This is a genomic window from Flavobacterium sp. KY-23415 (assembly GCF_055384985.1).
Map to the genome: position 1 here is coordinate 4,588,186 of NZ_AP044001.1, position 57,671 is coordinate 4,645,856.

Sequence of the window (57,671 nt, forward strand, 5' to 3'; positions counted from 1 at the left end):
TTCCTGCAAATCCTCCTCCAACTATAACAATTCTCGGAAAACTACTTCGTGGTATATTCATCTTTTAATTTACTCTTTATAGATTTCAAAGATACAAAGATTTTAAATTTTAAATTAAGTTTCCTTTTTTTCAATTTTCTTTGTAACAAGAAATACAAAATGACTACTTATACGGTATGAACGAAACATCGGAAGAAAATTTTGTAAAGCAATTACAGGAAAATCAGAACATAATCCACAAAATTTGTAGATTATATACTACTGATGAAGACTCCCATAAAGATTTGTTTCAAGAAATAACAATTCAGCTTTGGAAAGCCTATCCAAAATTTAGAGGCGATTCTAAGTTTACAACATGGGCATATCGAGTAGGTTTAAATACCGCTATTACACTTTATAGAAAAAAGAAAAAAACACTTAACACTATAGAGTTTGACACTACATTTCACAGAGTTAAACAAGAAGATTACAACTTTGAAGAAGAAGAACAGTTAAAACTTCTATACAGTGCCATTAGCGAATTGAACGACATTGAAAAAGCGTTAGTTTTCTTATATCTTGAGGATAAAGATTATACCGAAATTTCTGAAACACTAGGAATTAGCGAGGTAAATGCAAGGGTAAAAATGAACAGAGTAAAAGGAAAATTAAAAAAAATATTAAATCCGTAAAACAATGGATGAATTAGATATATTAAAAAAAGACTGGAAAAAAAGAGAAAACGCTTTCCAGCAATTGAGTGAAGCAGAAATTTATAAAATGCTACACAAAAAATCCTCTTCCATCGTGAAGTGGATATTTATTATTAGTGTTTGCGAATTTATTTTCTGGGTTGGACTTTCATTCTTAATGAAACAAAATGAACAAGTCAATAAAATATATAAAACCGACGAATATAATATCATTACAATATCAGAAATTGTAAACTACATCATTTTATTATATTTTATATTTATTTTCTATAAAAACTACATCAAAATCAATGCAAACCAATCGGTTAAAGAATTAATCAAAAATATTTTAAAAACAAAAAAAACAGTACAAGTATATATCAAAGTTGTCTTATTCTATTCTGCAATACTAGCCATTTTCGCAAGTATATATCAGTTCAACTACGATCCACAATTACTTGAAATGTACCATCAGGTAGAAGAAAGCGGCTACAAAAACTTATTCATTATTTTATCTTTACTTTTCATCCTTATCTATATTGGCCTTCTTTCATTATTCTTATGGGGCTTCTATAAATTAATATATGGCATTTTGTTAAAGAGACTATATAAGAATTACGAAGAATTAAAAAAACTAGAACTTTAAAAAATTAAATCATGGTACGATTCATTATTGAAATAGCAAAATTTGCAATGATAACAACACTTTTTTTAGTTAGTTGTATCGTAAGTGCACAACAATTGGACAATAGTCTTTTATGGAAAATCTCTGGAAATGGTCTAGAAAAACCTTCCTATCTATATGGTACAATGCATGCCGTATGCGAAACAAATATAGATGACAAAGTAATGAATGCTTTCAATGAAACCAATCAACTTTATCTAGAAATTGATATGGACGACCCAAATTTACAAGCAACTATGATGAGTGGAGTAATGATGAAAGATGGTGTTACAATGACTTCATTAATTACAGAAGAAGAAGCAGAAAAACTAGATGCATTTTTACAGAAAAACGTTGGCTATCCAATAAAAATGTTTAACACTGTAAAGCCTTTCATCATTACTTCTATGTATCTACCAAAACTGTTGGATTGCCCAATGAAAGCTGTTGAAACAGAATTAATAGCAATTTCTAAGGAACAAAACGAAGAAGTATTTGGTTTGGAAACAATTCAAGAACAAATAGCTGTTTTTGATAAAATCCCATATAAAATTCAAATAGAAGAATTATTAAAATCCGTAGCATCAGATTTGAAAAAAGATAAAGAAGAAATGAATAAAATGCTGACTATTTATAAAAGTGAAAATATTGAAGCAATGTTAAACTTCACAAAAGAGTCAGATAACAAAATGATGACAGATTATGAAAATGACCTACTAATCAATAGAAATAAAAAATGGATTCCAGTAATTGAAAAAGTAGCCAAAGAAAACCCAACTTTTTTTGGTGTTGGAGCAGCACATTTGGCAGGAGAAAATGGCGTAATTAAACTACTACGAAAAAAAGGCTTTAAAGTTGAAGCTGTAAAATAGACAATAAAAAAGAGGCTGTCCAAAAAGTAAGGACAGCCTTTTTTATTTGTATTTTTTCTCTAAAATTAGTATCTTAGAGTTGAGACAAAAATACACAATGGCTAAGATAGTTTTTAAAAATCAAACAGGCAATTCTCCAGAGTTATTTCCTATCAATATTTTCGATAGAATACCGCAAAACCATCCAGTTCACTTAGTGGAACAAGTTGTTAATCAGTTAGATATAAGTGAAATATTGAAAAAATATAAAGGAGGTGGTACTTCAGCTTACCATCCAAGAATGATGATTAAGGTTTTGTTTTACAGTTATTTATCTAATGTATATTCTTGCAGAAAAATTGCAAAAGCACTTCAGGAGAACATTCATTTTATGTATATTTCGGGCAACTCGACTCCTGATTTTAGAACGATAAACGATTTTAGGGGTAAAGTTTTAAAAAATCATATCCAAACTCTTTTTGCAGAAGTAGTAAAAATGCTTGTAAAAATGGGATATGTTAGCTTAGACATTCAGTATATTGATGGTACAAAAATAGAATCCAAAGCTAATAAATATACTTTTGTATGGAGAGGTTCCGTTGAGAAATATAAAGAAAAACTAGAAATTAAAATTAATCATATTCTATCAACTATTGAAAACAGTATTCAATCTGATAATCAAGAACTAAATATAGAAGAATTACCAAAATCGATTGATTCAGAAAGTTTAAAAGAAAAGCTTTCGATTCTTAATAAAAAACTCAAAGAACCTACCAAAAAACAGGCAAGAGAATTGCAAAAACTTCAAGAGGAACATCTTCCAAAGCTTGAAAAATATGAAAAAGACTTGGTTACAATGGGAAACAGGAACTCCTATAGTAAAACAGATCCCGAAGCTACCTTTATGAGAATGAAAGAAGATCATATGAAAAACGGTCAATTAAAACCTGCTTACAATCCACAAATATCTACTGAAAACCAATTTATTACACATGTTTCTATTCATCAAACAACAAATGACACTACAACCTTAAGTTCTCATCTTGAAGGTTTTGAAAAAGCCTATCAAAAACAGAGCAAGGAAATCGTTGCAGATGCAGGTTATGGCAGTGAAGAAAATTATCAAATGCTTGAAGAAAAAAAGGCTGATGCTTATGTTAAATACAACTATTTTCATCAAGAACAAAAAAGAAAGATAAAAAACAATCCTTTTCTTGTTCAAAACTTATTCTACAACGAAGAACACGATTTTTATGTTTGTCCAATGGGGCAAATTATGCAAAAAACAGGAGTAGGAAAACGTGAAACCAGTACTGGATATGAATCACAAATTACATATTATCAAGCCAAAAGATGCCAAGGATGTCCTTTACGAAGTCAATGTCATCAAGCAAAAGGTAATAGAATTTTATCAGTCAATCATCGATTAAATGAATTAAAAGAAAAAGCAAGAAAGCTACTAATGAGTGAAAAAGGACTAAAACATCGAAGTAAACGTCCAATAGAGGTAGAAGCAGTTTTTGGTCAACTTAAAAGCAATAATAAATTCAATCGATTCACAATGAAGGGTTTAAAAAAAGTAACATTAGAGTTTTTACTAATGGCCCTTGGACACAACTTTAGAAAAATGAATGCATTCAAGACAGACTTGCCAAAATTTGTTTTCAAAACCAAAATTCACACTTATCTAGCCTATTTTAAAACTAAAATTTGCCTTGTTAAAGTAACTCAAAGTTATTTTGCTATTATTTTTTCTTCAAAACAAAATAGCTTAAAAATAGCTACATAAAAAAAGCTGTCCTTTTCGGACAGCCCCTTTTTTATTTATTTAATACCGCCACATTCTATCTTTATTCAATCTTGCTTGTTCTTCAAGCTCTTCAACAGGAATTACTTTCAAAAAAGAAGGATGTTGCTCAATTGCATATTCAATTTTTTCAACAACACTATCCACTGTATCCTTTTCATAATCAATTTCTAATGGTGGTTTTATTACAAAAGATTGCAGAATCCCTTTCTTTTTAATACGCAATCCTTTTCTATCAAATGAACGTCTAAAACCATCAATCACAATAGGAATCACAATAGGTTTATGCTGAAGAATAATATGCGCTGTACCTTTTCGCACTGGTTTAAAAGAACGAGTGGTTCCTTGAGGAAACGTTACCACCCAACCATCGTCTAAAGCAATTTTAATATTTTCAGTATCATTAGGATTAACGTCGCGCTTCACATCTTTCCCTTCCGCTCTCCATGTGCGCTCCACTGTAATGGCTCCAGCATAAGCTAAAATTTTTGGCAATAATCCAGACTGCATTGTTTCCTTTGCTGCCACATAATACATATTCATTTTGGGTTTCCACAAATAACCAACATTTTTAATGTTATTTTCCCTTCCTTTTAATGAGGCATTAAAAACGTGAAACATTGAAACAACATCAGCAAAATACGTTTGATGATTCGATATAAACAAGACATTAGTATCTGGTAAAGATCTAATAATTTCAGATCCTTCAATATGCAATTGATTAAAACCTCTATATCGCTTGTGAGTAAAAGTACCTGCAATACGAATTAACCATTTTTTTAAGAACAATATATGCCCGAAAGGATTTCTTTTTAATAATCCCATAGTTTTTGTATGTTTAAAAATAGAAATTGGGTTGCAAAAATAACAAAACCAACCATTTTTATGTTAAAAATATAAAAAAAAACAAGTTTTCAAACTCAAAATCGAATGCTATTTTTAACAGCTTCTTTTAACTCACTCATCATCATTGCAGTAGCACCCCAAACCACATATTTTTCAACCATAAAGGCAGGCACTTCAATATCTACTGCATAGGAAGTTGTCATTTTTACTTTTGTAATTGTCCTTTCATCTAAAAATAAAGATAATGGAAACTCTAAAACGCTTTTAACCTCATCGAAATCAGGAACAAACTGCAACTCCTCATGTGAAACGCCCATAAAAGGAGAGACCAAAAAATTACTCGGGGGAATATAAACTTTACTAAAAGGTTTAATAATTTGAATCTTTTCTGGAGAAATGCCAACTTCTTCATGTGTTTCTCTTAAAGCAGTAGCTGCTAAATCTTTATCCTCTATTTCTACTTTGCCTCCCGGAAACCCAATCTGAGAAGAATGAACCCCCGGATAACTATTCCTTACAATTAAAGCCAAATGTGTTTGCTTTCCTTTTGGATAGAACAACATTAAAACAGCAGCCTCTCTCGGCTCTTTTTCAAGATAGTCCATTTCCTTTAAAAAAGAAATTCTTTCCAAAGGAGCCATTTTTGCATGCGCTTCTGTCGCTAACAACTTTTCTTTTTCTATTTTTGGAACATATTTTATAAAATCTTGAAATAACATCTTAATTAGGATTTTGACATATAAAGTTACTTCAATTTTTTTAACCTAAGTTAATTTTTTTAAATAATGTATAGCAAAGAAGACGCAAAAAGAATAAAAAGAGAATTTTGGATACAATTTGCAGAAGAATACCCTAGAAAATGGATTTTATATAACACAAAAATAAAAGATTTCGCATTCAAATTCTATATAGACAACAAAAAAGCACAAGTTCTTCTCGAAATTGAACCCAAAGAAGACGAAAAAAGAACTATATATTATGAAAAAATTGAATCTTTAAAAACCATACTCTTTGAAGATTACATAAATGACGCTATATTTGAAAGAGATTTTTATTTAGAATCTGGAAAAGTTGTTAGTCGAATTTGGGTTGAACTCAACGGGATAAGTATCAACAACAAAAGTACTTGGAATAGTGTTTTTGATTTTTTCTATGAGAAAATGGATGCTTTTGAACGCTTTTTCTATGAGCATGAAGAATATATCAATGATCTTGAAACAAATACATAAAACAATTGTTTTGTTAGCTACAAAACACAATTTTTCAGTATTTGAATTTAGTTTTGAATGCTTTTTTAAATAATATAATTTATAAAAGACAAAAAATTATAACACAAAAAAGTAAAACAGTAATTTTTAAAAGTAAAACAATGCTAATAACCTCAATTAAAGAAAATTTTACAGAAATTCTACAATTGTTAGATCAGATCAACGATGTAGAGTTTACAGATAGCCACTTAGAATTGAGCAATGCAACTATTGGTGAACATACACGCCATATAATTGAGCTCTATGAAGTTTTAATTCATTCTTATGATTTTAGCACTGTAAACTATGATAAAAGAAATAGAAATTTGATTCTTCAAACTTCTATTAGTGAGGCAAAAAAAGCAATAGAAAATATCCTTACTGTGATTAGCAAACCGAATAAAGATCTAGTATTAGAGCAAGGAACAACTGCAGTTTTTTTCACTGTTAAAACTAATTATTTTAGAGAATTGTTATACAATTTAGAACACAGCATCCACCATCAAGCGCTCATGAAAGTAGCGTTATTGAAAAACCCTAAGATTAATATTTCTCCAAATTTTGGTGTTGCAAAATCTACCATAGAATATAGAAAACAATGTGTACAGTAACCTACGTTCCTTTAAAAGAAGGTTTTTGTCTTACCTCAAATCGAGATGAAAAGATTACTCGGGAAAAAGCCATTCCGCCAAAAGAATATAATATTAATAATAAGAAAGTGATATTTCCAAAAGACCCAAAAGCAGGTGGAACTTGGTTTTCTTTTGATGAGAAAAATATTATTATATTATTAAACGGTGCCAAAGAAAAACACCTTTCAAAAAAAAGTTATAGAAAAAGTAGAGGACTAATCGTTCTAGATTTAATTAGCAGTAATAGTATTTTGGACGCTTGGGAAACCATAAATTTAGACAATATTGAACCTTTTACAATCGTATTTTCGAATAGTAAAGAACTATACCAACTACAGTGGAATGAAAAAGAAAAATCTACCATTTCATTAAATCCTAAAGAGTACCACATTTGGTCTTCATCAACACTCTACTCTAGAGAAATAAGAGCAGAAAGAGAACTATGGTTTCGTGATTTTATTCATAAAAACAAAAAGTCAATAAATGCAGAATTACTCTTAGAATTTCATCAATTTACAGAAACAAACAATAAAGATTATGGATTGCAAATAAACCGCAATAACCTATTAAAAACAATAAGCATAACACAATGTGTGCAGTTTCAAAATGAACTCAAATCAAAATATATTGATTTAATGTAAATGAAAAAAACAAATTTATTACTTCATAAAATTAAACATTGGGAATATTGGCCCTATCAAATTGTTTATCTACCTGTCTATTTTCAATATTTATATTATGCCATAAAAGCAAAGTCTTTCTTCTTCTTTAATGCTTCAAACCCGACTATAAAAAACGGCGGTTTTTTTATGGAATCTAAAAAAGAAATATACGATTTAATTCCTGAAGAATACTACCCAAAAACACTTTTGTTCCAAGAAAAAACAAGTTTAAAAGAAGTAAAAGAACGCATCAAAACACATCAATTAGAATATCCTTTAATAGCCAAACCAGATATTGGATTGAGGGGAACAGCTGTAAAAAAAATCAATACAGAAGAAGAATTAATTAATTATATATCAAGAGCCAATTTTAATTTTTTAATTCAAGAATTAATTCCTTTTGAAAACGAAATTGGTTTGTTTTATGTGAAACTACCAAACCAAGAAAAAGGCACAATTACTGGAATTGTACAAAAAGAATTCATGATTATAAAAGGAAATGGCAAAAACACAATTAAAGAACATCTAGAAAAAGACCCTCGATACCTTTTTCAGATTGAGACACTAGAAAAAGAATACAAAGAGAAATTAAATACCATTCTAACTGAAAACGAATCTATAAACCTTGTCCCATATGGAAATCATTGTAGAGGAACAAAATTCATAGATGCAAGTCATAGAATAACTCCAAAACTAATCGATACTTTTAATTCTATTTGTAGCAAAATTGATGGATTTCATTTTGGAAGAATGGATATTATGTTCAGTAGTTATAAAGAACTTGAAGAAGGTAGAAATTTTCAAATAGTAGAGCTTAATGGAGCCATTAGCGAACCAACCCACATGTATGACCCAAAACATTCTCTATTATATGGTTGGAAAGAATTAACCCGCCATTTTAAATATATGTATCAAATTAGTATCAATAATAAAAAAAATGGTTGCCAATATTTGACATTTAAAGAAGGAATAAAAGAATTTAAAAAGCATCAAGAATATTATGAAACTATTTTAAAGTTTTAAACAAATACAGTATAAGATTGCAATTTAGTCTGTTCTAAATATTTTTTTGTAGATTTATTACTTTTTCCACTACATAAAACCATACAAATGAATCTTAAACTAGAAACAAAACGATTGCTCCTTAGACCCATAGTAATAAATGATGCAGAAGCTATGTTTGCCATGGACAGCAACCCAAATGTACATAAATACCTGTGGCAAAAGCCTTCAACAACAATTGAAGAAACTATAAAAACCATTGAATACGTACAAAAACAATACAAAGAAAACAATATTGGTAGATTTGCAACAATTCTAAAAGAAACAGGTGAATTTATTGGCTGGACAGGGATTAAATTTGTAAATGAACACGAAGAAAACGGTAATACAAACTTCTTTGATTATGGGTATCGTTTGAACGAAAAATTTTGGGGAAAAGGCTATGCAACAGAAGCTTCAATAGCTTGGTTAGATTATGGCTTTAATGAAATGAATATACCCAAAATGAATGCCTATACCCATGCTAAAAATGGAGCATCAAATCACATACTACAAAAAATAGGACTACAATTTATGGAAGACTATCTAGATAAAGATGGAGTTTTTTGGAAATGGTGGCAAATGAACAATCCAAACACTAGAATATGAATTTAATTTTAGAAACAGAACGTCTATTACTTCGCCCAATAGATTTAAATGACGCAGAAGATATGTTTCAACTTGACAACAATCCCAATGTTCATAAATATTTAGGAAACAAACCCGTTAAAACAATTGAAGAAAGCATTGCCTATATTAAAAACATTCAGCAACAATATTTAGAAAATAATATCGGTAGATTTGCTGTTATTTTGAAGAAAAACAATACTTTTCTAGGTTGGTGTGGATTAAAATTCATTACAGAAGAAGAAAACAATCACAATAATTTCTATGAAATAGGGTATCGTTTCAAAGAAGAGTTTTGGGGACAAGGTTTTGCCTACGAATCAGCAACCGAATGGCTTAAATATGCTTTTAATACCTTGAAAGTTCCAGTACTCTACGCATCGGCTCATATTGATAACAAAGGCTCTCGAAAAGTTTTAGAAAAAATAGGACTACAAATACAAAATGAATACCTATGGAATAATGAAATTCCATGTGTTTGGTATAAATTAAATAATAAATAAAAAACAACCTCAATCTAAACGAATAAATTGAGGTTGCAAAAAAATAATCAAATTATAAAAAAACATTATGTCTAAATTTATTTGACCAAAAGTTTCATCACTTTATAGTCATGATTAGGGCTCACAACCTTACAGAAATACAATCCTGTACTTAATTTCCCTCTACCAATTTGTATTTCATTTCTACCATTTACAGCATCAAAATTAATCTCTTCAACAATTTTACCAAGCTGGTTATAAACATATAGCGTTACCGTTTCTTCTTGTAGTGTAATAAAATGAAGTGAAGATTCAGTTACCATAGGATTAGGTTGAATGCTTATTCTATCTAAATCCGAAGTGTTAAATGTTTCTATATATTCTTTCGAAAAACGAATATCTTCCAATGTCATTTCCTTCGTTACCATCGTTCCATTTTCAGATTTCATTGTAAAAACAATCGTTTTAATATCATTTAGTACTAATTCAGAACCGTCTGTAGTTGTGAACACAGAAAAAGGAATAGCATAATCTTTAAGAGAGTTGGTTAAAACAATAGACGTTTTATATTGCTCTTCCCAATCATTGATACTTTGCTTCACAAATCTAATTTCCAAAATCCCTGTTCCTTTCGCTTTCAATTTAAAACTTTGATAATCTGACAAATCCACAGCCTTAAACCTAGGTGTTAATGCTCTATAAACGGCCACATAATCTGTAATATTTGCACTCAGAACTACGTTTCTTTCTACTGGAAATTCATCAATATCAAAAAGAGTAGCGTTAGGTAAAACTGCATAATTAGTAACCGATGTGTTTGTTCCTGAATCATCTACTCCCCAAGGACCGTCAGACATGAACAAATCATCTGGAGTTGCAATCCCATCACCAATTCTAAAACCAACGTCAAAAAGAGCACCTGTCGCTAATTGTAAATTAGTGATATAATTCCCAGCAAGATTTATTTGAGATGTTAAAGAAGTATTTCCACTTGTCTCAGTCACTCTCAGTCCTGCATCAAAAGTAACATCTTGAGTACGATTGGTATTAACAACTTGTAAATCTAAATTTCCATTATTATATTTTCCTTTTCTAACATAGACTGTTGGAGGCAAAGAATTATTAAAACTTGAAATCGGTTTTTGAACATTCACTAAGTGCAAAACTTCGGTACCAAGTCGATACAAGTCGTCTAACGAGTTAGTCCAAATTTGAAAATTATAGAACGTTACATTATCTTCATAGGAAGATAAGTTCCAATGACTTTCAATTGCAAAATTAGTATCGCTATTAATCACTTTTGCAGAAAAACTCAATACAAATTCCATAGAGCCATCTGTATTTTTAATTATCGATTTAATAAATGTTTGACCATCAATTTCGATAGTTGAAACCGATAATAATTGTGCGCCTAATAATCGATCACAAATATATTTTGTATGCTCATAGACACCATCTTCCGTTTTTAGTGCTAAAATAGAAGCAATTGACTTATTATTTTTAATATAATCTACAGAATATACTTGAGTTGCATTTGTAATATTCAATAAATCCAAAGGTGTCGACTCTATTGCTTCGTCTTCAAGTAAAGTTCCAACAGGAATAAAATCTGCTAATTGAAAACTATTGGTGCTCTTAGTGCCATAATTAGCACTTCTAATCACCTTTCTTGCTTTCTCACTATTAAATTTATAGCTATTTTTTGCGCGGTTAAAATTTCGTTTATTTATCTGCTGAGCTAATCTGTTATTACTTTCCAAACCACCTTCGTTTCCTCCAGAAACTGGAGGTTGAATTACAGGGCAAGAACCATAACCAGAACAAGAAGGATCATCGCAATCTACTAATCCATCACCATCATCATCAATTCCATTTGAGCAATCTTCTTGTGGTACTGGTGCCGTTGGACAGCGAGCTCCATCATTACTTGAACTTGATGGACCAAAAGCAAAAAGATTGGATGCAATTGCATTATTACCATCTAAATTTTGAACATTGTTAATAATATAAATAGTTCCCGTTTGGTTTGCAGACACATAGAAATTCCCTGCTGCATCAAAATAAACTGCCCCATAGGTATAGCTTAAACCATTAAGTATAGGCACAACACCCAACGATGTTACATTTCCATTGGATGAGTCAATTCTATATAAAATATTAGAGCCTTGTTCAACAGTATATAAATACCCATCGGTTGCATTAAAAGCCCAATCATGGACAGAAATACTTTGTGATAAACTTTCTGTTGAAATATAGGTTCCAAAATTTGGAGATTCAGGATCTAAATCTATTTTATAATATGTGGCTCCACCTGCTTTAAGATAATAAATACCATTTGCATTAATATCTCCAACATATTTATTTCCAGTTGTCAACTCAGGTATGTAATAAGTCGTTGTAGCAAAATCTTGTCCAATTCGAACTATTGTTTTGTCTGGTGAACTTAAATATCCCCAAATATAACCATCCGCCGGATTGTATGCTGCTGCATTAATATTACCAGGCGTTACATCGGTAGCCACCAAATATGAGTTTCCTGAAGCTAAGTCTATAGAATACACATCATTAAATTGAAACAAATAGGCACTATAATCACAATAAAAAGGATTATTCTGTGCATAAACATTAAAGTTAATCAGCAATAAAGTACTCATTAACCAAATTTCTTTAATATAAGTAGTATTTTTTTTCATGCTATTGATATTTAAAATGTTATATAAAGTTAAGATTTTTATACCCTTAATTATTTTATCTTCGGCTAACACAATTTGATTGTCGTTAAAAAACGTCTTTCCTTCGACGAACTATTTTTAAGGCCTAATAATTATTGGTTTATAATCAATAGCAGTACTTTAAAGATACAAAAAAAACTATTCTAAAAAAATTCAAGAACTAATAAGCAAGGTTTCAAATATAACAAAAGAGTCATTTTACTATAGGAAAAAAAGACAAACGTTAAAAAAAACCAAAATTAAAATTGGTTTATATAGCTAAAAACTAATTCTTACTATATTTAGCACTTTTAACAACCAAACCGAAACTTTCTATGAGAATTTACACACTCTTGATTGTATTTTACATCACATTAATAAGTAATGCCCAAGATTACTTTCCTAAAAATGATGGCGTAAAACAATCTTTTAAAAACTATGTTGCAGTAACCAATGCAACAATTTATGTTACATCAACACAAAAAATAGACAAAGCAACCCTACTATTAAAAGAAGGAAAAGTTATAGATGTTGGAGCAAATATTTCTGTTCCTAAAAATGCAACAATAATTGATGCCACTGGAAAAACAATTTACCCTTCATTTATTGATCTTTATAGCCAATTTGGAATAGACAAACCTCAACCAACCGTTACAAGAGGTTTTGCTAGAGAATATGACACCAGTAGAGAAGGATATTACTGGAATGACCATATTAAGCCAGAATACAATGCCTATGAAAACTTAAAATATGATTCAAAAACTGCCGATTTACTTAGAAAGATTGGTTTCGGAACAGTTGTTAGTCATCTTAATGATGGTGTAATTGCTGGTACTGGTTTACTTTGGACTTTGAATGATGATGATAACAATGCAAAACGCATTCTAAACACAAAAGTATCACAACATTTTACATTCAATAGAAGTAAATTTTCAAATCAAAACTACCCTTCTTCGCTAATGGGAAGCATGGCATTAATTCGCCAAGTATATCATGATGCAAAATGGTATGCTGCTGGAAACTCAAAAACAAAAGACCTGTCTTTAGAAAGCTTTAATGCTAATAAAAACTTATTACAAATTTTTGATGCAGGCGATATTCTAAATAAATTAAGAGCAAACAAAATTGGTAAAGAATTTAACGTTAACTATATAATTAAAGGAGATGGTGATGAATTTGTAAAAATTGACGAAATAAAAAAAACAGGAGCAACCTATATTATTCCTTTAAATTTTCCAGAAGCCTATGATGTTTCCGATCCTTATTTAGCGCAACAAGTTAGTTTAAGCGATATGAAATTTTGGAATCAGGCTCCTTTCAATTTAAAAATAGTAGCAGAAAACAATATTAATTTTGTACTTACAGCTTCAGACAATAAAGACACCAAAGACTTTTTAGCCAATTTAAGAAAAGCTGTTCTTTATGGACTTCCGAAAGAAAAAGCATTAGCAGCATTAACAGAGATTCCAGCAAAATTATTAAATCAGTCGAATGTTATTGGTTCCTTAAACAAAGGAGCACTAGCCAATTTTATAATCGTTTCTGGTGATCTTTTCGATGAGAAAAGTACTATACACGAAAACTGGATTCAAGGAAATAGAAATATCATAGACAAAATGGATATTGAAGATATTCGTGGCAACTATGATTTAACTTTCAACAATGAAACATTCGAATTAAAACTTACTGGCGAATTAGACAAACTTGAAGCAAAAATTGCTAAAGACAGTATTAATTATGGAACAAAAATTACCTATAATGAACCTTGGGTTTCATTAGTAATTAAAACCAACGACACTATAAATACAACTTATTACAGGCTAACAGGTACAAAAAATCAAAATAGTCTTAAAGGAAAAGCTGTATTAGAAAATGGAAATGAAACTGTTTGGTCTGCAATTAAAAAAGAAGACAAAAAAGAAGACAAAAAAGAAGACAAAAAAGAAGAACCTAAAATTCCTGAAATGGTTCCTGTAACTTTTCCTAATATCGCCTATGGCAATAGTGAAAAGCCAAAACAAGAACGTCTTCTTTTCAAAAACGCAACGGTTTGGACTGGAGAAAAAGAAGGTAATCTTCTGGAAACTGATGTATTAATAGAAAATGGGAAAATCACTCAAATTGGTAAAAACATCTCAAATGCAAATGCCAGAATAATTGATGCGACAGGAAAACACTTAACTGCTGGCATAATCGATGAGCATTCCCATATTGCTATTTCGAAAGGAGTAAATGAAGGAGGGCAAAACTCTTCAGCAGAAGTAACTATAGAAGATGTAGTCAATTCTGACGATATTAATATTTACAGAAATCTTTCTGGTGGAGTAACCTCTGCCAATCTATTACATGGCTCTGCAAACCCAATTGGAGGGCGAGCAGCATTCATCAAACTGAAATGGGGCTACACACCCGATGAAATGCTAGTTAAAGACGCACCAAAATATATCAAATTTGCATTAGGTGAAAATGTAAAACAATCCAACTGGGGAAGCGGACGTTTTCCACAAACAAGAATGGGTGTTGAGCAAGTATATGAAGATTATTTTTCTCGTGCATTAGAATACAAACAAGAATGGGAAAACTTTAATAAAAGTAAAGCCAAAAATAAAATAGCACCTCGTTTTGATATTGAAATGGAAGTTCTAGTCCAAATTTTAGATAAAAAACGCTTCATTACTTGCCATTCCTATGTGCAATCTGAAATCAACATGCTAATGAAATTAGTAGAACGCTACAACTTCAAAATTCAAACTTTTACACACATTTTAGAAGGATATAAAGTAGCAGATAAAATGGCAGCTCATGGTGTTGGTGGATCAACATTCGCAGATTGGTGGGGCTATAAATATGAAGTTAAAGACGCAATCCCTTATAATGCTGCCCTAATGAATGGTCAAGGAGTCGTAGTTTCAATCAACTCAGACGATGCAGAAATGTCTAGACGTCTAAATCAAGAAGCAGCAAAAGCAGTAAAATATGGTAATGTTTCCGAAGAAACAGCTTGGAACTTTGTAACTCTTAACCCTGCTAAGTTATTACAAGTAGATGATAAAATTGGAAGCATTAAGGTAGGTAAAGATGCAGATGTGGTACTTTGGACAGATAATCCGTTATCTATCTATGCCAAAGCAGAAAAAACAATTGTTGATGGAATTATTTTCTATGACTTAGAAAACGAAGCCGCTACTTTAGCCAGTATTCAAAAACAACGTAGTGCGTTGACAAATGATTTATTAGAAGCTAAAAATAAAGGTTTAAAAACACAAGCTCCAAAGAAAAAGGAAATTGGTCACTACCATTGTGATACTGTGGGAGAAAATTGTAAAATTGCCCACTCAAAGTATCAATAATTTTAAATGTAGAAAAAAATGAAAAAATATATAGTCACATTATTAATTAGTTGTCTTACATTTAGTCAACAAACACCCGCTTCAAAACAAAAAGAAAGTATATTAATTACTGGAGGTAAAGCACACATTGGTAATGGAAAAATAATAGAAAACAGTCTCATTTCCATCATAGACGGAAAAATTGCAACCATTGCAGATGCAACTGTAACTAAAGTTAGTAAACATGATATTACCATAGATGCCACTGGAAAAGAAATTTATCCTGGAATTATTGCCCCTAATGCTACTTTAGGACTAGTAGAGATTGACGCAGTAAAAGCTTCAGATGATGAAAATGAAATGGGACAAATGAATCCACATATAAGAAGTATTATTGCCTATAATACAGAATCAGGACTGGTTGAAGCCGCAAGACCAAGTGGTGTTCTTTTAGCTCAAATTGCCCCAAGAGGAGGTAGAATTTCAGGTACTTCATCGGTTGTGCAACTTGATGCTTGGAATTGGGAAGATGCGGTAATTAAAGAAAATGATGGAATTCATCTTAACTGGCCAAGAAGTTATTCTCGTTCTGGGTGGTGGGCAGAACCAGGAGGAATTGAACCGAATAAAAAATATGATGATCAAATTAAAGAAATTCAAGATTTTATTAATGATGCTAATGCCTACATAAACACTAACTCTACAAAAAGAGACATTCCTTATGAAGCAATGAAAGGTTTAACTACTGGAGAAAAACAACTTTTTGTGCATGTTGATGGAGAAAAAGAAATTGTAGATGCAATACTTTTTAAAAAGAAAAATAATATTCAAAAAATGACACTCGTTGGTGGTTATTATGCCTATAAAAACATCAGCCTTTTAAAGGATAATAATGTTGCTGTATTATTAAGAAGAGTTCATGATTTACCTTTATTAGAAGATGAAGATGTAAATTTACCATTTAAAAATGCGAAACTGCTTTCAGATGCTGGAATTCTTGTGGGGCTTCAAAATGCAGGAGACATGGAACGTATGCAAATTAGAAACCTCCCTTTTTATGCAGGAACTTGTGCTGCTTGGGGAATGAACAAAGAAGAAGCCTTAAAGCTAATTACTGCAAATACCGCAAAAATATTAGGTATAGATGCAAATTATGGTACATTAGAATCGGGAAAAAGTGCTACCTTGTTTATTTCTGAAGGTGATGCTTTAGACATGAGAACAAATAAAATAACAGTTGCTTTTATTGACGGACGTAAAATTAGTTTAGAAAGTCATCAATCAGAATTATATGATCGCTATTCTGAAAAATTTAATGCAGAAAAATAGGTTTAATTAAACTATTATCCAATATCAAATCCCATAAAACTATGATTAGCTTTTATGGGATTTTTTTTAAACATTATACCATTTCATTTAAATAAATAACTTTGTAGATTTGTCACCCAATTCAAAATTCATGAAACAAATAGCTTCAATACAAAATCCATTTATTAAATCACTTGTTCAACTACAAGAAAAAGCCAAAGCCAGAAAACAAACTGGAACTTTTTTAATTGAAGGCAAACGTGAAATTGAATTGGCAATTAAAGGAGGTTATGAAATAACTACTCTCCTATTCTACCCTGATTTAGTTTCAGAATTAGAATTGCATAACTATACTAAAACAAATACAGAAATAATAGAAATTTCAAAAGAGGTTTTTCAGAAACTAGCCTATAGAGATACTACAGAAGGTGTTTTGGCTATTGCTAAAACAAAATCTTTACAATTATCTGACTTAAATTTATCTAAAAATCCATTAATTCTTGTTGCAGAAGCTCCTGAAAAACCTGGAAACGTTGGAGCATTACTACGAACGGCAGACGCTGCAAATATAGATGCTGTAATTATAGCTAATCCTAAAAGCGACATGTATAATCCCAATATTGTTCGCTCTAGTGTAGGCTGCTTATTTACCAGACAAATTGCTACAGCTACTTCAGAAGAAGCAGTTTCTTTTCTGCAAGAAAACAATATTGCAATTTATTCAGCAACGCTTCAAGACTCAACTTCATATCACACACAAAACTACACTACTCCAACCGCAATCGTCGTTGGAACTGAAGCTACAGGATTGACTGAAATTTGGAGAAAAGAAAGTTCAAAAAATATCATCATACCCATGCAAGGTGTAATAGATTCTATGAATGTTTCAGTAGCAGCTGCAATTTTATTATTTGAAGCTAAAAGACAAAGAGGTTTCTAGTAACATTTATCGCCCAAATTTACTGTAATAAAAAACACCTGCAACCAAAAGCTACAAGTGTTCTATTAAAAAAAAGAATATCAAATTCTTTATAAGCCTATTGTACTAAATTAAAATAATACCACTGACTTTCTCCATCACAACTCGGATTGGAAGTATCACTATATACAAATCTGTAATTAAAATGTTTATAGGGAACATTTGGCAGTGAAGGCGAAAAAGTGGGGTCTTGCATTGAAATTTGACCTTCATTGGTTGTCATCATTGGAATATTTTGAACAGGGTGCGAACCAATTGGCAAAGGTTCAATTTGCATATACAAACTATTCGTAGCAGTAAAAACAACATTAGCATTCCATCTAAAAATAACACTGTAATCATAAACAGGAGATTCTGAAACCTTATGGGTTGTGCTAAAATTAATATCAAAACAAGGCATAGGCACTATTAGGTTTTCAACAATAGATTCAAGCTTATTGAACTCATCAGAGTTATTATTCAAAACATAATTTTTGAAACCTTCAAAAGTTTCATTTGTAACTTCATTTCCTATTTCATTATCTGAAGAACAAGACAATAGTAATAGAAAAAATAATACTGTAATTTTTTTCATGGTAAATTTAAAATTTGGGCGGTGCAAAAGTAGTTGTTTTTTTTATAATTCCATCCTAAGAGAAAGCACTTGCACAATCCATATCTTTGTTATAACTTTATGTTGTAAAGAAAAAATATGACAGAACTTGAATTAGAAGCAGAAAACAAAGCAATTGCACAAGAATACAAAGAATTACTTCGTATTAGCTATCAAACTCTTACAACTGAAGATAAAAAACTAATTCGTAAAGCATTTGATGTTGCTGTAGATGCCCACAAAGAGCAAAGGAGAAAATCTGGAGAAGCCTATATCTTCCACCCTATTGCTGTGGCTAAAATTGTAGCATCAGAAATTGGTCTTGGTGCTACTTCCATTGCTGCCGCATTAATGCATGACGTTGTAGAAGACACCGATATTACAGTTGAAGACATTACCAAAATGTTCAACCCTAAAATTGGTCAAATCGTAGAAGGATTAACTAAAATATCAAAAGTTAAAACAGAACAAGATGTTTCCATGCAAGCGGAAAATTTTCGCAAAATGCTATTAACATTAAATGATGATGTTAGGGTAATTCTCATTAAGATTGCTGATCGATTGCACAATATGCAAACCATGGGAAGCATGGCAGAATACAAACAAGCCAAAATTGCATCAGAAACATTATACATCTACGCCCCACTAGCACATCGCTTAGGGCTCTATAATATCAAAACTCAATTAGAAGACTTAGGCTTAAAATATACAGAACCAGAAGTTTTTAATGAGATTGTAAGTAAGATAAAAGAAACCAAACAAGAGCAAGACGAATACATCAAATCTATATCTGGTGTTATATCTGCTTCTTTAGACAATGAAGGAGTAGAATACAGTATAAAAGGGAGACCAAAATCTATCTATTCTATACGTAGGAAAATGAAAGCTCAAGGTGTAACATTTGATGAAGTATATGATAAATTTGCATTAAGAATCATTTATAAATCAGAACCTAACAATGAGAAATTCTTAGCTTGGAAAATATATTCTGTAGTGACCGACCATTATCGTCCTAGTCCTAGTCGTCTTAGAGATTGGATTTCCTCACCAAAATCTACTGGCTACGAAGCATTACACATTACCGTTATGGGACCAAAAGGAAGATGGGTCGAAATACAAGTACGTAGCGAACGAATGGACGAAATTGCAGAGAAAGGATATGCTGCACACTACAAATATAAAAATGGAGCAACAGAAGAACACGGATTAGAAATTTGGTTAAACCAATTAAAAGAAGCTCTAGAAAATCAAGCAGCAAATGCAGTAGATTTTGTTGAAGATTTTAAATTAAACTTATATTCAAAAGAAATTTATATTTTCACTCCAAAAGGCGACATTAAGTCTTTACCTAAAGGAGCAACAACATTAGATTTTGCCTATAGCATTCATACCGATATTGGTTCAAAAACAAGAGGCACAAGAGTTAATGGAAAACTAGTGCCTTTAAATCACATATTAAACAGTGGTGATCAAGTAGAAATTATAACTTCTCCCAACCAAAAACCTACTGTTCAATGGCTTGATTATGTAACAACTTCAAGAGCAAAAAACAAAATTAAAAACTCATTAAATGAGAATACTAAAAAGATTGCTGAAGACGGAAAAGAAATCCTAAGCCGAAAACTGCGTCATTTAAAAATTACTTTAAACGAAACAACAACAAACGAACTTGTCAACTTTTTCAAATTACAAACTAGTTTAGATTTGTTTTATCGCGTCGGAATTGGTGCCATAGAAAATCAAAAACTAAAAGATTATGCGGCACAAAAAAGCAATACATTAGTCAACTTTCTTAAAAAGCCATTTAATCGTATTCCGAACGTAAAGCCAGAGCAAATACAAAAAAATGAAATTAGTAAAAAATATGATTTATTAGTTTTTGGAATAGAACAAGACAAATTAGACTACAAACTCTCCACTTGTTGTAATCCCATACCAGGAGATGAAGTTTTTGGTTTCATAACCATTAACGAAGGAATAAAAGTACACCGCAAAGACTGTCCAAATGCAATTAGTCTTCAGTCTAACTATGCCTATCGAATTATTCCTGCAAAATGGATTGATTCAAGTCAAGAAGAATTTAAAGCCATATTAAACATTACTGGTATGGATAGTATTGGGCTAACAAACGACCTTACTAAGGTTATTTCAAACCAAATGCATGTGAATATTCAAAACATCTCATTAAGTGGCGATGCAGGTATTTTTAAAGGAAAAATAACAGTTATTGTTCCAAACAATACCATTTTAAAACGCTTGATAGATAATATTAAAAAAGTTGACGGAATAGACAAAGTAACTCGTGTTTATCAAAATTAAAACACATTCAAAACCAATAGTATTTGCAAAGTATAAATGTTATTAATAGCTAATTGTTAAAAAAAACTACTAAGTTATAACCGCTATGCTTTAAGTTTACTTATCTTTGCAATTATTCAGTTAACCCATATGGAAGACAATAAAAATCAAGAAATTGTAAAAAACGTATTTACTAAATACCTTGAAGAAAAAGCACATCGCAAAACTCCAGAGCGTTATGCTATTCTTCAAGAAATTTATAATTCAAAAGAACATTTTGATATCGAATCTTTGTATATCAAAATGAAAAACAAAAATTATCGTGTAAGTAGAGCAACGCTGTATAACACCATAGAAATATTATTAGAATGCGGATTAGTTCGTCGTCATCAATTTGGGCAAAATCAAGCACATTATGAAAAATCCTATTTTGACAAACAACACGACCATATCATATTAACAGATAGCGATGAAGTAATTGAATTTTGCGATCCTCGCATTCAACAAATAAAAAAAACCATGGAAGAACTATTTGATATAGACATCCACACTCATTCGCTATATTTCTATGGCACAAAAAAAGAAAAATAACACACATACTATTATTAATAATATAAACTAACTACTAAAAATGACTGTAGATTTATTACTAGGACTTCAATGGGGAGACGAAGGTAAAGGAAAAATCGTAGATGTATTAACTTCAAAATATGATATAATTGCTCGTTTCCAAGGAGGTCCAAATGCAGGACATACGCTAGAATTTGATGGAATAAAACACGTACTAAGAACAATTCCATCTGGTATATTCCATAAAAATGCAATTAACATTATCGGTAACGGAGTAGTTATTGATCCAGTTGTTTTTCAAAAAGAATTAGAAGGATTAGAAAAATTTAAGATGGATGTTACATCTAAATTACTTATTTCTAGAAAAGCACATCTTATTTTACCAACACATAGACTTTTAGATGCCGCTTCAGAAGCTTCTAAAGGAAAAGCTAAAATTGGTTCTACACTAAAAGGAATTGGTCCAACCTATATGGACAAAACAGGTAGAAACGGAATTAGAGTTGGTGATATTGAATTAGAAGATTTCAAATTACGTTACAGAGCATTAGCGGATAAGCACGAAGCAATGATTGCTTTTTATGATGTTGATTTACAGTATGACCTAAAAGAAATGGAAGAAGAATTCTTCAACTCTATTGAAGGGCTAAAAAAATTAACATTTATTGACAGTGAAGAATACTTAAATAAAGCGCTAAAAGAAGGAAAAACAATTTTGGCTGAAGGTGCACAAGGATCTTTACTAGATGTCGATTTCGGGACTTACCCATTTGTTACTTCTTCAACTACAACAGCAGCTGGAGCTTGCACGGGGTTAGGAATTGCTCCTAACAAAGTAAAAGATGTCTACGGAATTTTCAAAGCCTATACTACTCGTGTTGGTAGCGGACCATTCCCTACAGAACTTTTCAACGAGGAAGGCCAAACAATGGCAAAAGTTGGAAACGAATTTGGAGCTGTAACGGGTCGCCCAAGAAGATGCGGATGGTTAGATCTTGTTGCTTTAAAATATGCTGTTCAAGTTAACGGTGTTACACAATTATATATGATGAAGGGAGATGTACTTTCTGGATTTGAAACTTTAGATATTTGTACTGCTTACAAATATAAGGGTAAAGAAATTCAACATTTACCTTACAATATTGAACCTGAAAATATTGAACCAATTTTTACAACTTTAAAAGGTTGGAAAGCCGATTTAACAGGAATGACAACTTATGATGAATTACCAGTTGAACTTAAAGAATATATAGAATTTATTGAAAAAGAAGTTCAAGTTCCAATTAAAGTTATTTCTGTTGGACCAGATAGAAAACAAACTATTACAAAATAAATCATTAAACGCTTTCAAATAGAAAGCGTTTTTTATTATAAAAAAATCTTAATTGAGAAGTCTTATTCTACTTTTTACTTATTTTTGACACAAAATAAATTCAGTTGAAAAAAATAGCACATTATATACTTTGCTCTTTACTGTTTGGAACACTAACAAACGCACAAGAAAAAGAAAAAAAGAACATTTCAATAGAAAAAGAGCAATCCAATAAAATCATTATTGAACATTCTGATTTTATTGACATGAACCAGTATGAAATTCCTGGAGCAACAGTTTTTACAGGGAATGTAAGAGTATTACATAAAGGAACAAAAATTAATTGCAACAAAGCCTATTATTTCACCGATGAAAACTATGTAAAAGCCTTTGGTAACGTACAAATTAATCAAGGAGATTCCATTACTATGAATAGCCGATATGCTGAATATGATGGCGTAGATGAATTTGCCTTTGCAACAGGAGACGTTTATCTTCGTTCTCCAGAATCTACCCTAACTACAGATACTATCTTCTTCGATAAGAAAAGTCAAATTGCCTATTACAACAGTCACGGCACAATAGTCAATAAAGAAAATACTTTAAAAAGTAATTCTGGAAAATATTTTTTAAACTCAAAAAAATACCAATTCACTTCTGCTGTTACTGTAACCAATCCAAAAAGCACAATTACAACAAATCATTTAGATTATTATGAAAATTCTGGTCATGCTTATGTTTTTGGACCTTCCACAATAACTAGCAATGACAATGTAATTTATACAGAAAACGGATTCTACGACACCAAGAATGACGTTGGAAAACTCAAAAAGAATAGCAAAATAAGCTATAATAACAAAATTATTGAAGGAGATGATTTATTCTACGATCAAAAGAAAAATTTCTCTAGAGGCGTCAATAATGTAAAAATCACCGACACCATAAACAATATGGTTGCAAAAGGACATTATGCTGAAATGTATCGCAACACCAAAACAAGAAAAGATTCTATTATCTTAACCAAAAGAGCTGTAGTAATCACAAAAGTAGAAAACGATTCACTGTACATGCATGGCAAAAAAATTCTTGTTACTGGCCCACCAGAAAATAGAATTGTCAAAGCTTTCAATAATGTTCGTTTTTTCAAAACAGACATGAGCGGAAAATGCGACTCTATCCACTCAAGCAACAAAACTGGAATAACACAGTTAATTGGAAACCCTGTTCTTTGGAACAACGATAACCAAATGACAGGAGATGTAATGCACTTAATAGGTAATAATAAAACAGAAAAACTAGACTCGTTAAAAGTCTTAAACAATGCATTTATTGTTCAAAAAGACACATTAAGTAAAAACGGTTACAATCAAATTAAAGGACAATATCTTTTTGGCAAATTTAAAGACAATAAGCTAAGCGAAGTGGATATTGTAAAAAATGCAGAAGTCATCTACTACATGTATAATGACAACAATGAACTTGTGGGGATTGATAAAAAAGTATGCAGTAGTATGAATTTTGAATTTGAAGACAATCAAATAATTACTCAAACTGCCTATAACGAAGTTGAGGCAAGTACCTATCCCGATTCTGAATTCCCTGAAAATGCACGAAAATTAAAAGGTTTTATTTGGAGAGGTGATGAACGAATCAAATCTAAGGATGATATTTTTCCAGAAGAAGAAAACATTCTACATGAAAAAATCCTGTTAGAAAGTAAAAAGAAAGCCACAGAAGAAGACTCACCCATGGAAACTCTAAAAGAGACTTTAGATTATGACAAAAAAAATCCTAAACCAAAAGAGAAAAAGAAAATCTAAAGCTTAACCCATTTTCATTTATCATAAACAATACAAATCAGCAATTAAAAATGATTGAAGATTTTTTCAAATACCAAGCACAAACTTCACCACACCCTTTAGCAATGGAAATTTCTCATGCAGAAGGAAATTACATCTATGACACAAATGGCAAAGCCTATTTAGATTTTGTTGCTGGAGTTTCTGCCAATACTTTAGGGCATCAACCCAAAAGAGTAAATGATGCCATAAAAGCACAATTAGACAAATATTCCCATGTAATGGTCTATGGTGAATATGCTCAAAAACCTTCGGTAGAATTTTGCAAATTGCTTGCTTCTCACCTACCCGAAAAACTAAATAAAACATACTTAGTAAACTCTGGCACAGAGGCAATAGAAGGAGCTTTAAAACTTGCACGACGTGTTACTGGGAGAAGTCAATTAATTTCTTGTCACAATGCCTATCATGGGAACACCATGGGAAGCATGAGTGTTATGGGATTTGAAGAACGCAAACAAATCTTTAGGCCCTTAATTCCAGATGTAGATTTCATTACTTTTAACAAAGAATCCGATTTAGAAAAAATAACCACTAGAACAGCTGGAATATTATTAGAAACTATTCAAGGAGGTGCTGGATTCATTCAACCAGAAAACGATTTTTTGCTAAAGGTTCGCAAACGTTGTGATGAAGTTGGTGCAATAATGATACTAGATGAAATTCAACCTGGTTTCGGAAGAACTGGAAAACTATTTGGTTTTCAAAACTATGATGTCGTACCCGATGTTGTTGTAATGGGCAAAGGAATGGCTAGTGGAATGCCAGTGGGTGCATTTTCAGCAGCAGCAGAAAAAATGGACTTATTGAGTCATGATCCAAAGTTAGGACACATTACAACCTTTGGAGGACATCCAGTAATTGCAGCGGCAGCACTAGCTACTCTTCAAGAAATCACAGAAACCCAATTAATGCAACAAACGTTAGAAAAGGAAGAAGTTTTCAGATCTTTATTACAACATCCACTAATTACAGAAATTAGAGGCAAAGGATTAATGCTAGCAGCTATGACAGAAAGTCCTGAAATAACTAATCAAGTAATTTTAGAATGTCATAAAAGAGGACTAATTCTTTTTTGGTTATTGTTTGAAGGCAAAGCAATACGCATAACACCACCTTTAACTATTTCAAAAGAAGAAATTAAAAAAGGTTGTGGCATCATTCTTGACGTATTAAATTCAATAAAGAATTAAATTTCAAAAAATTAGGTGAAAATCAATAAATTTTCTTACCTTAACTATAAGAAAGACGGACAACTGTTAATTAAATTGTTTAAAACAATTCATACAGAAAAGAGATTGTTCAAATAAAATACCTAATTTTAAAAAGGACAAAACCATAAAATTATTGCTATGAGATTGAGTCACGATGAAGAAGAAAACAACTTATCCCTATCTAAATTCGAATCAATGTTAAAAACTAATAAAGTTTTTTTCTTCGATTCAGAAGAATTTGAAGACATTATACTTCATTATATGGATACAGGTCGAATGAGTTTAGCTAAAAAAGCACTAAAGCTTGGTTTAGAACAACATCCTAAATCCACAGGTTTACGACTTGTTCAAGTAGAAATGCTAATCTATGAAGATAAATTAGATATTGCACAAAAACTCTTGACAGAGTTATTTGCTATTGAACCCACAAATGAAGAAATTCATATTCAACAAGCTAATATATATTCAAAGAGAGATCAACATGATAAAGCTATTGAATCATTAACTATTGCACTTGAACACACAGACGATTTAGTAGATGTTTACTCTATGATTGGCATGGAATATTTATTCATGGATAATCTTGAAAAAGCAAAAGAATTTTTCATTAAATGCCTCGATGAAGACACAATGGATTATTCTGCACTTTACAACGTTATCTACTGTTTTGATTTTCTAGACCAAAATCATGAAGCCATCACCTATTTAGAAAGTTTTATAGACAACAACCCTTATAGTGAAGTAGCTTGGCACCAACTTGGAAGACAGTTTTATGCACTTAAAAATTATGAAAAAGCTGTTTGGGCATTTGATTATGCTACAATAATAGACGAAAACTTTCTAGGAGCCTATTTAGAAAAAGCGAAAGGACTAGAAAAACTAAAAAAATATGAAGAGGCCATAGAATGCTATACTATTACTATGGAATTAGATGATCCAACATCTTTTGCTTTGCTTAGAGTTGGTAAATGTCATGAAAAACTTGGAAAAAAAGATTTAGCACTTAAATTCTATTTAAGAACAGTGCATGAAGACCCATTATTGGACAAAGCTTGGATTGCAATTACCGATTTTTATATTCGTCAAAAAAATTTTCAAAAAGCAATCTATTATGTCAATAAAGCAATAGAAATAGATGCAGACAATAGCCTTTATTGGAAAAGATATGCTGCCATTAACCATGGAATGCAATTCTATGAAGAAGCAGAATTAGGATATCGTAAAGCTTTCGAAACAGGAGATATTAATTTAGACACCTTTATTTTATGGACAAACATGCTCCATGAACTAGGAGAATATGAAAGTGCAATAGAAATTCTTCTGCAAGCAACTGAGATTTTTCCAGAAGAATACGAAATTGAATATCGCTTAGCTGGATTATATTATTTAACGTCGGATACTCAAAAAGGAAATTTTCACCTAAATAATGGATTACGATTAAACTTCAAAAACCACACAATGATTGAAGAAAACTTTCCATACATGTGGAGAAAAAAAAGTGTTCAAAACATCATCGAAAAATATAGAAATTAATAAAATAGTTTCAATAAATTTGTCAATCAGAATTTAAAAAACATATTCTGATTGACAAATATTTTAAAAAACATGAGAAAAATTTTCCCTGATTATTTATTAATTACTTTAAAAGGAATTGCAATGGGAGCAGCCGATGTTGTTCCTGGAGTTTCTGGAGGTACAATTGCATTTATTTCTGGAATATATCAAGAATTGATTGACAGCATTAATAACATCAACTTTTCTGTAATTAAAGATTTTCGCAAAAAAGGGATTAAACAAACTTGGAAAACAATAAATGGTAATTTTTTATTTTCATTACTCTTAGGAATAGGTTTAAGCATATTAACGTTCTCAAAAATTATCACTCATCTTCTAGAAACACAACCTATACTTGTTTGGTCTTTCTTTTTTGGGCTAGTTTTAGCGAGTATTGCTTTTATTTGGAAAGAAATTAATAAATGGACGATTAAAACCTATATTGCTTTAATAATAGGAATAGTAATTTCTTATTATATAACTATTGCCAAACCAACAGAATCACCTGAAAGTTTACCTTATTTATTTTTATCTGGTTTTATTGCAATAATAGCTATGATTCTACCAGGCGTATCGGGTGCTTTCATTCTTCTTCTCATGGGCTCATATCAAACAGTAATTGGCACAATAAATCAATTTAGAGAAGGACTGACTTCGTTAAATTTTGAAATAATAGGACAAGCGATGCTAAAACTTATGACATTCGCTTTAGGTGCAATAATTGGATTAAAATTATTTTCAAAAATACTGATTTGGATGTTTGCCAACCATAAAAACGCAACTTTAGCAATTTTAATTGGCTTCATGGTTGGTTCACTAAATAAAATTTGGCCATGGAAAGAAGTTCTTGAAACAAGGATAAACAGTCATGGAGAAACCGTGCCTTTTCTAGAAAAAAGCATCTTGCCACAAAATTTTAATGGAAATCCTCAAATTTTAACTGCAATTATTATGTTAATATTAGGATTTGTATTAATTTTCGGTTTAGAAAAAATAGCCAATCGCTTAGGCAAAAAATAATTGTTATGTCAAAAAAGAAAAAGAAAGAAAAAAAACAAATAAAATTTGGTTTAATAGGTAAAAACATTAATTACTCTTTTTCTAAAAAATATTTCAACGATAAATTTCAATCGCTTCACTATGACAATTGTGAATATGTAAATTTTGACATAGAAACCATTCATGATTTTCCAAAAATATTTTCAGAAACTAAAAGAATAAAAGGACTGAATGTTACCATTCCATACAAAGAAGAAGTAATCCCGTATTTAGATAAATTATCAAAAAATGCTAAAAAAATTGGAGCTGTAAACACTATTGTTATTTCTAAAAAGAAAAAATTAAAAGGCTTCAATACCGACTTTTATGGTTTTAAAAAAACAATCAAACCATTACTTAAAGAACACCATAAAAAAGCATTAATTCTAGGAACAGGAGGCGTGAGTAAAGCTATCGCATTTGCACTTAGAAAATTAAAAATAGAGTTTGATTTTGTTTCAAGAAATCCAACAGAATTTGAATTTTCTTATGATGAAATTAATAAAGAAATATTTGACGAGTACCACATCATTATCAATACGACACCATTAGGCACACATCCTAACATAGAACAGGCTCCCGATTTAGATTACAGTCTGTTTACAGAAAAACATATTGCATACGATTTAGTCTATAATCCAGAAGAAACTACTTTTTTAAGAAAAGCAAAAACAAGAGGAGCTACAATTAAAAACGGTTATGATATGCTAATTTTTCAGGCAGAAAAAGCTTGGCAAATTTGGAATCGATAAAATAAAATTTCCAAAAAAAAGTTTCTTAATAAAAAACATTTAACAACCTTAACCTGACCCTTCAATAAAGAAATTTCTAACAGAAAAGCTCTAAAAGCTAGTATTTTAAATCTCTTAACATAGTATTGATTATAAAAATTATAATTTTCTTTTGAATTTTAAGTAGCCTTTAGTATCTTCGACGTCAATTAGTAACCTTAAGCATTAAAAATGTTAGAAGACAAGAATGATAACCTGCAACAAGCAGACGGACAAGAAACCCAAGAGTCACAAGAGAATGTAATTACAATCAATAAATCTGCTTTAGATGAAATTGATAATTCAAATGCAGAAGAAAATGAAGACGACTCCATTCAAGATAAGCATATTATCCCAATGTTGGACTATGACTCACTTTCAATGGAAGAACTTACCATAGAATTAGACAATTTAGTTCACAACCACAAAGTAATGGCTATTAAAGACCACGTGGAAGAAATAAGAAAATCTTTCATGAATCAGTATCATGAATTATTAGATGAAAAACGAGACGAATTTAACAGTTCGAATACTGATGAAAATGCAACTTTTGAATATCATTTCCCTCTAAAAAACAAATTTGATGCAGTTTATGATGATTATAAAACCAACAGAACGAATCATTATAACCAACTACAAAAAAATTTAAAAAACAATCTTACACTTAGGAACGAGATAATTGAAGAATTGAAATTGCTAGTTGATGGAACAGATGAAAATCTTTCTATTAATGATATGTTTAAGAAATTAAACGAAATTCGCGACAAATGGAAAGCAGCAGGAGCAATTCCTAGAGACAAATATAATATTGTTTGGAATAATTTCCATTTCCATATTGAACGTTTTTATGATTTAATGCATTTAGACAAAGAAGCAAGAGATCAAGATTTAAAAAACAATCTTGAATTAAAACAAGGAATCATAGAAAAAGCAAAAACATTATTAGTCGAAACCGACATAATGAAAGCTTTCCGTGAATTACAATTATTGCATCGCGTTTGGAAAGAAGAAATTGGTCCTGTGGAAAGAGAGTATCGTGAATCTATTTGGAATGAATTTAGCGAAATAACAAAACAAATTCATGACCGAAGAGAAGTTTATTTCGAACAAGCTAAAGAAAGAGAAATTGAGAACTTAAACAATAAGAAAGAGATCATCAATCAAATAATTGCTTTAGGAGAAGAAAAAACACATTCTCACAATGGATGGCAGTCACAAATTAAAAAAATGGAAGCACTGCGTGAAACTTTCTTCAAAGCAGGAAAAGTTCCAATTGAGTTCACTGAAGAAACTTGGGGACAATTTAAAAAAGCTGTTCGAGCATTTAATGCAAACAAAAATGCTTTTTACAAAGACATCAAGCATGAACAACAGGAAAATTTAAATAAGAAATTAGCATTAGTCGAAAAAGCAAACTCTTTAAAAGACAGCGAAGACTTTAATACCACCACTCCAATAATGAAAAAAATCCAAGATGATTGGAAAAAAATAGGACATGTTCCTCGTAAATATTCTGACAAAATCTGGAAAGACTTCAAAGATGCATGCAATCATTATTTTGACCGCATGCACCAAGTGAGAAATGCAGAAAACGAAGAAGAAATCGAAGCTTTTGAAAAGAAAAAAGACTATTTAGAAACTTTAAAATCTTTTGAGCTAATTGGTGATCACAAAACAGATCTTGAAGCGATAAAAGCACATATAGAAGCGTGGAAAGAAATTGGAAAAGTACCTTTTAACAGAAGACATATTGAAGGAAAATTCAATAAAATTCTAGATGCATTATTTGAAAAACTTAGCTTATCTAAAAAAGATACTGAGATGATGAAATTTGATGCAAAAATAGATCAATGGGTAACCAACGAAGATGATAGGTCTATTGAAAAGGAACAATTCTTTTTGAGAAAGAAAATTGATGAAGTACAAAACGAAATATTTCAATTAGAGAATAATATTCAATTTATTAGTTCTTCCAATTCTAAAAAAGAAAACCCATTCATTAAAGAAGTACAAAAAAGTATCGAAAGGCATAAAGAAGAATTAAAACTTTGGAAAGAAAAGCTTAGTAAACTAAAAGCACTTTAATTTTCTTTCATGATACCATATTAATCCCGTTATAAAAAATAACGGGATTTTTTTTTGTAATTCTATTCATTTCTTTAATTCAATTTTTCAAAAAAAAGAAGGTGTTTTTCCAAAACTACGTATTTATACGTAGAAAAAACAGCCAAAATTACGTATAAATACGTATTGTTTTCTATTATTTGATACACTAACTTTGAGAAAGTAAGTTAATACAACTTCAATAAAAACTAAGAATTCATAACTATCAAACATTTCACAAAAAGGAATTTTAACCAATGTTAAACATAAAAATAAAATTATGAAAACTTTAAAGATGGGAATTAAAAGTAATGAAGGAAAAACTATTGGTTTCAAAATTGATAGAGAAGTAATTGAAGGACTATACATTACATTTGATATTCTCAAAGTAATGGATAATTATACCAATTTTAAAATTAAATATGAAAATGAAGAAGAAGGAAAAATTGCTACTAAAATTTGCAAAAAGAAAAACATAATCATATTAAATCTAAAATTAGACAATGACAATCATGTGCAATATTTAATTGGCAAAAACATGTGCATAAAAGAACTATTCGAGCTTCCCGACAATGAAATCCCGTATTTCTTCAAAAACAAAATAAAAGAAAGTTTTGATTTATACAAACAAGATATAAATTCGAAACTAATAACATTGAATTCAACGACAAACAATATATATTATTCAATTAGTTCATAATTTCATTCAACTATAGAAATTTCTCTCTGCAAATCGTTATACTAGCATATAGCGATTTGCTATTTTTATCTCATTTTTAACATCATATATTTCAAATAATCTTCAAAAAATTAAATATAGTCTTCAAAAAAAATACCCTTATCAAAATAAATCTTGACAATACTATACTCCCAATCATGTTCATTCCATTTTGTGTTTTTAATTTTAAAAACAACTCGTTATCTTTGATAGACAAAATAAAATGAATGACCACAATTGCATTACTTACTTGCGAAAAACTTCCAAAATTACATCCATCCGATCAATTATTAATTCCTGAATTAGCACAACATAATATTAAAGCTAAAGCAGAAGTTTGGAATAACACATTAGTAGATTGGACAAAATACGATTACCTTATTTTTAGAAACACTTGGGACTATTACGAAAAAGAAAGTGAATTCAACCTTTGGCTTGAACAAATTGAGAAATTAGGAATAAAAACACTTAATTCCATCGAAGTAATTAAGCAAAACAAACACAAGTTTTATTTAAAGTCATTTGAAGAAAAGGGAATAAAAATTATTCCAACAATTTTTCAAGAAAAAACAAGACAATTAGATTTAAAAAAAATCATCCCAAGTCATTGGGAAAAAATAGTAATCAAACCTGCTTATTCAGCAGGATCTTACTTAACTGAGGTATTCAATCCATCTGAAACAGACAAAATAAACTCAAAATATAGCACCATTGCTCAAGAAAGAGATTTATTAATACAAGAGTTCAAAACAGAAATTACGCATCAAGGAGAAACCTCATTCATCTTCTTCAATAAAAAATTTTCACATTGCGTAAATAAGAAACCAGCAGAAAATGAATTTAGAATTCAAGCACAATTTGGAGGCAAATATACTTTAGTTCAACCTAGCGAAGTGCTAATTCAACAAGCTCAAGAAATCATAAATAATTTTCACGAAAAATTACTCTATGCGAGAGTTGATGGAATCATAATAGAAAATCAAATTCATCTTATGGAAATAGAATGTTTAGAACCCGATTTGTATTTTAATTTTGCCCCAGAAGCTATTAAAAACTTCACAGCTTCAATATTAGAATTAATTAAGTAAATTTGGCATGCAAAAAAACAAAATTCTTATAGTAACTATTGTTATAGTAATTCTCTATCTATTTTTAAAAATATTGCATAGAATACTTCCAAACAAAACAAACCATAGGAAGCAATTTAAAATCGCAAGAAAAAAAAATAAAAAAACTGAAGAATAGAATTTCATAAATTCTAAATTATAATTCTAAATTCACATGAAAGTATATACAAAAACAGGAGACAAAGGAACAACAGCACTTTTTGGAGGAACACGGGTTCCTAAACACCATATCAGAATAGAAAGCTATGGCACAGTAGATGAGCTAAATTCCTATATTGGATTAATTAGAGACCAAAATATTGATCCAAATTATAAAAATGTCTTAATTGAAGTACAAGATCGATTATTTACATTAGGAGCAATACTGGCAACTCCTCCTGAAAAAGAAATCTTAAAAAACGGTCAACCAAGATTACAAAATTTAGGCCTTCAAGATACAGACATAAAATATTTAGAAAATGAAATAGACAAAATGGAAGAAAACCTTCCTCAAATGACACATTTTGTTTTACCAGGAGGACACACAACTGTGTCATATTGTCATATTGCACGTTGTGTTTGCCGAAGAGCAGAACGCCTATCAGTACACCTTAACGAAATAGAACCGACAGATCCGCATGTTCTAACCTATTTAAACCGCCTTTCTGACTATCTTTTTGTACTGGCACGAAAGTTGTCTTATGACTTAAAAGCTGAAGAAGTAAAATGGATACCTAGAAAATAATGTTCAGTATTCAGTCATGAGTAAACAGCAACTTTTCGATGTGACTAAGCAAGTAGTTTAATCTAAATTACTAAACATAAAAAAAGGCTCATTGAAAACTAAAAAACTCACGTTCTTATAAATAATAAAAAATAAATCAAAAAAAACTTGACTATTTAAGTTAAAAAATTATTTTTGCATAAATTTAAATCGATAGAAAAATGTATTGGACATTAGAACTAGCATCTTATCTAAGTGATGCTCCTTGGCCGGCTACCAAAGACGAACTTATCGACTACGCTATCAGGACTGGTGCTCCTCTAGAAGTAGTAGAGAACCTTCAATCTATAGAAGATGAAGGAGAAATCTATGAATCTATGGAAGAAATCTGGCCCGATTATCCGACAGATGACGACTATCTTTGGAACGAGGATGAATATTAAAAAGATAAAATCAAACACTAGAAAAGTCTCTTACTGAGGCTTTTTTTTGTAGATTTATACACGAATTTTTTAAACAATAAATTATACTTATGAGTATTATTAATTCTATACTGAAAGCTTTTGTTGGAGACAAGTCTCAAAAAGACATAAAGGCTATTCAACCACTGGTAAATAAAATTAAAACCTTTGAAACGGCTTTAATTTCACTATCGCACGACCAACTAAGAGCAAAAACAACAGAATTTAAAAATAAAATAAAAGCAGCTCGTTTAGAAAAAGACACTAAAATTGCTGATTTAAAATTAACCGCAGATCAAACAACCGATATTGATGCGCGTGAAGATATTTATTTAGAAATTGACGCACTTGAAAATGAAGCCTATGAAATTTCTGAAAAAGTATTAAATGGAATACTTCCTGAAGCGTTTGCTGTCCTAAAGGAAACAGCTCGCCGCTTTAAAGACAACACTTCTATAACGGTTACTGCAACTCCAAAAGACATAGAACTATCTGCAACAAAACCTTATATAACAATAGAAGGAGACAATGCAAATTGGGCCAACTCATGGGATGCAGCAGGAAAGGCAATTACTTGGGACATGATTCATTATGATGTTCAGTTAATTGGTGGTGTTGTTCTACATCAGGGTAAAATTGCCGAAATGCAAACAGGAGAAGGAAAAACATTGGTAGCAACTCTTCCTATCTATTTAAATGCACTTACAGGTAATGGAGTACACTTAGTAACTGTAAATGACTATTTAGCACGTCGTGATAGTACCTGGAAAGCTCCTCTTTTTGAATTTCATGGATTAACTGTTGACTGTATTGATAACCATCAGCCAAATACTCCAGCAAGAAGAAAAGCCTATAATGCAGATATTACTTATGGAACAAATAACGAATTCGGTTTCGATTATTTGAGAGATAACATGGCACACTCTCCAGAGGATTTAGTACAAAGAAAACATAATTATGCGATTGTAGATGAAGTCGATTCTGTGTTAATTGACGACGCTCGTACACCATTAATCATTTCTGGTCCTGTTCCACAAGGTGATCGCCATGAATTTAATGAATTAAAACCTAAAGTTGACAACTTAGTAAACTTACAACGTAAATTAGCTACAGATTGCTTAACAGAAGCTAAAAAATTAATAAAAGAGGGCAATACTAAAGAGGGCGGATTCTATTTATTACGTTCTTATAGAGCAATACCAAAAAACAAAGCATTAATTAAATTCTTATCAGAAGAAGGAATAAAACAATTACTTCAGAAGACTGAAAACCATTACATGCAAGATAACAACAGAGAAATGCCAAAAATTGATGAAGCATTATACTTTGTTATTGAAGAAAAAAACAATCAAGTAGAATTAACCGATAATGGTATTCAATTTTTATCGAGAGATACAGACGAGCATTTCTTCGTACTTCCTGACATTGGTACTGAAATTGCTAAAATTGAAAAACAAAACTTATCAACAGAAGAAGAAGCTGAAAAAAGAGAAGAACTATATAAAGATTTCTCTATAAAATCAGAACGTATTCACACACTTACGCAACTTCTAAAAGCATATACTTTGTTTGAAAAAGATACAGAATATGTTATCATGGACAATAAAGTAATGATTGTTGACGAACAAACAGGACGTATAATGGATGGTCGTCGATATTCTGATGGTCTTCACCAAGCGATAGAAGCAAAAGAGAATGTAAAAATTGAAGCTGCTACACAAACTTTTGCAACTGTTACACTACAAAACTACTTCCGTATGTACAGCAAATTAGCCGGCATGACTGGTACTGCTGTAACAGAAGCTGGAGAATTTTGGGAAATTTATAAATTAGATGTAGTTGAAATTCCGACAAACCGTCCAATCGCTCGTAAAGACAAAGAAGATTTAATATACAGAACCGTACGCGAAAAATTCAATGCTGTAATTAATGATGTTGTTGAACTATCAAATGCAGGTCGTCCAGTACTAATTGGTACAACATCTGTAGAAATTTCTGAATTATTAAGTAGAATGCTTAAAATTAGAAATATTCAACACAACGTTTTAAATGCTAAAATGCATAAAAGTGAAGCTGAAATTGTAGCAGAAGCGGGTAAACCAGGTGTGGTAACCATTGCAACTAATATGGCTGGTCGTGGAACCGATATTAAATTATCAGACGAAGTTAAAAAAGCTGGTGGTTTAGCAATTATAGGTACGGAGCGTCATGATTCTCGTCGTGTTGACCGACAATTACGTGGTCGTGCTGGTCGTCAAGGAGATGTTGGTAGCTCTCAATTCTACGTTTCTTTAGAAGACAACTTAATGCGTCTATTTGGATCTGAAAGAGTTGCAAAAGTAATGGACAGAATGGGATTAAAAGAAGGTGAAGTAATTCAACATTCTATGATGACCAAGTCTATTGAAAGAGCGCAAAAAAGAGTGGAAGAAAACAACTTTGGAGTTCGTAAACGTCTATTAGAATATGATGATGTAATGAATGCTCAGAGAGAAGTAGTTTACAAACGTCGTCGTCATGCGCTACATGGAGAACGATTAAAAGTAGATATTGCCAACATGATGTATGATACTTGCGAACTTATTGTTCAAAACAATAAATCAGCAGGTGATTTTAAAAATTATGAATTCGAGTTAATTCGCTTTTTCTCAATAAGTGCTCCTGTAAGTGCTGCAGATTTTGGAAAACTGCAAGAAAAAGATATTATTGACAGAACTTATAAAGCCGTTTTAGCACATTATACTGAAAAAACAGAAAGAAACACTAAAGAAGCATTCCCTGTTATTAAAAACGTATATGAAAACAATAACGGACAGTATGAAAGAATTGTTGTTCCTTTTACAGACGGAATCAAATCATTAAACATTGTTACCGATTTAGAAAAAGCATATAATTCTGAAGCAAAAACTTTATTAACCGATTTTGAAAAAAATGTTTCTTTAGCCATCATCGATGAAGCGTGGAAAAAACACCTTCGAAAAATGGATGAATTGAAACAATCTGTACAGCTAGCTGTTCACGAACAAAAAGACCCTTTATTAATCTATAAATTTGAAGCTTTTAAATTATTTAAAAGAACAATTAATGACGTTAATAAAGAAATCATATCGTTCATTTTCAAAGCAGATTTACCTTCTCAAAACCCTAATTCAATTAGTGAAGCTAAAGAAGTAAAACAAAAGGAAAAATACACCGAGAGTAAAGACGAGATTTTGAATACAGATGAATTAGCTTCTAGAAATAGAGAAGCTGGACAACAAACTCAAAATCGCCCACAAATTACAGAAACTATCGTTAGAGAAACTCCAAAAATTAATCGTAATGATACTGTTACCATTAAACATGTAATGAGTGGAAAAACCGAAACTATGAAATTCAAAAAAGCAGAAAGCATGATTGCTTCTGGTGAATGGGTTTTAATATAAAAACAAAATAAATACAGTAATAAAAATCCTTAGTACTTTTTTAGTAACTAAGGATTTTTTAAATACGAAAATATGGAAAACAACCAATGTCCTTGTTGCAAAAAAAACACTCCAGAATCTTATGCTCTATGCGCAAATTGTAAATTTCCTTTTAATGGAACTGAAAAAGAAAAATCTATTCATATTGGCAAGTTTATTAGCGATAAGAATATCATAGAAAAATCTGAAGACACAATACAAAACAGTAAAAAAGTATTATATTATATTGTTGCTGCAAATATTTTTGCAATGGTGTTTTCGGTTTTCAAAAACCAATATGATATATTTAGTATTATACTCACTAGTTGCATCACTTTTATATTTTTAATTTGCGCTATATTTCTAAATAAAAACCCAAAAGTATTTACAATCATTCCATTAGTAATACTATTATTAGTTTATATGATTAATTTTCTTTTTGATAGTAGAACCTTTTTCCAAGGAATAATTTTTAAAACAATATTTGTTCTTGCTCTATGTTACAACCTATATACCATGCATCTGGCGAATAAATTTAAAAAAGAGAATAATATGTAACAAACAAACTGTTACACAATAATTAATCGTTAAATAGTTTATCACAAAAACTAAAATCATCTAGTTTTACCTTAAATTAAATTAATAATAAAGAAATGAAATCTAAGCTCACATTATTCAGCATATTATTTATTTGCACACTACATAGCTTTGCACAAAATATTGAAACCTTAAAAAGTGAAGCCTTAAAAGCTTACAAAGCTGGTGCTACAACTAATTTTGAAGTTATTTTTGAAACGACATATCCAAAAGTATTCGAAATAATTCCAAAAGAATCAATGAAAAAAATGTTTGAACAAATGATGGAAAACGAACAATTTTCAATTAAAGTTATAGAAGTAGACCCAAAATTCACATTTGGGGAAATTAAAAAAATTGAAGAACAAACATTTTGTCTTGTAGAACATGAAAATGTAATGCTAATGACATTCAAAACACCGATGGAAGATGCAGAAGCAATGATTGAACTATTCAAAAAATCAATGGATGCAAAAAATGTACTATTTAACAAAGCTGAAAATCAATTTAGAATTGAGCTGCGTTCTACAATGATTGCTGTTGCTGATGAACTCACAAAAAAGGAATGGAAATTTTTAAACAAAGACAAAGAAAATCGATTATTTAGCATGATTTTCAATGAGAAAGTAAAAACAGAATTAGGATTATAAAATGTCAAACACAATAGTATATTCAGCTTTTTTCAAAGCAGTACAAGAAAGTATCACTAACGGAACATTTGCAAAATTAACCCTTGCAAAAACTGTAGGAAAACCCGAGTTACAAAATATTTATGTTAGAATGCATATTGAAGAAAATGTATTGAAAACAGCGCTAACATTCAAAATATATAATGGAGTAAAAGAAGAAATTGTAAAAATATCAACAATTGATGCTCTAGAATCCGATTTAACACCACATTTAATTAATCCGTTTTTTTCTGCACTATTATTCACAACAGAAGCAGACATTACGATGAAAATAAATAAAAAAAGAATCGCTTCTATAATAGAACAACCTCCAACTTTTAAAAATGCCGATCCAATTTTATTAGAATTTTTAAACTTATAAATTAAATTTGCATTAAGACAAAAAAACCAAAACAAACCTAGTATTTGTTTTGGTTTTTTATTTCTAAAAATTGGTTTCTAAAACACTCTAACTAGATTGAATCCAAAAAATACATCTCCTTTACTCCAATCCCCAAATGCATTGCCTAAATATCCTGTTTCATTCATAGCTTGTGCATTCGTGAAATGCAATTGAAACACATGCCCTCCAGTTTCAATATCAACACCAACAGATAAAGGATTTTTCGCTAATGAATTAGATGCTCTATTCAAATGAGCTGCATAATCCATAGTCAAAGCTACACGTTTAGATAGCTTATACCTTCCGCCCATTCCAATTGCGAATTGGCTATTGTCTTGGTTATCATTTACTACATAATTTTCATGAAAAAATGTTGGAGCTAATTCTAAAGAAAGTGATTCTGAAAATTTTCTCGATACTAATAATTGTGTAGTATAATTCAATCTATTTTCAAAAGTCAATTTTGACAAAACTGCTTTATCTAATTCAGTATTAACAACGATGCTATTGAAACCAACTATCGTTACAGGAAAACCATCTGTTTCTTGTGCTTTTAATCTGTATTTAACAGCCCCTTCATAAGACTTTTGAAAACCGCTCCTTGAAGCATGAATTGTTAACCAATCATTAACACCGTATAACATCTTTATTTGCGTATTAGCATCGTCTAAACCAAAAAAAGTATCAATTCCATTTTTCACAGAACCAAAACGGTGGGCAACTATAAAATAAAAATCCCCTTTAGCCGCTAATTTAGTAGATTCTAAATTTACAATTTTGAGTGATTTAAAAGCAGAATTTTCAATAGAAACACCCGTAGAATCGGTATCAATTTCAGATAACAAATCTTCTTGCGCATAAATGAATAACGGTGATAAAATAGCTAATATGATTTTTTTCATTTTCTTTTTTTTTATTTCTTTAGTTAACTTTTTTTGAACGTATTAAACAATTATTTTGTACTAATTATAACACATTGGTCCATTTTAAACTCTTCTAAAAGTTCATCATAACCAATAAATCTACCTTTTAATTCAATTGCTGAATCTTTTTTAAAATCTGCAATAGATTCTATAAAACTAGCAAAAAGAACACCATCCACCACAAGTGCATTGGCATCTATATCTACCTCAGTAATTTTGCCAGAAATGGTAATCGTTTTATCTAAATATTTTGCATTAGCAGTTATTTCATTTTCTTTAAAATCTTGATCTAAAGTTGTAACCTCAATTGAAAAAGTTGACTTCTCGGTTTTAATATCCCGATGACTTTTATAGATGTAATTATAACCAATTACAGCAAAAAGAACAAATAAAACAAATAAAACAAACCATTTATTTTTTTTCATAATTCATAAGTTTTAAACAAAAATAGAATAATATTTTCATTTTTATAATAAAAAAACTATTTTTACTTTAGTATAAAAACAATTAAAATGAAAAAAACACAATATTACTTCTCTGTTATTACAATTTCGTTTATGCTATTCTCTAGCTGTACCAATGATTCCGAAATTGATTTAATTGACAGTCAAGATGGAAGCACTATAACTTATACAAATTTCGCTAAAAACATCATTGACAACAACTGCCTCTCCTGCCACGGCACTACTCCTTCAAATGGAGCACCAATGTCTTTAAATAGTTATAATTTAGTTAAAGATGCTGTTCTTAACAGAGGTTTATTAGATCGTATTTCGAGAACACAAGGAGCATCTGGAATGATGCCTAGTGGCGGAACAAGACTTCCACAAAGCACTATCAATTCTATGAATCAATGGCAAACAGATGGTTTGTTAGAATAATGTTGTACAGTAAATTGTCAGGACAATAAATGTATATAAGCAAGTAACTAATAATAAAAAAATGATTCCTATGTTGCTTCTAAAAATAAAATTTTAAATGTATGAAAAAAATAGCCTTACTATTATTTTTAAGCTTAGCAACAGCAAGCTTTTCTCAAGAAAAAAAATCAACCAAAACTGGTGAAATTACTTTTGAAGCTTCTGTTCCATCATTTGAAGAAGTAAAAGCTACTAACAAAAATGTTTCCTGCATTTTAAACACTAAAACTGGTGAAATAGCTGCTTTAGCACTTGTAAAAGGCTTTCGTTTCAAAATGGCACTAATGGAAGAACACTTTAATGAAAATTACATTGAAAGCAACAAATATCCTAAAGCCATTTTTAAAGGTAAAATTGAGAATTTTGACATGAATAAACTTTCTTCAACGCCTCAAAAATTCACTATAAAAGGAACTTTAGAATTGCATGGAAAAACCAAAAATATTACTTCATTAGCAACAATAAAAAAATCTGGAAGTTCAATAGAAATAACAAACGAATTTGATGTAAATGTAGATGATTTTAATATAGACATTCCTAGTGTTGTGAGTAAAAAATTATCCAAAAATGTAAGTATAAAATGTCATTTTATTTTATAAAAAAAGTCTGTTAATCTAATTAACGGACTTTAGTAAATACATAAAATGGTTTATTTCTTAAGACTATTCCTCTTCCATTTCTAAAAAAATTGGCTCTTTCATAATATTGTCAGCCAGAGTTTCAACTCGCTCTGTAATTTGCGAACAAAAAAACAAACGTTGTCCTTTTTGAATACTTTCCATTAAACGCAATATAATTGACTCATACCTGTTTTTTAATAAAACATCAATATCATCAAAAGCAATGATTTGCAAAGTATTTACATTATACCCAGCAGAAGAAAACATTTGGTTTAATTTGTTTGGTGTTCCTACCAAAACATCAATTCCTAACGAAATTAAGTTTTTATCTTCATCTAAATCGGTTTTATCATGTGTACCAAAAACTCTAAGCTTGTTTTTTTTATTGTATAATTCAAACAATGCTATTACTTCTAACAACTTTTGTTTATCATCTACAAGTATTAAAGCTCTTGGTGATTCTTGAAAAGGTTTTTTCAACTTATGAATAATATTAATTACCATAGCAGTTGTTTTACCTGTATTCTTTCCTCCTTGAATTACAACATCTGCTCCACTTTTTATGGGTGAAAATACTCCTAACTGTAATTCCGTTGGTTCTATTAATCCATTTTCAATTAAAGCAGTCTTAAGGTTTTCGTCTATCTTTTTTAAATTCATTCTTTTTATCGTTAATGATTATCTTTCACTTCTAGATTATCATTTTTTATTATTTACTCGCAAACATTTTTACATCTTGTTCAGATATTTCTGCACCTCCCAAAATAATTAATCTTTCAACAACATTTCTGAGCTCTCTGATATTACCTGTCCAATCGTATTCTTGTAATAGTTTTATTGCTTTATCACTAAATGTTTTGGGTGCATTTCCTTGCTCTTCTGCAATTTTTATAGAGAAATGCTCTAAAAGAACAGGAATATCTTCTCTTCTATCATTCAAAGCAGGTACTTTTATTAAAATTACAGCTAAACGGTGATACAAATCTTCTCTAAATCTACCTTCTGCAATTTCAACTTTCAAATCTTTATTTGTGGCTGCAATTACTCTAACATCTACTTTAATATCTTTATCTGCTCCTACTCGTTGAATTAAATTTTCTTGCAATGCTCTTAATACTTTTGCTTGAGCAGGCAAACTCATGTCTCCAATTTCGTCTAGAAAAATAGTTCCTTTGTTTGCTGCTTCAAATTTCCCTGCACGGTCTTTTACAGCCGATGTAAATGCGCCTTTAACATGGCCAAATAATTCACTTTCTATTAGTTCGCTCGGAATAGCTGCACAATTTACTTCTATTAAAGGAAAAGAAGAACGATCACTTTTCTCATGTAATTGATGCGCTACTAGTTCCTTACCCGTTCCATTAGGACCCGTAATCAAAACCCTTGCATCGGTTGTAGCAACTTTATCAATCATTGTTTTAATATGATTGATTGCCTCGCTATCCCCTATCATTTGGTAATTTTTACTAACTTTTTTCTTTAGGATTTTATTTTCTACAACTAATTGTTTTTTATCTAAAGCGTTTCTTACGGTATTTAACAAACGGTTTAAATCTGGTGGTTTAGAAATATAATCAAAAGCCCCAAGACGCATAGTATTGACAGCAGTTTCTAAATCTCCATGACCAGAAATCATAACCATTGGTATTTCTGGTTTGATCTTTTTTGTTGCCTCCAAAACCTCAACTCCATCCATCTTTGGCATTTTTATATCGCAAAGAATTAGATCATAATCTTCATTTTTTATCTTTTCAACTCCTTGTAATCCATTTTCTGCTTCATCAACTTGATATGTATCATTCTCTTCGGAAAGTATTTTTGTTAAGACTCTTCTAATAGCAGCCTCATCTTCAATCACTAATATTTTAGGCATTACAGTTATTGTATTAAAAATTATTTGTTTTAAAGTTAGCAAAAATACGATAGAATTGCTAACTAACACAATGTAACGATTTCTTTTTGAATTATAATTTGATACTTAACAAATTTCTCTATTTAAAAAAAGAAGCTCTCTATATTTTAGAGAACTTCTTATTCTTTTTTCAATTTCATTTACTAATGACATGAATATCTCTTTGTGGAAATGGAATAGAAATATTATTCTTCCTAAATTCATCATCTATTTTAAATCGAATATCGCTTTGTATCTTTGGGCTTTTCATACCATTTGTTACATAAAAATAAACTGAAAAGTTAAGTGATGAATCTCCAAAACCTTCAAAAAGCACTAAAATTTCTTTATCACTAACTACTCCTTCAATTCCATGAACTGCATTTTCAAGAAGTTTTTTTACTAAACGAATATCACTACCATAAGCAACACCAACACTAACTTGCTCTCTATTTATTGTACTATTTTGCGTCCAATTGAACAAGGTTTCAACCATAAATTTATGATTTGGTATCACCATAACTCTATCATTTCTGGTAATCATTCTTGTTGTTCTTAACCTTATTTCTTTTACTTCCCCTACTTTTCCATCTACTTCGATAATATCTCCAACGTGTAAAGACTGATCCAATATCATTAAAATACCTGAAATTATGTCTTGAAAAAAAGTCTGTAATGCAAAACCTAACCCAACGAATAATGCCGCAGAAGCTGTTATAAAAATATTCATATTTACACCCGAAGAATGCAGAGTAAACATAAACACTAAAACATATACTAAGTATTTAACAAATTGAAAAACACTTATAAATTTATTTTTATCTTCAAGAGGCAGTTTTCTAGTAACAAATCTTCTCACAAACCGCAATACTATTCCTGTCAGAAATAATACAACAATTAAAAAAACTACTGTTAATACTGTTACATCTATTTTCTCTGTATCAATAAGTTTAAATGCGAGTATTTTCTTTAATGTGTTTAACATAATTTATTAATATCTTAACCATTTATATAATTCTTTCCAACTTGGTTTTTTCCCGTACATTAAAATACCAACTCTGTAAATTTTTGCTGCAAACCAAACTACTCCTATAAAGGTAGCAAACAAAGTTACAATAGAAACTACTAATTGCCAATAATGTTGTGGTTCAAGGAAAGGAACTCTCATTAACATTACAATTGGAGAAGTAAAGGGAATGATTGAAAAAACTGTAGCAACCGTACCATGAGGATCGTTTATTACAGTAAAAAAACCAATATAGACTCCTAAGATTAATGGTAACATTATAGGCAACATAAATTGTTGAGAATCAGTTTCAGAATCAACAGCTGCTCCAATTGCTGCATACAATGAGCTATATAAGAAATACCCTCCTATGAAATAGAGAATAAAACTAAACATCATTAATCCTAATGGCAAATTCCATATTTCTGTAACATAAGATTGTATTTTTTCCATTCCTGCTGTTTGCTGTGCTGCTTCTAACATTTCTGGCGAAACAGATGCTGTTCCTCCCATTTGAAGTCCGAAAATATTTTGAGCAATAAACATTAGCAACAAGCCTACTATTAACCATATTGCAAATTGCAAAACTCCTGCCAATGAATTTCCAATAATTTTCCCCATCATCAACTGAAATGGCTTAACCGATGAAATAATGATTTCTATTATTCTGTTTGTTTTTTCTTCTATAACACTTCGCATTACAAAATTTCCATAAACAATAATGAACATCATTATTAAATATCCCATTAACCCACCAATAAATATTTTAATTTCATTTAATCCTTTCAGACTTTCTTCTCCAGAAAACTTAGATAGTTTCAAAGTGGTTTTCTCTTTTGCTGCCTCAATTTTTGTTTCATTTAAGCCTAATTTCTTATAATTATCAGATGTTAATACAGAATCTACTACTTTTTCTATACCTCTAATGAATTCTAAACTTGCACTTGTTTCAGAAATATATTCTACTTTGTCTTTTATGAGTCCTAATGAATCTACTTTAGGAACATATAAAATTCCTTCATAGCTTTTTGACGCAGTGTCTTTTGCTATCTCAAAAGGTAATAATGACAAATCCGTATAATGAGTGTTTTTATCACTTTTAAAACTATTTTTCAAAAAACCAGCTTCATCGTGAACGGCAATTTCTGTTGCTTTGTCTTTATTCATTGTTGACAAATAACCAACTAATGCAGCAATACCAACAAATAATAATGGACTCAAAAAGGTCATTACAATAAATGATTTGTTACGCACTTTTGCAATAAACTCTCTTTTTATGATTAAAAATAATGTTTTCATTTTTTCTTTATAACTTATAGATAATACTTACAAATGATATTTTTTTTTATTAATTTATTCGCTTACGGTTTGAATAAAAATATCATTTACACTTGGTATTTTTTCAACGAAATGGGTAACCTGACCAAAATTGGTTAAAATTGACAATAAACTATTGGAGTTATCGTCTCCTAACTGTACTTCTAACTTTAGATCCTTATTTAAAGATTTAAAATCGGTTTGGTCAATTTTATATTTTTGAGTTAATTGATAGATTAATCCTTCAACATTATTGGTCAAAATTCCCACTTGAAAAGTATTTGATCTAAATTGTTGTTTTACATCTGTTAGTTTACCTTCAATTAATTTATTTGATTTATGAATTAAGGCTATATAATCGCACATTTCTTCAACACTTTCCATTCTATGAGTAGAAAAAATTACAGATGTTCCTTGTTTGTTCAATTCTATAATTTCATCTTTAATTAAATTAGCATTTACCGGATCAAAACCAGAAAATGGTTCATCTAATATTAACAATTTAGGTTTATGTAAAACAGTTACTACAAATTGTACCTTTTGAGCCATACCTTTAGAAAGTTCTTGAATTTTCTTATTCCACCATCCTTCAATTCCAAACTTTTCGAACCAGTATTTTAATTGTTTTTTTGCTTCTTGACTAGATAAGCCTTTTAGCTGAGCTAAATACAAACACTGTTCACCTACTTTCATACTTTTATATAATCCTCTTTCTTCTGGAAGGTATCCTATATATTGTATGTGTTCTGGCTTTAATTTTTCACCGTCTAAAAATACCTCACCAACGTCGGGCATTGTTATTTGGTTTATTATTCTAATTAATGTTGTTTTTCCTGCTCCATTTGGGCCAAGCAAACCATAAACACTTCCTTTAGGCACAGAAAGCGACACATTATTTAGAGCGGTATAATCCCCATATTGTTTAATTACATCCTTTACTTCAAGAATATTATTCATATAATTTATTATTATTTAGCTGCAACACTTCCCTATTTTAGTATAGTTTGCTTTGTTAACAGAAGACTTTTAAAATATTAATACAGACCAAAAATTATAGTCGTTTTTCTTAATAATTAACCATTAGTAGTAAAACGTTTTTTTTGTTACAAAAAACCCACCCCTTTTTTACGAAGGATGGGAAAAATTGCTATGAAAAAGAAAAATTCACTTCCCATAAGAAAGTGAATTCCAAATGTATATATTTTTATTCATTTATGAAAACATATCTTTTACTTTTTCAAAAAAAGATTTTTCAGATTTTTCAGGTGATGGAATAAAGTTTTCATCATTTAACATTTTTTCAAAAAACACTTTTTGTTCTTTATTTAATGTTTTAGGTGTCCATACATTTACATGTACTAATAAATCACCATTTCCATAACTATTCAAACTAGGAATACCTTTTCCTTTCAGACGAAGTATTTTTCCTGATTGAATTCCTTCTTCTAGTTTGATTCTTACTTTTCCACCTACAGCTTCTATATCTTTAGAAACACCTAAAGCTGCTTCTGGGAAACTAATATATAAATCATAATGAAGGTTCTCTCCTTCTCTTTTTAAGAAATCATGTTCTAACTCCTCGATTGCTACAATTAAATCTCCTGGAACACTATTACTACCTGGTGCTTCATTACCTTTATTTGCAACTTTCAATTGCATACCGTCAACCACTCCTGCTGGAATCTTAATCGATACGGTATCTTCTTCCATAATCATTCCATACGCATCCGCACCCGCAGGTTTTTGATCTAAAATTTGACCAGATCCACCACAAGTTGTACAAGTGGTTGCCGTTTGCATCCTTCCTAAAATAGTATTAGCAACTTTCATTATTTGCCCACTACCATTACAAGTAGAACATGTTTTATAAGAAACTCCTTTGGCTTGTACTTTTCGTTTAACTTTTATTTTCTTCTCTACTCCATTTACAATTTCCTCAAGTGACAATTTCACTCTTATTCTAAGATTGCTTCCTTTCACTCTTCGCTGTCCTCCTCCAGAGAAACCACCTCCTCCACCAAAAGCACTTCCAAAAATATCTCCAAATTGACTAAAGATATCATCCATATTCATATGACCGCCACCAAAGCCACCACCACCAAAGCCACCTGCTCCATCAAATGCGGCATGACCATACTGATCATAACGTGCTTTTTTGTCAGGATCACTTAGAACTTCATAAGCCTCAGCAGCTAATTTAAAGTTTTCTTCTGCAGTTGCATCTCCAGGATTTTTATCTGGATGATATTGAATTGCTTTTTTTCTGTATGCTTTTTTTATCTCATCAGCAGAAGCTCCTTTAGCAATACCTAATATTTCGTAAAAATCTTTTTTCATGTACGTAAATTTTATTTTTTAGCAGTTCTATTTTTCCTTGCCATTAACTTATGTTCCTTATATCACAAACTATTTAGTTGGCAATTTTGAAAAACATAACTTTAGTTTTTAACGAATTAAATATAAAAGACAATTATAATCATCTTTACACCTAACGTAATACTATTTGCTATTTTTACATTCCTATTACTACCTTTGGAAAGCGTATAATTTTGTCACCTAATTTATATCCTTTTTCAATGACATCTACAATTTTTCCTTTCAAATCATCAGAAGGTGCTGGAATTTGAGTAATTGCTTCTGCAAAATCAGCATCAAATGCATCTCCTACTTTAATCTCAACCTCTTCTAAACCTTTAGATACAAGTGTAGTTTTTAATTTCTCTTTAATTAATTCTACACCTTTAACCAAAGACTCATCATCTGACTTCGAAATTTGAGTCCAAGCTCTATCAAAATCATCAACAACAGGTAACATTGCTTGCAAAACTTCCTGATTTGCAGTTTTAAACAAATCTATTCTTTCTTTAGATGTTCTTTTCTTATAATTCTCAAATTCTGCAAAGAGACGTAAAAATTTGTCCTTCTCTTTTGCTAATTCGTCTTGAAGTTGCTCTTCAACCGTTAACTCAGGTTGCTGCTTTTCTGAAACATTTTCCTCTTGAATATTTTCTTTTTCTTCGATGTTTTCAGTACTTTCTGGATTCATATATTGACTTTTATTTTAAACTTTTTTTTCTTACTACATGTCAATAGCAAATCTATTGCCAAAGGCTCAAAAATGCCAAATTGTCATTAAACAATTTCACTTATTAAAATTTTATTACAAAAAATGAGTAGTTTATATTCTATGATATATCTTCAACATAACTAATGTTGTATTATATGAATCAAGTCTTCTACACTTCTTCAACTATTTTACATTTATTTTTCAATAAAAAAGCTAATAAGTAAGTTGCGCAAAATGAAATATTCACAATCTCTTAACATTATTTTTTTTAATTTTATTTACTTTTGATGAATTATTATTTTATTCAGTTTAAATAAAAATTACATAAATTAAACAATTATGAAAAAAAGCATTTTAAGTATCGCTTTAATTGCATTAGTTAGTTTTACAAGTTGTAAAAACGAATCAAAAACAGAAACTACAGAAGAAACGGTAACAGAAACCGCTATCGAACCAACGTATTCTGGAACGTATGTATTAGAAAATGCAAACTCTTCAATTGCTTGGGTTGGAAGTAAACCAGCAGGAAAACACACTGGAACAATTTCTATTAAAGATGGTAGTTTTGACGTATTAGATAGTAAAATTACTGGGGGAACGTTTACGCTTGACATGAACTCTATTACTGTTACTGATTTAGAAGGTGAAGACAAAGAACATTTAGAAATTCATTTAAAAGGAACAGGTGATAAAAAAGATGAAGATCATTTCTTCAACACTGGAAAGTTTCCTACTGGAACATTCAAAATTAAATCTGCAACAACTGTTGATGGTATTACTACAGTAACTGGAGATTTAACACTTAAAGACATTACTAAAGAAGTAAGTTTCCCTGCTGAAGTAACTGTTTCAGAAACAGAAGTAACTTTGGTTTCTAGTGCATTTAAAATTGACAGAACACAATGGGGTGTGAATTATGCTTCTAAATCTGTATTTGATGACCTTAAAGATAAATTTGTTGATGACGAAATTGAATTGACAGTTACCGTTAAAGCAAAAAAATAATTTAGTAGAAATTTATACTAAAAAGGAGACTATTTTTTGATAGTCTCCTTTTTTATTTCAGTAAATTCTGCAAGGCTTTTTCTAATGAAGCATACTTGAATTGAAACCCTTTGTTTAATAACTTTATTGCACTCACGTTTTGACTTGCAAACAGTATTTCATGCATTTCTCCTAGTATAATTTTCATCAAAAACTTAGGCACATTGGGTAGAAAACAAGGTTTGTTTAATGTTGAAGCAATTGCCTTTACCAAATCTGTATTTGTTACAGGATATGGAGCTACAGCATTATATATTCCTTCTAGCTTATTAGCAACAATAAAATGAAAAATTGCAACCAAATCTGAAGCGTGAATCCAAGATTGATATTGTTTTCCTGTTCCAAATGGAGAGCCAATTCCTAATTTAATTGGCTTTATCATTTCCTTCAAAGCTCCACCATCTTTAGACAAAACGAGCCCGATTCTAACTTTTGAGACCAATATTCCTAGTCGTTCAAAAGAACTTACTTCATTTTCCCATTTATAAACAACTTTACCTAGAAAAGAATCATCTACCTCTGTTTCTTCTTCATGGTAAACCTTATTATTACTATCTGGATAAATTCCTATAGCAGATGCAGTAACAATATGTTTTACAGTATTTTGTTTTTTGGACAAGGATTGAAATAACAAACGTGTAGAAAGAACCCTACTATTTATAATTTCTTCTTTATAGGAAGATGTCCATCTTTTTGAAACTGTAGCTCCTGCTAAATGAATTATAGTTTCTACATCATCAAAAGCATCTAAATCAATTTCACCCGAATTCGGATTCCAATAGAACCCTTTATAATTTGTTTGTGAAACAAGTTTTGATTTTGAAGTAGACAAATAATGCACTTCGATTCCATTTTTCAGTAGCAAATCGACTAATTCACTACCTATTAAACCTGTTGCTCCTGTTATTAATACTTTCATTTATATCTCTTTTACACAAAGATACACAGTAAAAATACTATAACGAAGCTAATTAACGAAAGTTAACAGATGTATAATCTAAATTAAGTCCTAACTTTAATTGTCCATTCAAATTGCATTTCAGAAACTTGCTCTCCTTTTTCATTTGTTCCAATAGAAGTAAGCCAAATAGTCTGTCCTTCTTTAGATTGAATCGCTTTTTGTATTGTTTCTTTCATCAACTTACCTTGAGAACATTTAAATGTAATTCTACCAGTTGCTTTTTTAGTAAATGTACCTTTATTATTTGCAACCAACATAGAAATATTAGCTCCACTTTCTTTAATTTGCAACATTACTAATGCACCTGTAGTAAATTCTGCTGCCATTGCTTGAACTGCAAAATACATAGAATTAAATGGATTTTGATTAAACCACCTATGTTTTACAGTTGTGGAACATTCTTCATTTGAAATATTTTTAACTCTTACTCCACTCCAAAAAGCAGCAGGTAACTTAAAGAACATAAAAGCATTAAGCTTTGAAGGTGTGAATTGCATATTTAGTTTTTTTTGTAAAAATATAAAAAAATACTATGCATTCATACTATTTTTTTGTTAAATGTTAATTTTTTGTTAAATATAGGTACTATGCTTAACATAATACCTTTTTTTAGACTTATCTTTGTATAAGAAATTAATAGCTATAGTATAATTACTTATTACAAAACATCAATCAAAATCAAACCAATACTTATTAATTATGAAAACATCGAACGAAAAAAGTTTAAGCTCATTTATTCATTTAAGCACATTGAGCCAATATATTATCCCATTAGGGAATTACATTTTTCCTTTATTATTATGGTCAACCAAAAAAGACAAATCTGAGTTTGTAGATAACAATGGGAAACAAGCACTGAATTTCCAATTAAGTATTCTTTTATATTCATTAATCGCAATTATTATAGCAATCCCTACTTTTATCATTTGGTTAATTAACACCATTGAACGTTTAGAAATAAACAGAAACATAATAACGTTTAAAGATGTTTTCACAACAGAGAATGTAACGGGACTTGTCATATTGGGAATTATTACGTCTGTTTTGCTTTTATTCATGAAGCTCAGTGAATTTTTCCTTATTATTTATGCCTCTGTAAAAAGTGCAAATGGAGAAGAATATAAATACCCTCTTACTATTAACTTTATAAAATAGTTTCAATCATCAATCAATCATCAACCATGGATCTGAAAGATTCAGATTCAATCAAAAACGAACAGTTTAATTAAAAAATCATGTAAATTATGAACATTGAAAACACAAAAGCTCAAATGAGAAAAGGTGTTTTAGAATTCTGCATACTTTCCGTATTAAAAGAAAAAGATGCTTACACTTCTGAAATTCTAGAAACACTAAAAAACGCAAAGTTACTCGTTGTAGAGGGAACCGTTTATCCTCTTCTAACACGATTAAAAAACGATGGACTCTTAAGCTACAGATGGGAAGAATCAACCTCTGGGCCACCAAGAAAATATTACGAATTAACTGAAGTAGGTCAGGAATTTTTAAACGAACTCAGTAGCACCTGGACAGAATTGTCTGATGCAGTAAACATAATAACTCAACCAAGCCAAAAATAAAAGTCATGAACAAAACAACAAGTATAAATTTAGGAGGTTTCTTTTTTCACATAGATGAAGATGCTTATCAAAAATTAACACGCTATTTTGATGCTGTTAAACGTTCGCTTTCCTCAGAAGGAAGAGACGAAATAATAAACGACATTGAAAGTAGAATTGCCGAACTGTTTCAGGAGAGAATTAAATCCGAAACACAAGTTATTCGTTTAAAAGAAATTGATGAAATTATTGCCATCATGGGGCAACCAGAAGATTATATGATTGATAATGAAGAAACTAATCATAGCAGCAATAATAAGTATAATTCAAACACAATCAATACAAGAACAAGACGTCTTTATAGAGATAAAGACAATGCTATTTTAGGTGGAGTTGCTTCTGGGTTTAGCCATTATTTCAATATTGATCCGTTATGGATACGCATTTTATTTATAATTTCACCATTCATTAGTTTTGGCACTTCATTAGTTATTTATTTAGTTTTATGGATTTTAATTCCTGAAGCAATAACAACATCGCAAAAACTAGAAATGAAAGGTGAACCCATTAATATTTCAAACATCGAAAAGAAAGTAAAGGAGGGAATTGAAGATATTGCGGGAAAGTTAAACAACCTAGATCATGAAAAAATTGCCAATACAGCAAGAAGTGGTGCAAATCAAATTGGCTCAAAATTGAGTGACCTTTTTTTAAGCGTTTTTAAAATAATGGCAAAAGTTCTAGGTGTCTTTATGATTTTCTTTTCATCAATGGCTTTATTGGGAATTATCATTGCTAGCGTAATAATGATTTTTTCATCTTCATTACCAGATGCATATATATTTAATCATATTCATACTCCAGTAGATTTTGACATACCTATTTGGATTCAGGGAATATTACTTTTATTAACTACTGGAATACCTTTATTATTCATATTAATTTTAGGATTAAAACTTTTAGTAAGCAATATGAAATCTATTGGTAACTATCTAAAATATTCACTTTTAGCAGTTTGGATTGTTGCCATTATTGGAGCTAGCTACCTTGGTATTAAACAAGCAACTGCAATTGCCTTTGATGGCAAAACTGTTAAAAAAGAGCAAGTCTATATGCAACCTACTGATACTTTACATGTAAGTATGCAATACAATAATTATTATGCAAAAAGCATTAACCACAGAAGAAGCGGTGGAGAATATAGACATGATGAAAAAAATAACGAGATCATTTATTCTACGAATGTGAAAGTATATTTTCTAAAAACGAACGAAAATCAGCCTTTTATTCAAGTTGAGAAATCAGCAAGTGGAAAATCGCATAAAGAAGCTATAAATCGTTCAGAAAAAATAAAGTATAATTTTGAAATTCAAGGAAATAGAATTAAATTAGATAATTATTTTGTAACCAATTTTGAAAATAAATTTAGAGATCAAGAAGTAGAAATTTATATTTATCTTCCTGAGGGCACCTATTTAAAACCAGACAAAACAATACAAGATTTCAACTGGACAAATCGTTATAGTTATGATGACAATTTTTTTAATATTTATTTTGGAGACGGTGAAAATGTATATAAAATTGAAGATAACGAAGCAGTTTGCTTAAACTGTGAAGAAGAGGAAGAAAATTTTAATGAAGAAGATGATTTCAACATAGAGAAAGACTCTTTAAATGAAAATGTAACAATTAAAGTAAACAACAAAGAATTAAAAATCAAGTCTAAAGATGGTAAATTAGACATTCAACTTAAAAAATAACAAATAAAACAACTATAAAAACTAGCAATCATGGTTAAATTAATTCTACAAATCACAAAAGTTATTGCCACGATCCTTACTGCGTTATTATTACAATCTTGCATTAACGGAAATTGGGTTGGAGACTCTATTAATGGAGACGGAAACGTTGTTGCAATAGAGAGACCAATTAATGATACATTTAATCGCATTTCTGCTCAAACTGGATTAGAAGTATATATTACTCAAGGTAATGCTGTTAAAGTTCTTGTTGAAGCCGATGAAAATCTCCAAGAACATATCTTTACCAAAGTAAATGATGGTGTTCTTGAGATATATACCGACACAAGTATAAACATTTGCGATTCGAAAAAAGTATTTGTAAAAGTTGTTGACCTAGACGGCTTAAAATCTTCAAGCGGAGCAGAAGTTAAAAGTAACAGTCCTTTAAAATTTGAAAAGTTAGAACTGTCCTCTAGTAGTGGTAGTAGCATTGAATTAGATTTGAATTCAAATAATGTTTCTTGTGAAAGTAGTAGCGGAAGCAGTATCACTTTAAATGGAAAAACAAATCACCTATCGTCCGATGCTTCTAGTGGTAGTGCAATACATTTAGAGGATTTTATTGCAAAAAACGCCAAAGCAAGTTCTTCAAGTGGAAGTTCAATAACTATAAACGCAATAAATGAATTAAAAGCAGATGCATCAAGCGGAAGTAGTATTGAATTTATTTCTAAACCCAATTCATTAATCGTGGACGAAAGTTCTGGGGGAAGTGTTAGTCAAAAATAACATTCGAAAAAAACATCAGTTAGCGCTGATGTTTTTTTTTATATTTGTCATAATATTAAAACAATCAATCACTATTCGTATATGGAATGGTGTTTGTACCCTTACAATAAAAAATTTAAAAATTATCATGATAAAAAGAATTACGTTACTGTTTTTAGTCCTTTTCGCAACAACTTTCACTTTTGCGCAAAAAAAAGAAAAAATTAAAGGGTCAAAAATTGTCACTCACACTATCAAAAAAGTAGAAAATTTTGAAAATATAGAAATAGAAGACAATATTGAAGTTTATCTTGTGAAAGCAGATTCTGCTTCGGTTGAAATTGAAGCAGATGACAACCTACACGATGTTGTTAATTTTTCTGTAGCAGGAAACACACTTAGAATCTATACCCTAAAAAATATTAGTGGGGCAAAAAAATTCACTATCAGGATTAATTATGCAGCCCAGCTAACTTCTATAACAGCAAAAAATGACTCAAAAGTTTATGCACTAAACGAGTTACAATTAGAAAACATCACAATAAGAAATTTTGATAATTCTTCTTCGTTTTTAAACGTAAACTCTTCTTCGTTTACTTTGGTTTTAAATGACAAAGCTGAAGCCGAAATTAATGTTAAATCTAAAAATACCTCATTAGAGATTAGTAAAAATGCTATATTAAAAGCCTTAGTTGCTTCACCTGAAGTAAAACTAGACATGTATGAAAAAGCAAAAGTAAAAATTGAAGGTGACGCAGAAATTTTCAAAATTAGATTAGACAACAACTCCAATTTAACTGCCGATAAGTTTACTACAAAAACAATGGATTTAACTATTGAAGGATATTCAAAATGCGAAGTAAACGTTATTGACTCTATTGCTATTGATGCTTCGGGAAAAACGGATATTGAATTATATGGTGAACCAAAAATTGAAATGAGAAAATTTACAAACAATGCCACTTTATATAAAAAAGAAAAATAATGAGACAGTATATTGTATTCTTTTTATTCCTTACATTTTCTGTATTTAGCCAAAAAGCATCCACATTTCCAGATGATTTTTTTGGAAAGTACAAAGGAAAACTTAACATACACAATGCAAAGGGGAGTCAGGTTATTGATATGGAATTGCATTTATTACCTACAGATAGTGTTGGGAAATATGTTTATACCATTATTTATAAATCTGAAAAAATAGATCAAGAGCGAAAATATACACTTATAGAAAAAGACAATACAAAAGGTTCTTTTGTTATTGATGAAAATAACGGAATTATCCTAAATGCTTTTGTAGCAGACAATACCTTGTATTCCATATTTGAAGTACAAGGTAGTTTACTCACAACTACAGAACATTTTAAAGACAATTATGTTGATTTTGAAATAATGTATACGCAAAGAGACAAAGTTGAAAAGACTGGAAAAAACACAGAAGAAGTTCCAGAAGTACTTTCTTTTCCTGTTATGAGTGTACAAAAAGCACGTTTGTTTAAAGAATAGTTATTCTAAAATTTTAATCTCATATATATTTGGCCACATTTTACCTGTAATAAAAAATGTTTTCTTTGCTTTATTATAAGCAATACCATTCATCTCTAAGATTAAATTTGATTTATTTTTTGCATCATAATACAAACCTGAAAGATCAATAGAACGCACGACCCTACCGTTTTTAATATCTATTTTTACAATTCTATTTTGGGTATATACATTAGCATATATAAAACCTTCAACAAATTCTAACTCATTTAAATTCTGTAACGCTAAACCGTTTTCAGTAACTTTTATTTTTTTAACCGATTTCAAATCCTCAACATCAATAAAAGTCAAAACATCTGTTCCATCGCTCATTACCAAGGTAGCATCATCAATATTTGTTAAACCCCAACCTTCATTACTATCAAAAGTAAATGTGTCAATTTTATCAAATGTAGTAGCATCATAAACAAATCCCGTTTTATTCAAATAAGTCAATTGGAAAATTTTATTGTTCGCTTTAGCAATTCCTTCTCCAAAATACTTTTGTTTGTCTAATTTAGCTTTAACATCAATCTTTCCTGTTGCTAAATCTACAATTCCAAACACAGACTCTGTTTCAGGTAAACTTTTAGGAGAACCTGTACCTTCATAAAGAATAGCATCATCAAAAAACAAACCTTCTGTAAAAGCATTTAAATCGTGCTGAAAAACATTTTTAATTTCATATTGTTTTTTCTCAATAACAATAGATGCTGTGCTTCCTTTTTTATCCTGACAAGCAACAGTTAACAAAAACAACGATACAACTAACAAACGAACATCCATAAAATAAGAATTAAAAAAAATGTTCAAATGAATATCACTTGAACATTGATTGAATAAAATTACTACTTGTTTTTCTTAAAGGAAAACATTTAACAACACTTTAATCTTTAAAAAAATAGAATAATTCGTCGATATTATATTGTTGTCCCATTAAATAGTTATTGAATATTTTTACTGGTGCATAATTGAATTCATTATCAACACACCATTGAAATTGTTGCATTAATTGCCTGTTTTCTTGGTTAAAATCGTTTGTTTTTTGCCACTTCTCTTTCCAAAC

57 protein-coding genes (2 of these 57 only partly in view) are annotated in these 57,671 nt (G+C 30.3%); 39 read left to right on the forward strand and 18 right to left on the reverse strand.

Annotation, left to right across the window (positions count from 1 at the left end; translation table 11 throughout):
* Window positions 1-61, reverse strand: the start of a protein-coding gene (locus ACZ49Z_RS20160; RefSeq protein WP_464306087.1) for an NAD(P)/FAD-dependent oxidoreductase. Its footprint begins 1,244 nt before the window's first position; only the first 61 of its 1,305 coding nucleotides appear in the window; its start codon is at window positions 59-61; its stop codon lies beyond the left edge, outside the window.
* A gap of 115 nt (window positions 62-176) precedes the next feature.
* On the opposite strand from ACZ49Z_RS20160, the gene ACZ49Z_RS20165 reads away from it, so the two are divergent.
* The 4 genes from ACZ49Z_RS20165 (at window position 177) to ACZ49Z_RS20180 (ending at window position 3,975) form a co-directional block, all read left to right on the forward strand.
* The gene (locus ACZ49Z_RS20165; RefSeq protein WP_464306088.1) at window positions 177-671 is read left to right on the forward strand and encodes an RNA polymerase sigma factor; all 495 of its coding nucleotides are present in this window, start codon (window positions 177-179) and stop codon (window positions 669-671) included.
* 4 nt (window positions 672-675) lie between these two features.
* On the forward strand, window positions 676-1,317 hold the full coding sequence (locus tag ACZ49Z_RS20170) for a hypothetical protein (RefSeq protein ID WP_464306089.1): 642 nt from the start codon (window positions 676-678) through the stop codon (window positions 1,315-1,317).
* A gap of 11 nt (window positions 1,318-1,328) precedes the next feature.
* The gene (locus tag ACZ49Z_RS20175) at window positions 1,329-2,207 is read left to right on the forward strand and encodes a TraB/GumN family protein (RefSeq protein WP_464306090.1); all 879 of its coding nucleotides are present in this window, start codon (window positions 1,329-1,331) and stop codon (window positions 2,205-2,207) included.
* 97 nt (window positions 2,208-2,304) lie between these two features.
* Complete coding sequence (locus ACZ49Z_RS20180) at window positions 2,305-3,975, forward strand: IS1182 family transposase (RefSeq protein ID WP_464304835.1); 1,671 nt, start codon at window positions 2,305-2,307, stop codon at window positions 3,973-3,975.
* Between the two features lie 39 nt (window positions 3,976-4,014).
* Here ACZ49Z_RS20180 and ACZ49Z_RS20185 read toward each other — a convergent pair whose 3' ends face one another.
* Both ACZ49Z_RS20185 and ACZ49Z_RS20190 read right to left on the reverse strand, forming a co-directional pair.
* Window positions 4,015-4,818 (reverse strand): lysophospholipid acyltransferase family protein, encoded by an 804-nt coding sequence (locus tag ACZ49Z_RS20185; protein WP_464306091.1) that lies wholly within the window; start codon window positions 4,816-4,818, stop codon window positions 4,015-4,017.
* A gap of 95 nt (window positions 4,819-4,913) precedes the next feature.
* On the reverse strand, window positions 4,914-5,558 hold the full coding sequence (locus ACZ49Z_RS20190; RefSeq protein ID WP_464306092.1) for an NUDIX hydrolase: 645 nt from the start codon (window positions 5,556-5,558) through the stop codon (window positions 4,914-4,916).
* Between the two features lie 66 nt (window positions 5,559-5,624).
* Here ACZ49Z_RS20190 and ACZ49Z_RS20195 point away from each other — a divergent pair, with 66 nt between their 5' ends.
* The 6 genes from ACZ49Z_RS20195 (at window position 5,625) to ACZ49Z_RS20220 (ending at window position 9,551) form a co-directional block, all read left to right on the forward strand.
* Window positions 5,625-6,068 carry a DUF4268 domain-containing protein gene (locus tag ACZ49Z_RS20195; RefSeq protein ID WP_464306093.1) on the forward strand — a complete coding sequence of 148 codons (444 nt, stop codon included), beginning with the start codon at window positions 5,625-5,627 and terminating at the stop codon, window positions 6,066-6,068.
* 140 nt (window positions 6,069-6,208) lie between these two features.
* On the forward strand, window positions 6,209-6,697 hold the full coding sequence (locus ACZ49Z_RS20200) for a DinB family protein (RefSeq protein WP_464306094.1): 489 nt from the start codon (window positions 6,209-6,211) through the stop codon (window positions 6,695-6,697).
* Window positions 6,685-7,359, forward strand: a complete 675-nt coding sequence (locus ACZ49Z_RS20205) for an NRDE family protein (protein ID WP_464306095.1) — start codon at window positions 6,685-6,687, stop codon at window positions 7,357-7,359. The genes ACZ49Z_RS20200 and ACZ49Z_RS20205 overlap by 13 nt, the downstream gene beginning before the upstream one ends.
* Window positions 7,360-8,403: a D-alanine--D-alanine ligase gene (locus ACZ49Z_RS20210; RefSeq protein ID WP_464306096.1), complete on the forward strand. Its 1,044-nt coding sequence runs from the start codon at window positions 7,360-7,362 to the stop codon at window positions 8,401-8,403.
* 87 nt (window positions 8,404-8,490) lie between these two features.
* Complete coding sequence (locus ACZ49Z_RS20215; RefSeq protein ID WP_464306097.1) at window positions 8,491-9,030, forward strand: GNAT family N-acetyltransferase; 540 nt, start codon at window positions 8,491-8,493, stop codon at window positions 9,028-9,030.
* On the forward strand, window positions 9,027-9,551 hold the full coding sequence (locus tag ACZ49Z_RS20220; RefSeq protein WP_464306098.1) for a GNAT family N-acetyltransferase: 525 nt from the start codon (window positions 9,027-9,029) through the stop codon (window positions 9,549-9,551). Before ACZ49Z_RS20215 ends, ACZ49Z_RS20220 begins: the two co-directional genes overlap by 4 nt.
* Window positions 9,552-9,628: 77 nt before the next feature.
* Here ACZ49Z_RS20220 and ACZ49Z_RS20225 read toward each other — a convergent pair whose 3' ends face one another.
* Entirely contained in the window at window positions 9,629-12,223 is a 2,595-nt protein-coding gene (locus ACZ49Z_RS20225) for a DUF6923 family protein (protein ID WP_464306099.1), read from the reverse strand.
* Window positions 12,224-12,576: 353 nt separating this feature from the next.
* Here ACZ49Z_RS20225 and ACZ49Z_RS20230 point away from each other — a divergent pair, with 353 nt between their 5' ends.
* The 3 genes from ACZ49Z_RS20230 (at window position 12,577) to ACZ49Z_RS20240 (ending at window position 17,818) form a co-directional block, all read left to right on the forward strand.
* Window positions 12,577-15,591, forward strand: coding sequence for an amidohydrolase family protein (locus tag ACZ49Z_RS20230; protein ID WP_464306100.1), 3,015 nt, complete (start codon window positions 12,577-12,579; stop codon window positions 15,589-15,591).
* Between the two features lie 18 nt (window positions 15,592-15,609).
* Window positions 15,610-16,899, forward strand: coding sequence for an amidohydrolase family protein (locus ACZ49Z_RS20235; protein WP_464306101.1), 1,290 nt, complete (start codon window positions 15,610-15,612; stop codon window positions 16,897-16,899).
* Window positions 16,900-17,029: 130 nt separating this feature from the next.
* Window positions 17,030-17,818 carry a TrmH family RNA methyltransferase gene (locus tag ACZ49Z_RS20240; protein ID WP_464306102.1) on the forward strand — a complete coding sequence of 263 codons (789 nt, stop codon included), beginning with the start codon at window positions 17,030-17,032 and terminating at the stop codon, window positions 17,816-17,818.
* A gap of 97 nt (window positions 17,819-17,915) precedes the next feature.
* Here the strand turns inward: ACZ49Z_RS20240 and ACZ49Z_RS20245 are convergent, their stop codons facing one another.
* The gene (locus tag ACZ49Z_RS20245; RefSeq protein WP_464306103.1) at window positions 17,916-18,431 is read right to left on the reverse strand and encodes a hypothetical protein; all 516 of its coding nucleotides are present in this window, start codon (window positions 18,429-18,431) and stop codon (window positions 17,916-17,918) included.
* A gap of 117 nt (window positions 18,432-18,548) precedes the next feature.
* Between ACZ49Z_RS20245 and ACZ49Z_RS20250 the strand changes: the two genes are divergently transcribed.
* From ACZ49Z_RS20250 to ACZ49Z_RS20330, 17 genes are all read left to right on the forward strand, one after another.
* A complete protein-coding gene (locus ACZ49Z_RS20250) occupies window positions 18,549-20,768 on the forward strand; it encodes a RelA/SpoT family protein (protein WP_464306104.1) in 2,220 nt (739 codons plus the stop codon).
* A gap of 129 nt (window positions 20,769-20,897) precedes the next feature.
* A complete protein-coding gene (locus ACZ49Z_RS20255; RefSeq protein ID WP_464306105.1) occupies window positions 20,898-21,338 on the forward strand; it encodes a Fur family transcriptional regulator in 441 nt (146 codons plus the stop codon).
* A gap of 40 nt (window positions 21,339-21,378) precedes the next feature.
* Window positions 21,379-22,650: an adenylosuccinate synthase gene (locus ACZ49Z_RS20260; RefSeq protein ID WP_464306106.1), complete on the forward strand. Its 1,272-nt coding sequence runs from the start codon at window positions 21,379-21,381 to the stop codon at window positions 22,648-22,650.
* A 104-nt stretch (window positions 22,651-22,754) separates the two neighbouring features.
* Window positions 22,755-24,449 carry an OstA-like protein gene (locus ACZ49Z_RS20265; protein WP_464306107.1) on the forward strand — a complete coding sequence of 565 codons (1,695 nt, stop codon included), beginning with the start codon at window positions 22,755-22,757 and terminating at the stop codon, window positions 24,447-24,449.
* Between the two features lie 50 nt (window positions 24,450-24,499).
* Entirely contained in the window at window positions 24,500-25,681 is a 1,182-nt protein-coding gene (locus tag ACZ49Z_RS20270) for an aspartate aminotransferase family protein (RefSeq protein ID WP_464306108.1), read from the forward strand.
* A 159-nt stretch (window positions 25,682-25,840) separates the two neighbouring features.
* The gene (locus ACZ49Z_RS20275) at window positions 25,841-27,235 is read left to right on the forward strand and encodes a tetratricopeptide repeat protein (RefSeq protein WP_464306109.1); all 1,395 of its coding nucleotides are present in this window, start codon (window positions 25,841-25,843) and stop codon (window positions 27,233-27,235) included.
* Between the two features lie 72 nt (window positions 27,236-27,307).
* A complete protein-coding gene (locus ACZ49Z_RS20280; RefSeq protein WP_464306110.1) occupies window positions 27,308-28,276 on the forward strand; it encodes a DUF368 domain-containing protein in 969 nt (322 codons plus the stop codon).
* A gap of 5 nt (window positions 28,277-28,281) precedes the next feature.
* Window positions 28,282-29,046, forward strand: coding sequence for a shikimate dehydrogenase family protein (locus ACZ49Z_RS20285; RefSeq protein ID WP_464306111.1), 765 nt, complete (start codon window positions 28,282-28,284; stop codon window positions 29,044-29,046).
* A 210-nt stretch (window positions 29,047-29,256) separates the two neighbouring features.
* On the forward strand, window positions 29,257-31,149 hold the full coding sequence (locus ACZ49Z_RS20290; protein WP_464306112.1) for a DUF349 domain-containing protein: 1,893 nt from the start codon (window positions 29,257-29,259) through the stop codon (window positions 31,147-31,149).
* A gap of 298 nt (window positions 31,150-31,447) precedes the next feature.
* Window positions 31,448-31,867: a hypothetical protein gene (locus ACZ49Z_RS20295; protein WP_464306113.1), complete on the forward strand. Its 420-nt coding sequence runs from the start codon at window positions 31,448-31,450 to the stop codon at window positions 31,865-31,867.
* Between the two features lie 245 nt (window positions 31,868-32,112).
* Window positions 32,113-32,973, forward strand: a complete 861-nt coding sequence (locus ACZ49Z_RS20300; protein WP_464306114.1) for an ATP-grasp domain-containing protein — start codon at window positions 32,113-32,115, stop codon at window positions 32,971-32,973.
* 193 nt (window positions 32,974-33,166) lie between these two features.
* On the forward strand, window positions 33,167-33,736 hold the full coding sequence (locus ACZ49Z_RS20305) for a cob(I)yrinic acid a,c-diamide adenosyltransferase (protein ID WP_464306115.1): 570 nt from the start codon (window positions 33,167-33,169) through the stop codon (window positions 33,734-33,736).
* Between the two features lie 200 nt (window positions 33,737-33,936).
* The gene (locus ACZ49Z_RS20310; RefSeq protein WP_045971987.1) at window positions 33,937-34,158 is read left to right on the forward strand and encodes a DUF2795 domain-containing protein; all 222 of its coding nucleotides are present in this window, start codon (window positions 33,937-33,939) and stop codon (window positions 34,156-34,158) included.
* Window positions 34,159-34,247: 89 nt separating this feature from the next.
* The gene (gene secA / locus ACZ49Z_RS20315) at window positions 34,248-37,601 is read left to right on the forward strand and encodes a preprotein translocase subunit SecA (RefSeq protein ID WP_464306116.1); all 3,354 of its coding nucleotides are present in this window, start codon (window positions 34,248-34,250) and stop codon (window positions 37,599-37,601) included.
* A 72-nt stretch (window positions 37,602-37,673) separates the two neighbouring features.
* The gene (locus ACZ49Z_RS20320; protein WP_464306117.1) at window positions 37,674-38,177 is read left to right on the forward strand and encodes a hypothetical protein; all 504 of its coding nucleotides are present in this window, start codon (window positions 37,674-37,676) and stop codon (window positions 38,175-38,177) included.
* A 95-nt stretch (window positions 38,178-38,272) separates the two neighbouring features.
* On the forward strand, window positions 38,273-38,845 hold the full coding sequence (locus ACZ49Z_RS20325) for a hypothetical protein (RefSeq protein WP_464306118.1): 573 nt from the start codon (window positions 38,273-38,275) through the stop codon (window positions 38,843-38,845).
* 1 nt (window position 38,846) lies between these two features.
* Window positions 38,847-39,245: a hypothetical protein gene (locus ACZ49Z_RS20330; protein WP_464306119.1), complete on the forward strand. Its 399-nt coding sequence runs from the start codon at window positions 38,847-38,849 to the stop codon at window positions 39,243-39,245.
* Between the two features lie 77 nt (window positions 39,246-39,322).
* On the opposite strand, the gene ACZ49Z_RS20335 is transcribed toward ACZ49Z_RS20330, so the two are convergent.
* Window positions 39,323-40,168, reverse strand: coding sequence for a DUF5777 family beta-barrel protein (locus ACZ49Z_RS20335; protein ID WP_464306120.1), 846 nt, complete (start codon window positions 40,166-40,168; stop codon window positions 39,323-39,325).
* 50 nt (window positions 40,169-40,218) lie between these two features.
* Window positions 40,219-40,614 carry an OB-fold protein gene (locus tag ACZ49Z_RS20340; protein WP_464306121.1) on the reverse strand — a complete coding sequence of 132 codons (396 nt, stop codon included), beginning with the start codon at window positions 40,612-40,614 and terminating at the stop codon, window positions 40,219-40,221.
* Between the two features lie 87 nt (window positions 40,615-40,701).
* On the opposite strand from ACZ49Z_RS20340, the gene ACZ49Z_RS20345 reads away from it, so the two are divergent.
* Together ACZ49Z_RS20345 and ACZ49Z_RS20350 are read left to right on the forward strand one after the other, a co-directional pair.
* On the forward strand, window positions 40,702-41,070 hold the full coding sequence (locus ACZ49Z_RS20345; protein WP_464306122.1) for a hypothetical protein: 369 nt from the start codon (window positions 40,702-40,704) through the stop codon (window positions 41,068-41,070).
* Between the two features lie 101 nt (window positions 41,071-41,171).
* On the forward strand, window positions 41,172-41,708 hold the full coding sequence (locus tag ACZ49Z_RS20350) for a YceI family protein (RefSeq protein ID WP_464306123.1): 537 nt from the start codon (window positions 41,172-41,174) through the stop codon (window positions 41,706-41,708).
* 63 nt (window positions 41,709-41,771) lie between these two features.
* Here the strand turns inward: ACZ49Z_RS20350 and ACZ49Z_RS20355 are convergent, their stop codons facing one another.
* The 7 genes from ACZ49Z_RS20355 to ACZ49Z_RS20385 all read right to left on the reverse strand — a co-directional run bounded on the left by ACZ49Z_RS20355 (window position 41,772) and on the right by ACZ49Z_RS20385 (window position 48,989).
* Window positions 41,772-42,389, reverse strand: a complete 618-nt coding sequence (locus ACZ49Z_RS20355) for a DEAD/DEAH box helicase (protein WP_464306124.1) — start codon at window positions 42,387-42,389, stop codon at window positions 41,772-41,774.
* Between the two features lie 49 nt (window positions 42,390-42,438).
* Window positions 42,439-43,602, reverse strand: a complete 1,164-nt coding sequence (locus ACZ49Z_RS20360; protein WP_464306125.1) for a sigma-54-dependent transcriptional regulator — start codon at window positions 43,600-43,602, stop codon at window positions 42,439-42,441.
* 175 nt (window positions 43,603-43,777) lie between these two features.
* On the reverse strand, window positions 43,778-44,605 hold the full coding sequence (locus ACZ49Z_RS20365) for a mechanosensitive ion channel family protein (RefSeq protein ID WP_464306126.1): 828 nt from the start codon (window positions 44,603-44,605) through the stop codon (window positions 43,778-43,780).
* Between the two features lie 6 nt (window positions 44,606-44,611).
* Window positions 44,612-45,925 carry an ABC transporter permease gene (locus ACZ49Z_RS20370; protein ID WP_464306127.1) on the reverse strand — a complete coding sequence of 438 codons (1,314 nt, stop codon included), beginning with the start codon at window positions 45,923-45,925 and terminating at the stop codon, window positions 44,612-44,614.
* A 54-nt stretch (window positions 45,926-45,979) separates the two neighbouring features.
* Window positions 45,980-46,900: an ABC transporter ATP-binding protein gene (locus ACZ49Z_RS20375; RefSeq protein WP_464306128.1), complete on the reverse strand. Its 921-nt coding sequence runs from the start codon at window positions 46,898-46,900 to the stop codon at window positions 45,980-45,982.
* 255 nt (window positions 46,901-47,155) lie between these two features.
* Window positions 47,156-48,280, reverse strand: coding sequence for a molecular chaperone DnaJ (gene dnaJ, locus ACZ49Z_RS20380; RefSeq protein ID WP_464306129.1), 1,125 nt, complete (start codon window positions 48,278-48,280; stop codon window positions 47,156-47,158).
* Window positions 48,281-48,455: 175 nt separating this feature from the next.
* Entirely contained in the window at window positions 48,456-48,989 is a 534-nt protein-coding gene (locus ACZ49Z_RS20385; RefSeq protein WP_464306130.1) for a nucleotide exchange factor GrpE, read from the reverse strand.
* A 360-nt stretch (window positions 48,990-49,349) separates the two neighbouring features.
* Here ACZ49Z_RS20385 and ACZ49Z_RS20390 point away from each other — a divergent pair, with 360 nt between their 5' ends.
* The gene (locus ACZ49Z_RS20390; protein ID WP_464306131.1) at window positions 49,350-50,015 is read left to right on the forward strand and encodes a YceI family protein; all 666 of its coding nucleotides are present in this window, start codon (window positions 49,350-49,352) and stop codon (window positions 50,013-50,015) included.
* Window positions 50,016-50,067: 52 nt separating this feature from the next.
* Here ACZ49Z_RS20390 and ACZ49Z_RS20395 read toward each other — a convergent pair whose 3' ends face one another.
* Window positions 50,068-50,973: a TIGR01777 family oxidoreductase gene (locus ACZ49Z_RS20395; protein WP_464306132.1), complete on the reverse strand. Its 906-nt coding sequence runs from the start codon at window positions 50,971-50,973 to the stop codon at window positions 50,068-50,070.
* An 83-nt stretch (window positions 50,974-51,056) separates the two neighbouring features.
* On the reverse strand, window positions 51,057-51,512 hold the full coding sequence (locus ACZ49Z_RS20400; protein WP_464306133.1) for a DUF4442 domain-containing protein: 456 nt from the start codon (window positions 51,510-51,512) through the stop codon (window positions 51,057-51,059).
* Between the two features lie 202 nt (window positions 51,513-51,714).
* Here ACZ49Z_RS20400 and ACZ49Z_RS20405 point away from each other — a divergent pair, with 202 nt between their 5' ends.
* The 6 genes from ACZ49Z_RS20405 to ACZ49Z_RS20430 all read left to right on the forward strand — a co-directional run bounded on the left by ACZ49Z_RS20405 (window position 51,715) and on the right by ACZ49Z_RS20430 (window position 56,587).
* Window positions 51,715-52,170 (forward strand): DUF4870 domain-containing protein, encoded by a 456-nt coding sequence (locus tag ACZ49Z_RS20405; RefSeq protein WP_464306134.1) that lies wholly within the window; start codon window positions 51,715-51,717, stop codon window positions 52,168-52,170.
* 89 nt (window positions 52,171-52,259) lie between these two features.
* Entirely contained in the window at window positions 52,260-52,595 is a 336-nt protein-coding gene (locus tag ACZ49Z_RS20410; protein ID WP_464306135.1) for a PadR family transcriptional regulator, read from the forward strand.
* A 5-nt stretch (window positions 52,596-52,600) separates the two neighbouring features.
* Window positions 52,601-54,334, forward strand: coding sequence for a PspC domain-containing protein (locus ACZ49Z_RS20415; RefSeq protein WP_464306136.1), 1,734 nt, complete (start codon window positions 52,601-52,603; stop codon window positions 54,332-54,334).
* A gap of 30 nt (window positions 54,335-54,364) precedes the next feature.
* Window positions 54,365-55,105: a head GIN domain-containing protein gene (locus ACZ49Z_RS20420; protein ID WP_464306137.1), complete on the forward strand. Its 741-nt coding sequence runs from the start codon at window positions 54,365-54,367 to the stop codon at window positions 55,103-55,105.
* Between the two features lie 127 nt (window positions 55,106-55,232).
* On the forward strand, window positions 55,233-56,069 hold the full coding sequence (locus tag ACZ49Z_RS20425) for a GIN domain-containing protein (RefSeq protein WP_464306138.1): 837 nt from the start codon (window positions 55,233-55,235) through the stop codon (window positions 56,067-56,069).
* Entirely contained in the window at window positions 56,069-56,587 is a 519-nt protein-coding gene (locus tag ACZ49Z_RS20430; protein ID WP_464306139.1) for a hypothetical protein, read from the forward strand. Before ACZ49Z_RS20425 ends, ACZ49Z_RS20430 begins: the two co-directional genes overlap by 1 nt.
* On the opposite strand, the gene ACZ49Z_RS20435 is transcribed toward ACZ49Z_RS20430, so the two are convergent.
* Window positions 56,588-57,391 (reverse strand): glutaminyl-peptide cyclotransferase, encoded by an 804-nt coding sequence (locus ACZ49Z_RS20435; RefSeq protein ID WP_464306140.1) that lies wholly within the window; start codon window positions 57,389-57,391, stop codon window positions 56,588-56,590.
* A gap of 100 nt (window positions 57,392-57,491) precedes the next feature.
* Window positions 57,492-57,671, reverse strand: partial view of a vitamin K epoxide reductase family protein gene (locus ACZ49Z_RS20440; protein WP_464306141.1) — the 3' portion only. 1,335 nt of this gene lie beyond the right edge of the window; only the last 180 of its 1,515 coding nucleotides appear in the window; its start codon lies beyond the right edge, outside the window; it ends in the stop codon at window positions 57,492-57,494.

Bases quoted from the DNA above. Each gene is read 5' to 3' on its own strand.
- ACZ49Z_RS20165 (WP_464306088.1), top strand. From the start codon at position 177: ATGAACGAAACATCGGAAGAAAATTTTGTAAAGCAATTACAGGAAAAT.
- ACZ49Z_RS20170 (WP_464306089.1), top strand. From the start codon at position 676: ATGGATGAATTAGATATATTAAAAAAAGACTGGAAAAAAAGAGAAAAC.
- ACZ49Z_RS20175 (WP_464306090.1), top strand. From the start codon at position 1,329: ATGGTACGATTCATTATTGAAATAGCAAAATTTGCAATGATAACAACA.
- ACZ49Z_RS20180 (WP_464304835.1), top strand. From the start codon at position 2,305: ATGGCTAAGATAGTTTTTAAAAATCAAACAGGCAATTCTCCAGAGTTA.
- ACZ49Z_RS20185 (WP_464306091.1), bottom strand. From the start codon at position 4,818: ATGGGATTATTAAAAAGAAATCCTTTCGGGCATATATTGTTCTTAAAA.
- ACZ49Z_RS20190 (WP_464306092.1), bottom strand. From the start codon at position 5,558: ATGTTATTTCAAGATTTTATAAAATATGTTCCAAAAATAGAAAAAGAA.
- ACZ49Z_RS20195 (WP_464306093.1), top strand. From the start codon at position 5,625: ATGTATAGCAAAGAAGACGCAAAAAGAATAAAAAGAGAATTTTGGATA.
- ACZ49Z_RS20200 (WP_464306094.1), top strand. From the start codon at position 6,209: ATGCTAATAACCTCAATTAAAGAAAATTTTACAGAAATTCTACAATTG.
- ACZ49Z_RS20205 (WP_464306095.1), top strand. From the start codon at position 6,685: ATGTGTACAGTAACCTACGTTCCTTTAAAAGAAGGTTTTTGTCTTACC.
- ACZ49Z_RS20210 (WP_464306096.1), top strand. From the start codon at position 7,360: ATGAAAAAAACAAATTTATTACTTCATAAAATTAAACATTGGGAATAT.
- ACZ49Z_RS20215 (WP_464306097.1), top strand. From the start codon at position 8,491: ATGAATCTTAAACTAGAAACAAAACGATTGCTCCTTAGACCCATAGTA.
- ACZ49Z_RS20220 (WP_464306098.1), top strand. From the start codon at position 9,027: ATGAATTTAATTTTAGAAACAGAACGTCTATTACTTCGCCCAATAGAT.
- ACZ49Z_RS20225 (WP_464306099.1), bottom strand. From the start codon at position 12,223: ATGAAAAAAAATACTACTTATATTAAAGAAATTTGGTTAATGAGTACT.
- ACZ49Z_RS20230 (WP_464306100.1), top strand. From the start codon at position 12,577: ATGAGAATTTACACACTCTTGATTGTATTTTACATCACATTAATAAGT.
- ACZ49Z_RS20235 (WP_464306101.1), top strand. From the start codon at position 15,610: ATGAAAAAATATATAGTCACATTATTAATTAGTTGTCTTACATTTAGT.
- ACZ49Z_RS20240 (WP_464306102.1), top strand. From the start codon at position 17,030: ATGAAACAAATAGCTTCAATACAAAATCCATTTATTAAATCACTTGTT.
- ACZ49Z_RS20245 (WP_464306103.1), bottom strand. From the start codon at position 18,431: ATGAAAAAAATTACAGTATTATTTTTTCTATTACTATTGTCTTGTTCT.
- ACZ49Z_RS20250 (WP_464306104.1), top strand. From the start codon at position 18,549: ATGACAGAACTTGAATTAGAAGCAGAAAACAAAGCAATTGCACAAGAA.
- ACZ49Z_RS20255 (WP_464306105.1), top strand. From the start codon at position 20,898: ATGGAAGACAATAAAAATCAAGAAATTGTAAAAAACGTATTTACTAAA.
- ACZ49Z_RS20260 (WP_464306106.1), top strand. From the start codon at position 21,379: ATGACTGTAGATTTATTACTAGGACTTCAATGGGGAGACGAAGGTAAA.
- ACZ49Z_RS20270 (WP_464306108.1), top strand. From the start codon at position 24,500: ATGATTGAAGATTTTTTCAAATACCAAGCACAAACTTCACCACACCCT.
- ACZ49Z_RS20275 (WP_464306109.1), top strand. From the start codon at position 25,841: ATGAGATTGAGTCACGATGAAGAAGAAAACAACTTATCCCTATCTAAA.
- ACZ49Z_RS20280 (WP_464306110.1), top strand. From the start codon at position 27,308: ATGAGAAAAATTTTCCCTGATTATTTATTAATTACTTTAAAAGGAATT.
- ACZ49Z_RS20285 (WP_464306111.1), top strand. From the start codon at position 28,282: ATGTCAAAAAAGAAAAAGAAAGAAAAAAAACAAATAAAATTTGGTTTA.
- ACZ49Z_RS20290 (WP_464306112.1), top strand. From the start codon at position 29,257: ATGTTAGAAGACAAGAATGATAACCTGCAACAAGCAGACGGACAAGAA.
- ACZ49Z_RS20295 (WP_464306113.1), top strand. From the start codon at position 31,448: ATGAAAACTTTAAAGATGGGAATTAAAAGTAATGAAGGAAAAACTATT.
- ACZ49Z_RS20300 (WP_464306114.1), top strand. From the start codon at position 32,113: ATGACCACAATTGCATTACTTACTTGCGAAAAACTTCCAAAATTACAT.
- ACZ49Z_RS20305 (WP_464306115.1), top strand. From the start codon at position 33,167: ATGAAAGTATATACAAAAACAGGAGACAAAGGAACAACAGCACTTTTT.
- ACZ49Z_RS20310 (WP_045971987.1), top strand. From the start codon at position 33,937: ATGTATTGGACATTAGAACTAGCATCTTATCTAAGTGATGCTCCTTGG.
- secA (WP_464306116.1), top strand. From the start codon at position 34,248: ATGAGTATTATTAATTCTATACTGAAAGCTTTTGTTGGAGACAAGTCT.
- ACZ49Z_RS20320 (WP_464306117.1), top strand. From the start codon at position 37,674: ATGGAAAACAACCAATGTCCTTGTTGCAAAAAAAACACTCCAGAATCT.
- ACZ49Z_RS20325 (WP_464306118.1), top strand. From the start codon at position 38,273: ATGAAATCTAAGCTCACATTATTCAGCATATTATTTATTTGCACACTA.
- ACZ49Z_RS20330 (WP_464306119.1), top strand. From the start codon at position 38,847: ATGTCAAACACAATAGTATATTCAGCTTTTTTCAAAGCAGTACAAGAA.
- ACZ49Z_RS20335 (WP_464306120.1), bottom strand. From the start codon at position 40,168: ATGAAAAAAATCATATTAGCTATTTTATCACCGTTATTCATTTATGCG.
- ACZ49Z_RS20340 (WP_464306121.1), bottom strand. From the start codon at position 40,614: ATGAAAAAAAATAAATGGTTTGTTTTATTTGTTTTATTTGTTCTTTTT.
- ACZ49Z_RS20345 (WP_464306122.1), top strand. From the start codon at position 40,702: ATGAAAAAAACACAATATTACTTCTCTGTTATTACAATTTCGTTTATG.
- ACZ49Z_RS20350 (WP_464306123.1), top strand. From the start codon at position 41,172: ATGAAAAAAATAGCCTTACTATTATTTTTAAGCTTAGCAACAGCAAGC.
- ACZ49Z_RS20355 (WP_464306124.1), bottom strand. From the start codon at position 42,389: ATGAATTTAAAAAAGATAGACGAAAACCTTAAGACTGCTTTAATTGAA.
- ACZ49Z_RS20360 (WP_464306125.1), bottom strand. From the start codon at position 43,602: ATGCCTAAAATATTAGTGATTGAAGATGAGGCTGCTATTAGAAGAGTC.
- ACZ49Z_RS20365 (WP_464306126.1), bottom strand. From the start codon at position 44,605: ATGTTAAACACATTAAAGAAAATACTCGCATTTAAACTTATTGATACA.
- ACZ49Z_RS20370 (WP_464306127.1), bottom strand. From the start codon at position 45,925: ATGAAAACATTATTTTTAATCATAAAAAGAGAGTTTATTGCAAAAGTG.
- ACZ49Z_RS20375 (WP_464306128.1), bottom strand. From the start codon at position 46,900: ATGAATAATATTCTTGAAGTAAAGGATGTAATTAAACAATATGGGGAT.
- dnaJ (WP_464306129.1), bottom strand. From the start codon at position 48,280: ATGAAAAAAGATTTTTACGAAATATTAGGTATTGCTAAAGGAGCTTCT.
- ACZ49Z_RS20385 (WP_464306130.1), bottom strand. From the start codon at position 48,989: ATGAATCCAGAAAGTACTGAAAACATCGAAGAAAAAGAAAATATTCAA.
- ACZ49Z_RS20390 (WP_464306131.1), top strand. From the start codon at position 49,350: ATGAAAAAAAGCATTTTAAGTATCGCTTTAATTGCATTAGTTAGTTTT.
- ACZ49Z_RS20395 (WP_464306132.1), bottom strand. From the start codon at position 50,973: ATGAAAGTATTAATAACAGGAGCAACAGGTTTAATAGGTAGTGAATTA.
- ACZ49Z_RS20400 (WP_464306133.1), bottom strand. From the start codon at position 51,512: ATGCAATTCACACCTTCAAAGCTTAATGCTTTTATGTTCTTTAAGTTA.
- ACZ49Z_RS20405 (WP_464306134.1), top strand. From the start codon at position 51,715: ATGAAAACATCGAACGAAAAAAGTTTAAGCTCATTTATTCATTTAAGC.
- ACZ49Z_RS20410 (WP_464306135.1), top strand. From the start codon at position 52,260: ATGAACATTGAAAACACAAAAGCTCAAATGAGAAAAGGTGTTTTAGAA.
- ACZ49Z_RS20415 (WP_464306136.1), top strand. From the start codon at position 52,601: ATGAACAAAACAACAAGTATAAATTTAGGAGGTTTCTTTTTTCACATA.
- ACZ49Z_RS20420 (WP_464306137.1), top strand. From the start codon at position 54,365: ATGGTTAAATTAATTCTACAAATCACAAAAGTTATTGCCACGATCCTT.
- ACZ49Z_RS20425 (WP_464306138.1), top strand. From the start codon at position 55,233: ATGATAAAAAGAATTACGTTACTGTTTTTAGTCCTTTTCGCAACAACT.
- ACZ49Z_RS20430 (WP_464306139.1), top strand. From the start codon at position 56,069: ATGAGACAGTATATTGTATTCTTTTTATTCCTTACATTTTCTGTATTT.
- ACZ49Z_RS20435 (WP_464306140.1), bottom strand. From the start codon at position 57,391: ATGGATGTTCGTTTGTTAGTTGTATCGTTGTTTTTGTTAACTGTTGCT.